This is a genomic window from Paenibacillus sp. FSL H7-0918 (genome assembly GCF_038007025.1).
Taxonomy (GTDB): Bacteria; Bacillota; Bacilli; order Paenibacillales; family Paenibacillaceae; genus Paenibacillus_AQ; species Paenibacillus_AQ odorifer.
Genome location: NZ_JBBOWJ010000006.1, coordinates 57,672 through 115,342, shown reverse-complemented (window position 1 = coordinate 115,342; position 57,671 = coordinate 57,672). Strand labels below are relative to the sequence as shown.

Annotated in this window: 56 protein-coding genes and 1 riboswitch (2 of these 57 cut by a window edge); of the genes, 24 read left to right on the top strand and 32 right to left on the bottom strand. The window is 45.3% G+C overall.

Features of this window, described 5'->3' with window-relative positions:
* The 4 genes from MHI15_RS29295 to MHI15_RS29280 all read right to left on the bottom strand — a co-directional run.
* Positions 1 to 2,382, bottom strand: the 5' portion of a protein-coding gene (locus MHI15_RS29295; protein WP_076124547.1) for a cellobiose phosphorylase. The gene continues 846 nt to the left of window position 1, outside the view; 2,382 of the gene's 3,228 nt are visible here — the first part of the coding sequence; its start codon is at positions 2,380 to 2,382; its stop codon lies beyond the left edge, outside the window.
* A 28-nt stretch (positions 2,383 to 2,410) separates the two neighbouring features.
* A complete protein-coding gene (locus MHI15_RS29290) occupies positions 2,411 to 3,748 on the bottom strand; it encodes a glycoside hydrolase family 30 protein (RefSeq protein WP_076142079.1) in 1,338 nt (445 codons plus the stop codon).
* A gap of 394 nt (positions 3,749 to 4,142) precedes the next feature.
* On the bottom strand, positions 4,143 to 5,162 hold the full coding sequence (locus tag MHI15_RS29285) for a LacI family DNA-binding transcriptional regulator (RefSeq protein WP_076142078.1): 1,020 nt from the start codon (positions 5,160 to 5,162) through the stop codon (positions 4,143 to 4,145).
* 52 nt (positions 5,163 to 5,214) lie between these two features.
* Complete coding sequence (locus MHI15_RS29280) at positions 5,215 to 5,604, bottom strand: hypothetical protein (RefSeq protein ID WP_341165200.1); 390 nt, start codon at positions 5,602 to 5,604, stop codon at positions 5,215 to 5,217.
* 366 nt (positions 5,605 to 5,970) lie between these two features.
* Between MHI15_RS29280 and MHI15_RS29275 the strand changes: the two genes are divergently transcribed.
* On the top strand, positions 5,971 to 6,693 hold the full coding sequence (locus MHI15_RS29275; protein WP_076142077.1) for an HNH endonuclease: 723 nt from the start codon (positions 5,971 to 5,973) through the stop codon (positions 6,691 to 6,693).
* Between the two features lie 73 nt (positions 6,694 to 6,766).
* On the opposite strand, the gene MHI15_RS29270 is transcribed toward MHI15_RS29275, so the two are convergent.
* Entirely contained in the window at positions 6,767 to 6,964 is a 198-nt protein-coding gene (locus MHI15_RS29270; protein ID WP_036682616.1) for a YwbE family protein, read from the bottom strand.
* A gap of 62 nt (positions 6,965 to 7,026) precedes the next feature.
* Between MHI15_RS29270 and MHI15_RS29265 the strand changes: the two genes are divergently transcribed.
* A complete protein-coding gene (locus MHI15_RS29265) occupies positions 7,027 to 7,329 on the top strand; it encodes a hypothetical protein (RefSeq protein WP_076124555.1) in 303 nt (100 codons plus the stop codon).
* A gap of 2 nt (positions 7,330 to 7,331) precedes the next feature.
* Here the strand turns inward: MHI15_RS29265 and sdaAA are convergent, their stop codons facing one another.
* From sdaAA to MHI15_RS29245, 4 genes are all read right to left on the bottom strand, one after another.
* A complete protein-coding gene (sdaAA, locus tag MHI15_RS29260; RefSeq protein ID WP_076124557.1) occupies positions 7,332 to 8,210 on the bottom strand; it encodes an L-serine ammonia-lyase, iron-sulfur-dependent, subunit alpha in 879 nt (292 codons plus the stop codon).
* Positions 8,207 to 8,917, bottom strand: coding sequence for an L-serine ammonia-lyase, iron-sulfur-dependent subunit beta (gene sdaAB / locus MHI15_RS29255; protein ID WP_076124558.1), 711 nt, complete (start codon positions 8,915 to 8,917; stop codon positions 8,207 to 8,209). Before sdaAB ends, sdaAA begins: the two co-directional genes overlap by 4 nt.
* 155 nt (positions 8,918 to 9,072) lie before the next feature.
* Positions 9,073 to 9,492 (bottom strand): GNAT family N-acetyltransferase, encoded by a 420-nt coding sequence (locus tag MHI15_RS29250; protein ID WP_076124560.1) that lies wholly within the window; start codon positions 9,490 to 9,492, stop codon positions 9,073 to 9,075.
* Positions 9,493 to 9,494: 2 nt separating this feature from the next.
* A complete protein-coding gene (locus tag MHI15_RS29245; protein WP_076124562.1) occupies positions 9,495 to 10,070 on the bottom strand; it encodes a DUF4269 domain-containing protein in 576 nt (191 codons plus the stop codon).
* Positions 10,071 to 10,195: 125 nt separating this feature from the next.
* On the opposite strand from MHI15_RS29245, the gene MHI15_RS29240 reads away from it, so the two are divergent.
* Both MHI15_RS29240 and MHI15_RS29235 read left to right on the top strand, forming a co-directional pair.
* Entirely contained in the window at positions 10,196 to 11,095 is a 900-nt protein-coding gene (locus MHI15_RS29240; RefSeq protein WP_340011846.1) for an SDR family oxidoreductase, read from the top strand.
* 31 nt (positions 11,096 to 11,126) lie between these two features.
* Positions 11,127 to 11,582, top strand: coding sequence for a hypothetical protein (locus MHI15_RS29235; protein WP_076142073.1), 456 nt, complete (start codon positions 11,127 to 11,129; stop codon positions 11,580 to 11,582).
* A 16-nt stretch (positions 11,583 to 11,598) separates the two neighbouring features.
* Here the strand turns inward: MHI15_RS29235 and MHI15_RS29230 are convergent, their stop codons facing one another.
* From MHI15_RS29230 to MHI15_RS29220, 3 genes are all read right to left on the bottom strand, one after another.
* Positions 11,599 to 13,248: an NAD(P)H-hydrate dehydratase gene (locus MHI15_RS29230; protein ID WP_341165199.1), complete on the bottom strand. Its 1,650-nt coding sequence runs from the start codon at positions 13,246 to 13,248 to the stop codon at positions 11,599 to 11,601.
* A gap of 90 nt (positions 13,249 to 13,338) precedes the next feature.
* A complete protein-coding gene (locus tag MHI15_RS29225) occupies positions 13,339 to 13,971 on the bottom strand; it encodes an NAD(P)-dependent oxidoreductase (RefSeq protein ID WP_076124570.1) in 633 nt (210 codons plus the stop codon).
* A gap of 230 nt (positions 13,972 to 14,201) precedes the next feature.
* Positions 14,202 to 14,615 (bottom strand): GNAT family N-acetyltransferase, encoded by a 414-nt coding sequence (locus MHI15_RS29220; protein WP_081393525.1) that lies wholly within the window; start codon positions 14,613 to 14,615, stop codon positions 14,202 to 14,204.
* Between the two features lie 179 nt (positions 14,616 to 14,794).
* On the opposite strand from MHI15_RS29220, the gene MHI15_RS29215 reads away from it, so the two are divergent.
* The gene (locus tag MHI15_RS29215; protein WP_036682636.1) at positions 14,795 to 15,103 is read left to right on the top strand and encodes a hypothetical protein; all 309 of its coding nucleotides are present in this window, start codon (positions 14,795 to 14,797) and stop codon (positions 15,101 to 15,103) included.
* A gap of 728 nt (positions 15,104 to 15,831) precedes the next feature.
* On the opposite strand, the gene MHI15_RS29210 is transcribed toward MHI15_RS29215, so the two are convergent.
* From MHI15_RS29210 to MHI15_RS29195, 4 genes are all read right to left on the bottom strand, one after another.
* Positions 15,832 to 16,056 carry a YezD family protein gene (locus MHI15_RS29210; RefSeq protein WP_076101319.1) on the bottom strand — a complete coding sequence of 75 codons (225 nt, stop codon included), beginning with the start codon at positions 16,054 to 16,056 and terminating at the stop codon, positions 15,832 to 15,834.
* Positions 16,057 to 16,173: 117 nt separating this feature from the next.
* Complete coding sequence (cysW, locus tag MHI15_RS29205) at positions 16,174 to 17,037, bottom strand: sulfate ABC transporter permease subunit CysW (RefSeq protein WP_076101318.1); 864 nt, start codon at positions 17,035 to 17,037, stop codon at positions 16,174 to 16,176.
* Between the two features lie 128 nt (positions 17,038 to 17,165).
* Positions 17,166 to 18,014 carry a sulfate ABC transporter permease subunit CysT gene (gene cysT, locus MHI15_RS29200; protein WP_341165198.1) on the bottom strand — a complete coding sequence of 283 codons (849 nt, stop codon included), beginning with the start codon at positions 18,012 to 18,014 and terminating at the stop codon, positions 17,166 to 17,168.
* Between the two features lie 93 nt (positions 18,015 to 18,107).
* The gene (locus tag MHI15_RS29195) at positions 18,108 to 19,235 is read right to left on the bottom strand and encodes a sulfate ABC transporter substrate-binding protein (protein ID WP_036682645.1); all 1,128 of its coding nucleotides are present in this window, start codon (positions 19,233 to 19,235) and stop codon (positions 18,108 to 18,110) included.
* A gap of 387 nt (positions 19,236 to 19,622) precedes the next feature.
* On the opposite strand from MHI15_RS29195, the gene MHI15_RS29190 reads away from it, so the two are divergent.
* Positions 19,623 to 21,890 carry an alpha/beta hydrolase family protein gene (locus MHI15_RS29190; RefSeq protein ID WP_340393253.1) on the top strand — a complete coding sequence of 756 codons (2,268 nt, stop codon included), beginning with the start codon at positions 19,623 to 19,625 and terminating at the stop codon, positions 21,888 to 21,890.
* A 129-nt stretch (positions 21,891 to 22,019) separates the two neighbouring features.
* Here MHI15_RS29190 and MHI15_RS29185 read toward each other — a convergent pair whose 3' ends face one another.
* On the bottom strand, positions 22,020 to 23,069 hold the full coding sequence (locus tag MHI15_RS29185) for a lactonase family protein (protein WP_076304330.1): 1,050 nt from the start codon (positions 23,067 to 23,069) through the stop codon (positions 22,020 to 22,022).
* A gap of 250 nt (positions 23,070 to 23,319) precedes the next feature.
* Here MHI15_RS29185 and MHI15_RS29180 point away from each other — a divergent pair, with 250 nt between their 5' ends.
* The 3 genes from MHI15_RS29180 to MHI15_RS29170 all read left to right on the top strand — a co-directional run bounded on the left by MHI15_RS29180 (position 23,320) and on the right by MHI15_RS29170 (position 25,651).
* A complete protein-coding gene (locus tag MHI15_RS29180) occupies positions 23,320 to 23,580 on the top strand; it encodes a GlsB/YeaQ/YmgE family stress response membrane protein (RefSeq protein WP_036682650.1) in 261 nt (86 codons plus the stop codon).
* Positions 23,581 to 23,787: 207 nt separating this feature from the next.
* The gene (locus MHI15_RS29175; RefSeq protein WP_036682651.1) at positions 23,788 to 24,288 is read left to right on the top strand and encodes a CcdC family protein; all 501 of its coding nucleotides are present in this window, start codon (positions 23,788 to 23,790) and stop codon (positions 24,286 to 24,288) included.
* Between the two features lie 400 nt (positions 24,289 to 24,688).
* The gene (locus MHI15_RS29170) at positions 24,689 to 25,651 is read left to right on the top strand and encodes an L-lactate dehydrogenase (RefSeq protein WP_076124580.1); all 963 of its coding nucleotides are present in this window, start codon (positions 24,689 to 24,691) and stop codon (positions 25,649 to 25,651) included.
* Between the two features lie 98 nt (positions 25,652 to 25,749).
* On the opposite strand, the gene MHI15_RS29165 is transcribed toward MHI15_RS29170, so the two are convergent.
* Together MHI15_RS29165 and MHI15_RS29160 are read right to left on the bottom strand one after the other, a co-directional pair.
* Positions 25,750 to 27,792 (bottom strand): methyl-accepting chemotaxis protein, encoded by a 2,043-nt coding sequence (locus tag MHI15_RS29165; RefSeq protein WP_254848740.1) that lies wholly within the window; start codon positions 27,790 to 27,792, stop codon positions 25,750 to 25,752.
* Between the two features lie 180 nt (positions 27,793 to 27,972).
* Entirely contained in the window at positions 27,973 to 30,216 is a 2,244-nt protein-coding gene (locus MHI15_RS29160; protein ID WP_076192751.1) for a heavy metal translocating P-type ATPase, read from the bottom strand.
* Between the two features lie 264 nt (positions 30,217 to 30,480).
* Here MHI15_RS29160 and MHI15_RS29155 point away from each other — a divergent pair, with 264 nt between their 5' ends.
* Positions 30,481 to 31,242 carry a CPBP family intramembrane glutamic endopeptidase gene (locus MHI15_RS29155; RefSeq protein ID WP_076124584.1) on the top strand — a complete coding sequence of 254 codons (762 nt, stop codon included), beginning with the start codon at positions 30,481 to 30,483 and terminating at the stop codon, positions 31,240 to 31,242.
* Positions 31,243 to 31,695: 453 nt separating this feature from the next.
* Here MHI15_RS29155 and MHI15_RS29150 read toward each other — a convergent pair whose 3' ends face one another.
* The 7 genes from MHI15_RS29150 to MHI15_RS29120 form a co-directional block, all read right to left on the bottom strand.
* Positions 31,696 to 32,061 (bottom strand): ArsR/SmtB family transcription factor, encoded by a 366-nt coding sequence (locus MHI15_RS29150; RefSeq protein WP_036682656.1) that lies wholly within the window; start codon positions 32,059 to 32,061, stop codon positions 31,696 to 31,698.
* Positions 32,062 to 32,161: 100 nt separating this feature from the next.
* Entirely contained in the window at positions 32,162 to 32,896 is a 735-nt protein-coding gene (locus MHI15_RS29145) for an ABC transporter permease (RefSeq protein ID WP_076124586.1), read from the bottom strand.
* Position 32,897: 1 nt separating this feature from the next.
* On the bottom strand, positions 32,898 to 33,614 hold the full coding sequence (locus MHI15_RS29140) for an ABC transporter permease (protein ID WP_076124588.1): 717 nt from the start codon (positions 33,612 to 33,614) through the stop codon (positions 32,898 to 32,900).
* On the bottom strand, positions 33,611 to 34,522 hold the full coding sequence (locus MHI15_RS29135; RefSeq protein WP_038568451.1) for an ABC transporter ATP-binding protein: 912 nt from the start codon (positions 34,520 to 34,522) through the stop codon (positions 33,611 to 33,613). Before MHI15_RS29135 ends, MHI15_RS29140 begins: the two co-directional genes overlap by 4 nt.
* 70 nt (positions 34,523 to 34,592) lie before the next feature.
* Positions 34,593 to 36,020: a HAMP domain-containing sensor histidine kinase gene (locus MHI15_RS29130; RefSeq protein WP_076142063.1), complete on the bottom strand. Its 1,428-nt coding sequence runs from the start codon at positions 36,018 to 36,020 to the stop codon at positions 34,593 to 34,595.
* Positions 36,017 to 36,691 carry a response regulator transcription factor gene (locus MHI15_RS29125; RefSeq protein WP_038568445.1) on the bottom strand — a complete coding sequence of 225 codons (675 nt, stop codon included), beginning with the start codon at positions 36,689 to 36,691 and terminating at the stop codon, positions 36,017 to 36,019. Before MHI15_RS29125 ends, MHI15_RS29130 begins: the two co-directional genes overlap by 4 nt.
* A 119-nt stretch (positions 36,692 to 36,810) precedes the next feature.
* Positions 36,811 to 37,230, bottom strand: coding sequence for a pyridoxamine 5'-phosphate oxidase family protein (locus MHI15_RS29120; protein ID WP_036682665.1), 420 nt, complete (start codon positions 37,228 to 37,230; stop codon positions 36,811 to 36,813).
* 160 nt (positions 37,231 to 37,390) lie between these two features.
* Between MHI15_RS29120 and MHI15_RS29115 the strand changes: the two genes are divergently transcribed.
* The 7 genes from MHI15_RS29115 to MHI15_RS29085 all read left to right on the top strand — a co-directional run bounded on the left by MHI15_RS29115 (position 37,391) and on the right by MHI15_RS29085 (position 44,182).
* Positions 37,391 to 38,611, top strand: coding sequence for an MFS transporter (locus MHI15_RS29115; RefSeq protein ID WP_076192749.1), 1,221 nt, complete (start codon positions 37,391 to 37,393; stop codon positions 38,609 to 38,611).
* Positions 38,612 to 38,683: 72 nt separating this feature from the next.
* Entirely contained in the window at positions 38,684 to 40,135 is a 1,452-nt protein-coding gene (locus tag MHI15_RS29110; RefSeq protein ID WP_076124594.1) for a hypothetical protein, read from the top strand.
* Between the two features lie 158 nt (positions 40,136 to 40,293).
* Positions 40,294 to 40,404: riboswitch (TPP riboswitch) on the top strand.
* Between the two features lie 161 nt (positions 40,405 to 40,565).
* On the top strand, positions 40,566 to 41,615 hold the full coding sequence (locus MHI15_RS29105; RefSeq protein ID WP_076278907.1) for an ABC transporter substrate-binding protein: 1,050 nt from the start codon (positions 40,566 to 40,568) through the stop codon (positions 41,613 to 41,615).
* 78 nt (positions 41,616 to 41,693) lie between these two features.
* Positions 41,694 to 41,987 carry a thiamine-binding protein gene (locus MHI15_RS29100; protein WP_036682688.1) on the top strand — a complete coding sequence of 98 codons (294 nt, stop codon included), beginning with the start codon at positions 41,694 to 41,696 and terminating at the stop codon, positions 41,985 to 41,987.
* A complete protein-coding gene (locus tag MHI15_RS29095; RefSeq protein WP_036682669.1) occupies positions 41,984 to 42,745 on the top strand; it encodes an ABC transporter permease in 762 nt (253 codons plus the stop codon). The genes MHI15_RS29100 and MHI15_RS29095 overlap by 4 nt, the downstream gene beginning before the upstream one ends.
* A gap of 34 nt (positions 42,746 to 42,779) precedes the next feature.
* Entirely contained in the window at positions 42,780 to 43,613 is an 834-nt protein-coding gene (locus tag MHI15_RS29090; RefSeq protein WP_341165197.1) for an ABC transporter ATP-binding protein, read from the top strand.
* A gap of 230 nt (positions 43,614 to 43,843) precedes the next feature.
* Entirely contained in the window at positions 43,844 to 44,182 is a 339-nt protein-coding gene (locus MHI15_RS29085; protein WP_341165196.1) for a hypothetical protein, read from the top strand.
* Here MHI15_RS29085 and MHI15_RS29080 read toward each other — a convergent pair.
* From MHI15_RS29080 to MHI15_RS29070, 3 genes are all read right to left on the bottom strand, one after another.
* Complete coding sequence (locus MHI15_RS29080; RefSeq protein ID WP_341165195.1) at positions 44,123 to 44,428, bottom strand: hypothetical protein; 306 nt, start codon at positions 44,426 to 44,428, stop codon at positions 44,123 to 44,125. The two genes, MHI15_RS29085 and MHI15_RS29080, sit on opposite strands and share 60 nt — an antisense overlap.
* Before the next feature lie 360 nt (positions 44,429 to 44,788).
* Positions 44,789 to 45,427 (bottom strand): WecB/TagA/CpsF family glycosyltransferase, encoded by a 639-nt coding sequence (locus MHI15_RS29075; protein WP_341165194.1) that lies wholly within the window; start codon positions 45,425 to 45,427, stop codon positions 44,789 to 44,791.
* 323 nt (positions 45,428 to 45,750) lie between these two features.
* Positions 45,751 to 46,632, bottom strand: a complete 882-nt coding sequence (locus MHI15_RS29070; RefSeq protein WP_076124601.1) for a nucleotidyltransferase domain-containing protein — start codon at positions 46,630 to 46,632, stop codon at positions 45,751 to 45,753.
* 185 nt (positions 46,633 to 46,817) lie between these two features.
* Between MHI15_RS29070 and MHI15_RS29065 the strand changes: the two genes are divergently transcribed.
* Positions 46,818 to 47,864 (top strand): YncE family protein, encoded by a 1,047-nt coding sequence (locus MHI15_RS29065; protein WP_076124603.1) that lies wholly within the window; start codon positions 46,818 to 46,820, stop codon positions 47,862 to 47,864.
* Positions 47,865 to 47,910: 46 nt separating this feature from the next.
* Here MHI15_RS29065 and MHI15_RS29060 read toward each other — a convergent pair whose 3' ends face one another.
* The gene (locus MHI15_RS29060; RefSeq protein ID WP_076124605.1) at positions 47,911 to 49,434 is read right to left on the bottom strand and encodes a DHA2 family efflux MFS transporter permease subunit; all 1,524 of its coding nucleotides are present in this window, start codon (positions 49,432 to 49,434) and stop codon (positions 47,911 to 47,913) included.
* 204 nt (positions 49,435 to 49,638) lie between these two features.
* On the opposite strand from MHI15_RS29060, the gene MHI15_RS29055 reads away from it, so the two are divergent.
* The 5 genes from MHI15_RS29055 (at position 49,639) to MHI15_RS29035 (ending at position 55,101) form a co-directional block, all read left to right on the top strand.
* On the top strand, positions 49,639 to 50,529 hold the full coding sequence (locus MHI15_RS29055; RefSeq protein WP_248549116.1) for a TetR/AcrR family transcriptional regulator: 891 nt from the start codon (positions 49,639 to 49,641) through the stop codon (positions 50,527 to 50,529).
* Between the two features lie 77 nt (positions 50,530 to 50,606).
* Entirely contained in the window at positions 50,607 to 51,296 is a 690-nt protein-coding gene (locus tag MHI15_RS29050) for a response regulator transcription factor (RefSeq protein WP_076124606.1), read from the top strand.
* On the top strand, positions 51,293 to 52,297 hold the full coding sequence (locus MHI15_RS29045; protein WP_076124608.1) for a sensor histidine kinase: 1,005 nt from the start codon (positions 51,293 to 51,295) through the stop codon (positions 52,295 to 52,297). Before MHI15_RS29050 ends, MHI15_RS29045 begins: the two co-directional genes overlap by 4 nt.
* Positions 52,298 to 52,403: 106 nt before the next feature.
* The gene (locus MHI15_RS29040; RefSeq protein WP_038568421.1) at positions 52,404 to 53,165 is read left to right on the top strand and encodes an ABC transporter ATP-binding protein; all 762 of its coding nucleotides are present in this window, start codon (positions 52,404 to 52,406) and stop codon (positions 53,163 to 53,165) included.
* Positions 53,155 to 55,101, top strand: coding sequence for an FtsX-like permease family protein (locus tag MHI15_RS29035; RefSeq protein ID WP_076124609.1), 1,947 nt, complete (start codon positions 53,155 to 53,157; stop codon positions 55,099 to 55,101). The genes MHI15_RS29040 and MHI15_RS29035 overlap by 11 nt, the downstream gene beginning before the upstream one ends.
* 214 nt (positions 55,102 to 55,315) lie before the next feature.
* Here the strand turns inward: MHI15_RS29035 and MHI15_RS29030 are convergent, their stop codons facing one another.
* On the bottom strand, positions 55,316 to 55,987 hold the full coding sequence (locus tag MHI15_RS29030) for an O-methyltransferase (RefSeq protein WP_076124611.1): 672 nt from the start codon (positions 55,985 to 55,987) through the stop codon (positions 55,316 to 55,318).
* Between the two features lie 339 nt (positions 55,988 to 56,326).
* On the opposite strand from MHI15_RS29030, the gene MHI15_RS29025 reads away from it, so the two are divergent.
* Positions 56,327 to 57,223 carry a LysR family transcriptional regulator gene (locus MHI15_RS29025; RefSeq protein ID WP_339170920.1) on the top strand — a complete coding sequence of 299 codons (897 nt, stop codon included), beginning with the start codon at positions 56,327 to 56,329 and terminating at the stop codon, positions 57,221 to 57,223.
* A gap of 66 nt (positions 57,224 to 57,289) precedes the next feature.
* On the opposite strand, the gene MHI15_RS29020 is transcribed toward MHI15_RS29025, so the two are convergent.
* Positions 57,290 to 57,671 carry the 3' portion of an NUDIX hydrolase gene (locus tag MHI15_RS29020; RefSeq protein ID WP_076101239.1) on the bottom strand. Its footprint extends 101 nt past the window's final position, so the window shows 382 of its 483 coding nt (coding positions 102-483); its start codon lies off the right edge, out of view — the gene reads right to left on this strand; the stop codon is at positions 57,290 to 57,292.

Sequence of the window (57,671 nt, the reverse complement as noted above, 5' to 3'; positions counted from 1 at the left end):
CTGATGGAATTTCTCCGCTTCAAAACGGAAATAGGTTGGGGTAAGTCCATTGCCCATTTCTACCGCCTTGTTGATCCCCTCATCAATTTTAACCAGGAACTTGGAAAGGGCTTCGCGGATGTGTTCCAAGGTTACTTCAGTTTCAGCACCAGTAATTCCAAACCGGATACTTGCTCTATAAGCTTCACGGGCTGAAGCTACTGTATCCCAATAGTTAAATTGTTCCACTTCTCCTGCTAGGACAGCAGTTACCGCGTGATATACCGCTTCAAGCAGCTCCGCGATTTCTTCTGGCAGCTTTACAGCTCCCTGTACATTCTCAGCACCGTTCAGCACATCTAGCAAAAAGACTACAGTACGCTTCAGCTCAAAAGTCTCACTCATTCCGGAGCCAAACAATCCCGGCAGACCGTTCATAGCATCGTTCCAGCCCGGTTTGTTGCCTTCCATCTCCACACCCATGCCGTAAGGGTCAAGCGTAGCAAATTTATTCAAAGCAAGAGACAACATCTTCACGAACAGATTGGTGTGGTAAATAGCACCTTGCCCACCTTTGGTACGCAGCCAATGGGTATCTCCAGCTTTCCATTTCAGCTTATGCAGCTTCTCCTCATCCTCAAGGAGGGCGCCATATTGCCGGGCTTTTCCGTCACTAATTACATACTTCTCACTACGGGGCAGCACATATGCTGGGCTGTCATAGAACGCATAAGTACTATCCCCAAATAAAAGCTCCTGCTTCTTGTCAGGGAAAATGTCCAAATAACCTACTACGAGATCCAAATTATATGTCCAGTGATCAGACCAGAAGCCTTCGCCAAAAGCAGCCTCAATGTTTTGCTGTGAAAGAGCCAGCAGACCCGACAGAAACTCCTGCTCACTAACCTTCAGCGTAACGTTTTGATCCGCAATGTAATTGATCAGGCTGCCTGGGGTGAACCGGCTGTTGCATAGCTTAACAAGCTCAGCTTGATGATCCGCAGCCGCTTCTCCGATCCATTCCGCAGCCTTCGCTTTGCTGTCTGGCTTCACTTCAAAGGTTGTTCCTTGAACACTTAGTGGATTGTAGCCATCTGCTTGAATCAAGCTATAGAACATTTTGATGTTGAAGCTGCCCACCTTCGGATTAAAAAACACATCATTCCGGCGGTTCTGATTCATGTCGCGGAAGTTACCGTTCCCCTGTGAATAGTATTCTGGGGCAAGTGAGAAGAAGTTATAGTCGCGCTCCAAATCGCCATGCTTGCGGGAATATAAATGAACTACAAAGCCATCTCCGCCATTGTCAAAAATAAAAGGATAGCCTCCGCGCAGGAAGTTATCGAGATAGGACTGACGGCAATAAGCATCAAATACAGCCGATGAAGTGTGCGTGGCAATGTCTTCTGTTAATTCCTCTGTCAGACCTGCGGCTTCCTTGGATTTGGACAGGATATATTCATCCCGGCATAACTGCTCCGCCTTTTTATTGATTTTGTCGATGTCATTTACATGCCCAACCAAAGTATTCAGGGTCAAGCTGCTGCCGGGTGCCAAACGTCTAGCCACACCACTGAAGCCGCAAGGAACCTTATTGACTGGATATTGTGGAAGCTCACTCAGCTCCGAAAGCGTTAATCCCGCAAAGCGGTCTGGGTAAGTAAGAGAGGTATTGCCGCCGAAAATAAGTTCGAAATCAACGATTGGCGCGACTTTTTCTCCATCTCCAGTAAACGACAGATAGAAATGTCCATTTGTGATTTCGCTAACCTGTGCACTATCATTGGTGCTGGAACGCAGCTTATAGAACGGAATACCGTTCTCCAGATTGTATACGTCCATCCAGCTGCGCAGCAGGTTACCAATCTCCTTGTAGCCGCTGTTTTCTACTCCGTAAGGCAAAATCTCAGGCAGACCATCCATCAGCTCCAGCTCAATCTCTTTGCCACCGATATTCTCAATCTCCACCCGACGTACCAACGCGGCATAATCATCATTAGGCAGATTGAAATAGTGTACAGTCGTCTTCAGCCCATGCCCGGCATGGCTTTCTTCAAGGGTCAGTCCGTTAGGCAAAATGGTCATGATCCGCTTGGCGGCAGAATCTGGACGTGCCGATTGAAATGGCTCATAAATCTCTTGCTCGCCTTTTATTTTAATAAAGGTTCGGAATCCGGTGGTTCCTACGTCTTTATAAGAGATATTTGCTGGAGAGAATTCCATGATTGGCGAGTTCTTGTCGCGTACCCCAAAGCTGCAAATCGCTTGCCCCCGGTTTACATAAAAAGTCCACATTGGAATTCCCTTAAGACCTGCAAGACCTGGCAGGAAACTAGAGAAAGGCTTTCCTGTATCAAACTGCTCCATTACAAAGTTACCTGATTGGAAATAATAATTACTCACGTTAATGTCCTCCTAAACTGTTACTTATTTATGAAATCAGATGCGTTACGATAGAATGAGGGGATAGCTCGCAGTTGGCAATCTCATCGCCAAGCCCCAGGGTTACTGTGCGAACTTCTTCGCTCTCATTCATCAATATGACAGCAATGCTGCCGTCCGGATTACGGAATGCTGTGGATAGGATTCCTTCCGCTTCAGAAGTAAAGCCAATCCGTACCGCACCTGGCGCGATAAATTTACTGAAATGCCCGATATAATAATAAGAGCTGTTATAGTGCAATTCGTCTGTTGTTGTATCTGCAATAATTGGGGCATCACAGAGATTCCCTACATGATTGGGCCCGCCGGTCTCATCCAGTACCAGGTTCCAGTCCAGGTACCCTTCTGTCCATGCATTGAGATCCCCAATCATATTTCTGCCGTAACGTTCACCTGTAAACCATTCGCCAAGCTTGACGCCGCCCTCTTGACAGCCCTCAGTGAACAATAGATGTTTGTCAGGAAATAGATCATGTACCTTCTCTACCTTGTCGAACTCCTCACCACCATACCAGTGGATGCCTGTACCCCACACATATTGTGCAGCTTCAGGATCAGACAACACGACCGAAGCACGTTCGACCATAATATCGCGGTTATGATCCCAGATGACAATGTTCACATCGGAATGGCCTGCCTGCTGCATCACTGGACCGAGATGATTTTTAACAAAATCGCGTTCCTCTTCCGCACTATAAATACAAGAATCCCAGACTTGAACAGCAGCCGGCTCATTTTGCACAGAAACCGCCCAAATAGGTACGCCTTCCTTCCCATAAGCTTCGATAAATTTGGTATAATAGCGTGCCCAAACTTCAGCGTATTCTGGCTTGAGTGATCCTCCATTATTCATTTCACCATTTGTTTTCATCCATGCCGGAGGGCTCCAAGGAGACGCCAACATCGTGAACGGCCCGCCTTTTACCTGCATTGCATCCTTAATCAGCGGAAGCACCCACTTATGATCATGAGAGATATCAAAGGTAGCCAGCTCCGTATCATGATCAGCGACATAAGTATAATTTCCAAGAGCAAAGTCACAGCTATGGATATGAACACGACCCATGTTATAGCCTAATCCCTCTACCGGATGAAAATAGCGGTGAATAACCTCTGCCCGTTTCTCAGGACTGAGCCGTGACAACGTATAGGCCGCAGCTTCTGTGAAAGCGCCGCCAAATCCGATCATCTTTTGGAACTCCTGCTCTGGCCTAAGCTCTACATCGGCAGATCCAGAATCTACTCTTGTGCTAAAAACAATTGCCTCTTTCGGAGTTAAGCGTTCCCCTGTATCTTTTGCAGTTACTACAGTTTGAACTTTTGCCATTTCATCCATCTCCTCTAATTGTTTTGTTACTAACAACAAGCACTGCCTTTACTGGATCACCATCCGATGTTAGGGTTCGGAGCGATGGGCCACTGAAACGTTTGAGAAAATTCAAGGAAGCCCTCGGTAAATTTTGATTTCATCTCAATTCGAAACCTATAATCGAAACCGGTTTCGATTATAGCGAAAAAAAATGATTTAACGAGAGCAGGTAAAAAGCGGCATAACAATATGCCCATTATAGCCCTATTCCTCTGAATACGCTGTAGCAAATACCGCATAGAAAAAATTCAAGCTATGATGTCCTCTACTTTATCAGGACTCTTTTCTCTACGTCAAGATTTATCCTGTGGATAGCAGCCCGCTCTCTGTAGTTATGGAATTTGATACAGCCCTAATCCCCGCTAGCCGGAGGTGCACAGGATTCCCGTTCGATCACTTCTACCGGAACTAAAACCGCTTCCTTATCCAACTGTTTCCCTTCAATCGATGCTAAAAGAATGTCCGCTGCCCGGCTTCCTAAAAGTGCCGTATCCTGACGAATGGTTGTCAATGCAGGTGTAACATACTCAGCTAGATCAATATCATCGTATCCCACAACTGAAAGGTCCAGCGGGACGGAAAGTCCACTATCTTTTGCTGCCATAATAGCCCCTAAAGCTAACATGTCACCCGAAGCAAAAACAGCGGTTGGCCGATCAGGCAGCTTAAGAAGCTCCAGCATCGCGTTATAACCACTTTCACGAGAATAAAAAGCTCCATTCACAACATAGGACTCCGGCACTTCAAGCCCCTGCTGCTTCATAGCGTTCTTATACCCTAACTCCCGAGTTTTACCGGGAAAAGTGTTCATCCCCCCGGAAATATGAGCAATCTTGCGATGACCCAAAGAAACTAAATACTCTATCGCAAGCTGAGCTCCAGCCGTATTATCCGAACATACCGTATGCGACTGCGTAGTCTCAAAATCCAGAATCACAGTAGGAATATCACTCTCTAGCAGCTCACGGAAATAGGGGTCCTCGTAATCAGACAAGAAAACGACAACACCATCTACACCACGGATTCGGCAATTCTCCAAATACCCACTTTGTTTACCCCCAACATCCTTGGAAATAAACATGAGGGCATACCCCTTATCCACAGCAACCTTCTTAAAACTCTCGATCACAGCGCTAAAAAAGGGATGGCGAATACCAAATCCCGTATTCTCTACAAATAATACACCGATGGTCCATGATTTCTTAGTAGTCAGTGTACGGGCATGGGAATTCGGCAAATATCCCATTTCTTGGGCAACCCGGAAAATTTCCTGGCGAGTCTTCTCCCGTACATCGGAATAATTATTAAACGCCTTGGATACCGTTGTAGGAGAGTAACCGGTTCTTTTGGCAATATCGTATATAGTTGTCAATCCGGTTCACTCCTTGCCCAGACTAATGAAATACCTTCTGTTCACTGCAATTTTAACGTCTTTCGGTACCGCCGTCCAGCAAAAAGTAACTTTGTACGGAAGGAAGCAGCGTAACAGCTTGGATCAAAAGCCCTAGACTCATATAGACCAGATGTATGATTACCACACTGTCGAGCATATACGTCTGTACCATAATCCAAATAATTAGACCAAAGCCCATATATAGGGACAATGCCCAGAAGCTATATAATTTCTTAAAGGGATTCAAAGTATTCACCCAATGCCATTCTGGTCTCTTGATCAACCCATATAACACGAGCATGGGCAGGATACCAAATACGATGAATAGCAAAATACCCGGAATTAAAAAATCTGAAAATGGCGATCTTTCCAGCATAGATGTGGGTATGTGTATCAGATCACCACTAGGATCTATGACCATTGACCCGCCTCCTGCTAACGCTCCAACCCCCAAAAATATATGAAAAATATAAAGCAATGTTACCGTAAACGGCCTTCTTTTGGTTGGCTTCATTTCAGTACCCCTTCCCATGTTTAAAAAGTAGAGCATTCCTTACAGCTCTTTTCGATTTTACATGTTTTTCCTGAATGTCACCAAGACAGATATCACACAAAAAGCCGTATTTAAGCTTTTTTTGAGTGCGATGTGAACGATTGTATTTTACGCTATACTAAGATTAGAACGAAATGTTAACCCTGCCGACTGAATCTAATAAATAAAATACATTGGATCCTAAAAAACAAGGAGACAGGACGGGCGCTAAGTTGCGCTGAACCTAACATATCTATGAACGATACCCATCTTTTATCCACCAAACAATGTACCTATTGCCAGCAACAGAAGCCGCTCTCTGAATTTCGTAAACGTACCGGCAAACGTTCCAAAGGTCAGTCTCGCCGTGGCGCTTGTCGGGAGTGCCGCAATCAACGACAAAACATAGATCTCACTCTTGCAGCAGGTCCCATTCCAGTACAACCTGATACCATTCAATCCCCTTCTTTGGCTGTCAAGGAACGCTCCAAACAAGGAAAGCCTTCTTCCACGGTTGCTTCTTCACCGCAATCCAACCCAAATCAGCGCATACGGGGCTTGGAACAACGAAGGAAACATTCTCATTCTCAAGGCGCGAAACTGAGTCCCGAAGATCCAACGCAATTGATTCCCTCTGCCAAAGGGAAAATTCTAATGCGTGGCCACAGTGATAAAGGACGGCGCTGGCATCAGGAAATTGACTACGAGCTTGCAGTTACTCTAGTCAGAGAACATGCCGCTATCGTAGTGAATCGTCGAACCATCCGCCGGATTTACAGCAATAAGGATTTCCGTGCTTATATATTGACCAGAGACAACTATACTTGCTACTTCTGTGGCTCCTATGGAGACACTATAGATCACTTGCTCCCCCGTGCTAAAGGTGGCCATACTACTCCGGATAATTGCGTTTGCGCTTGTACGTTATGTAATCAGACCAAAGCCGATCAGTCCGTTGAGGATTTTATGAGCAGATAAAAAAGAAAAGCGCCCCAATCTCTGTTGATTAGGGGCGCTTTTTTATAAAAATCAAAGGTAAAGTTTATTGTTGTTAGTTAGCAACAATATTCTTAACTCGTCCTACCTGTCCACTGGTTAAACGCACCTTGATGCCATGCGGATGTCGAGGTGAGTTCGTGAGAATATCCTTTACCGTTCCATGTGTTAGCTTACCCGTCGGCTGATCCTGCTTAAGCACGATATCCACTTCAAGCCCAGGACGAATATCGGCTCTTACCTGTCCGTTCATGATGTAATCCCCTTTCAATGGGTTATAATGTTGTCAACTATACTACATAAGGAGGAGACGTAATGGCCTTCGGCATCAACAGAGAAGAATTAACCCGCTGGAAAAAGGCTGTCTCCGCAGGAGAGATCGCTTTCTTAACCCATTACTGGCTAGACCCGCGTTTTCCCGGCATGACTACTGTCACCAAGGTCGGCTGTAGTGACCTAACCAGACTAACATATTGGTGTGAGGAAAATGGACTGCCGGCTAAATATATTCATAATCGTTCGCCATTCCCCCACTTTGACCTTTTGGGACCCAAACAAGCAGAAATCCTTCGGAAGGAAGGATTATGGGAACAGTTGGAACGTTTCAAAATGCTCTAAAATCACTTCTTTTTACGTAAATCCTGCATGATCTTGCGGCCGGTAGGTGTCTGTGCTAATCCGCCACCTGCGGTCTCGCGGTGTTTTTCTGGCATAGCTGAGCCTACCTCAAGCATGACCTTGATTACTTCATCTGAAGGAATCACGCTACGTACGCCAGCCAGTGCCATATCGGCGGCGGCGAGCGCGGTCACTGCACCGAATCCGTTTCTAACGATACAAGGAATCTCTACAAGTCCTCCCACCGGATCACAAATCAGTCCTAAGGTGTTCTTAAGCGCCAGTCCAACAGCATGCACTGCTTGTGCAGGCGTTCCTCCACGCAGTTCGGTTAAAGCTCCTGCCGCCATCCCGATGGCCGACCCGACCTCCGCCTGACAGCCACCCTCTGCACCAGATACAAACGAATTGTTGGCAATGACATAACCGATCGCTCCTGCAGCGAACAAACCGGTAACCATATAGTCATCATCCCAGCCAAACCGTTCCTGGCAGCTGAGAAATACACCCGGAATAATTCCGCATGAACCTGCGGTAGGTGTAGCAATTATGCGGCCCATTGAGGCATTAACCTCGGACACAGCCAAGGCATAGGCCATTGCTTGACCAGCGGGTCCACCTAGGCATGGTTCATCTGCTGCGTTATAGGCTCCTACACGCTGGGCATCCATTCCCGTAAGACCGCTGCGCGAAGTGGTATCTTCATGCATCCCACGATGAACAGCCTCTTTCATCACCCCATAATATTCACGCATAGTGGCAAATTCCTGTTCACTGGAACGTCCCGATTCCGCGCTTTGCTCTTCAAGCATAAGGGCTCCAATGGTGAGGCCACGTTCCTCACATAATACAGCCAGTTGGCTAAGTGTTTGAAAATTCATGTTAAGCTTTCCTTCCCCTTCTCATCTTGCTTACCCTCGTTTAAATTAACCAATTTCACCGATTTCACCGCAGTGAGCGCTTTAAGCGCTTCAATAAGCTCTGGAGTAGCAGCTTCATCCAGCTCCAGCACCGTTAAGGCTGCACCGCTGCGATTCTTCCGATCCAGAGACATATGCCCTATATTAAATTGTCCGTTACGCATCACTTCTGTAACACTCGCCAAAACACCTAAATAATCCATATGATGAATCAATACCGTCGGATACATTCCCGTAAGCTTTACTCCAAAACCATCCACATCGACGATCTCAATGTTTCCACCACCGATGGATGTCCCCGTTAAAGTCAGCTCACTTCCTGTCTCTTGTCCGATAAGATGCAGTTTAACTGTGTTAGGATGAGGAAACAATCCCGTTCCTTGCTCAAAAGATACGTCCATCCCAGCTTCAGCCGCTAACTCCAGAGAGTCGGGTAACCGATGATCATCGGTAGCGTAATCCAAAAGTCCTCCGACAATAGCCCTGTCTGTGCCATGGCCCTGATAAGTAGCTGCAAAAGAACCAAAAAACGTCACTTCTGCCACACGCGGAACTTCACCCAGCACCTGCCTTGCAGCCCTTCCGATCCGTGCCGCACCGGCTGTATGCGAGCTTGAAGGCCCGACCATGGCCGGACCAATAATTGAAAACACATCTTTAAAACGCATAAAAGACCTCCTGCCTGCAAAATAGGCAATTATCAAACTCATATATAGTATACTGCACTGGCAGTCGGAGTTCACCGTTACATTTGCTGTGATATATCCACTTCTAATCTAATGATATTTTACTTAGATAGTATTTTCATTTCGCATCTTATGTATCACAAGATATCCTGGGAGTATAACATAATTCCACCTCTATACTGCCAGCCTATCCCTTCCCAGAATCCTCTTCCTTGTTCATTGGTTCCAATCACCATCAGATGACATTTTGCGATACCAGCTGTATGTAAATTACCGAGGCAACGCTTTACAAGCTCACGCCCGATGCCCATGCCTCGGCAGTCATTACTAACTGCAACATGATACATATAACCTCTTCGCCCATCATGTCCACACAATGCAGTTCCTACAATCCGGCCGTCTTCATTCTCGCAGATCTGGCTGAAGCCAGCATTACGCTCCAGATAACGCGTAATCTCCAGTCTCGAATCCGCTTCACTAAGTCCCATTCCCTCTGTATTTTCCCATAGCTGGTGGGCAGCTTCATAATCATCCGCAATCATCTCTCGATAATTCATGTCTATCCCCTCGCTTGTATAGAATGACAAAAAGCATAAAGAGCACTCCGCGGAAGCTTTTCCAGCATCAGCAGCGCTTCATAAGGGTCGCCTTCCAAGCCCAGCACTTGCGCGAAGGCAGGTTCGGTCTTCCACCCGTTTGTTTTCATTGTAATGATCTGCTGGCGAAAATCATTATCCAGCTGAGCTAGAATTTCCGCTTCAATGATCATATGTAAGTAACCATTCTGCAGAGCTGTGGGTCGCGGCTGCCCAAACAGTTCTATAGGCCAGCCACCGGCCATAAAGTTAATTTTCGTTCGTGGGACCCCATCAACCACACGCGATACACTAGTAAACTCATCCATGGTTCCGAAATATCGACTAACAATGTCCGTAAACTTTACGGAATCATGCACCTCACAAATAATATCCAGATCGCTGCCCTTCACCTGAATACCAAGCGGCACTGTGCCAACCAGCACCGGGTTATAGTCGGCCAGCAAACTCATAATATTTAATTTTCTTAACAGGGTATAGACCTCTTTTTGCACTGGAGTTCCACGATTCAGATACTCTATGTTTCGCCAATCATTCATCTCTGACAAACGCTCCCTCGAACTAGGTTATAAACACAGGCAGGACCGGATAATAGCGCACGCTTTTCTAGGCGCATGCATAGAAATATACGGAAGATAGAAGGCAAGGAGGAGTGTATGTAAAAATGAACCCCACCTACCCCTATTATGGGGAACAAACGATATGTATGGAACAGCCTATTGCGTTTCCCCCACAGCACCAAGACCGTCAGCCTGGTCTGGAGAGTCTAATGAATCCTCGCCCCATCAGTGAAAATCCGGAGATCACCGGCAGCGGAAAGCTAAAAGGAAAAATTGCGCTCATCACCGGAGGCGACAGCGGAATTGGTAAAGCGGCGGCCATTGCTTTTGCAAAGGAAGGCGCAGATGTCGCTATAGCTTATTTATACGAAGCTTCAGATGCAGAGGTCACTCAGCGGCGAATTGAAGAATTAGGGCAACGTTGTTTGCGGATCGAAGTTGATTTACGCCATAAGGAAAACTGCTTCAAGGCTGTGGAGCATACCCTTCGCACTTTTGGCAAGCTGGACATCCTCGTCAACAATCATGGCGTCCAGTACCCGCAAAAAAGTATTCTGGATATCACGGAAGCACAGCTCTACCAAACGTTTCAGACGAATATATTTCCATTCTTTTACCTGACACAAGCCGCACTTCCACATCTAAAAAAAGGCGCAGCCATCATCAACACTGCTTCCATTACTGCCTATCAAGGAAATAAAGAGCTTATAGATTATTCCTCAACTAAAGGCGCGATCGTCTCCTTTACCCGCTCTTTAGCCTTATCACTCGTAGACTCTGGCATTCGTGTCAATAGCGTAGCTCCCGGACCCGTATGGACACCACTAATTCCCTCCAGCTACTCTGCAGATGAGGTTAGTGTATTTGGGACGGATACACCCTTTAAACGTGCCGCACAGCCATATGAGTTAGCAGGAGCCTATCTTTATTTAGCGGGACCGGATTCTTCGTATGTTACCGGGACATGTATTCATGTCAATGGTGGAGACATGGTCACCAGCTGATGCATTACACCACGAGAGGAATGTATATCAAATGAATAAGATAAATGATTATGATATCTCTTCTGTCCGCCTAAGCAGTGGCATGTACGCATTAACCAAATTAGCCTGCGCAGGGCTAACTTACGTCCTTATTACCTTACTTATGCTTGGATTTCCACAATCCGATGGAATTCCTGAAGGCTGGCCACTATCGATTCCTTATGCCATTTATGCTTATGGATTGCCTGCGGCGTTAGTAGCAGATGTACTGCTGCGTATTCTGCGCTCCAAATCCCCTATCCTGCCCCTTGCTGTATATGTCGTCACGGGTTTTGGTGCAGGTCTATGGCTGGCAGCGGAACAAGGTGCAGAGTATCTGCTATGGGGTCTGGGTGGAGTCCTGGGACTACTCCTTCTCAGAGTGACCCAGCTTGGTGTAGAAAGGTTTCCTCTGTTGCTGCCAGTATTCGCCCTATTTCTGCCACTGCTCTGCTTACTGCTGTCATAAGCTTTATTAGGGATACTCAAAGCGCTTCAATGATATCTCCGGCAATAATAGCCGCCGGATTATTCCGCTGACGGGCTGCTTCCTCTCCTGCTAATCCGTGCAGGTATACCCCAAAAGCTGCTGCCTGCGTAGCATGAAGTCCCTGAGCCAGCAGGCTGGAAATCATGCCCGTTAGCACATCACCAGCTCCACCAGTGCCCATGCCGGGATGGCCTGTGGTATTTACATAAGCTTGCCCTTCAGGAGTTGCTATCACGGTATGTGCTCCTTTTAACACAAGCGTAACCCCATGCTCCTTGGCATAGTCCATAGCCAGACCGATTCGGTCACGTTGGACCTCAGCCGTAGTTAGGTTAGCCAGGCGAGCCATTTCGCCTGGGTGAGGTGTCAGAATTACAGAATGACGGCGCCGCGCCCAACTCTTATAATCGGAGTCAGCCAGAATATTTAAAGCATCCGCATCGATAACCAGCGGGCAATCACTGCCTTCCCAAAGACTGCGAAGCCAATCTGTATCACCCGGGAACCGTCCAAGACCTGGTCCCACAGCGATTACATCTCGCTCTTCGCTTAACTTCAGTAGCTCGGGCGCGGTCTCAGCCTCCCAGTTTCCCTCTTCACTGCCACCTACATCAGCCAGCATGAGTTCAGGAACAACACCGATGACGGAAGGTAACAGCTTCTTAGGAAGCGCCCACGTCACCAGTCCGCAGCCCGTGCGCAGCGCAGCACGGGCTGCCAGTAGTCCGGCGCCGCTCATCCGTAAGGTGCCGGCAGTAAGGAGTACATGCCCATAAGTTCCCTTATGGCCTTCTGGCGACCGCCGCCGGGCCAGATCGACCCCCAGATGGGCATGCAGCACTTCCGGTGTCAGCAGGTGAACCTGCACACCGCTGTTAAGAGCCAGAGCAGTCGGAATGCCGATGGCCCGTACCTTGACATGCCCCGCTGCGCCTGCACCGGGGTATTGCAGGAGGCCTCGCTTGAGAAACGCGAGGCATACCGTCACTGACGCATGAATGCAAGGCTCATGCGTCTCTCCTGTGTCCGCGTTCAGACCACTGGGGATGTCCGCGGACACAATGACCTTGCCGCTGCTGTTCGCTGCGGCAATCAGCTCCGCATAGGCGCCGCGCGGGGCTCCCGCGCCGCCGGTGCCGAGCAGCGCATCCAGGATGCCGCTGCACTCGGCAAGGTCCAGCCGATCCCTGCCGTATACTACGGCAGGCAGGCCCATGGCTGCAGCCGCATCGCGCTGCAGGGCGGCCTCGCCGGAGAGCGACTCCGGCGGCACCGCATAGACGAGCGTGACGGCGATGCCGGTCTCGCGAAGGTACCGTGCGGCGGCGAGGCCATCGCCGCCGTTGTTGCCTTTGCCGACGAGGATGAACCATCGCTCGGCGGCGGCAGAGGCAAGCGTCAGCGCATGATCTGCGCTGACCTTAAATGCCTTGCCTAGGTCACCCAGCGCGGCCTGCTTTAGCCCGGCATCGTTCCCTTTGGCTGCATTCCTGCAGCCTGCCCCGCCTCTCTCCCGGCAAAGCGCGATGATCTCCTCTGCGATAACTCTTCCCGCATTCTCCATCAGCGCAATCGCTGGAATCCCCAGCTGCTGGATCGTTTCGCTGTCCAGCTGCCTCATTTGCTCAGCAGTTACCAGATACATGATTTAGCCCCTTTCCGCTATCTACCGTTCCAAAGCTTCACAGGCAATTCCAAATACAAGTCCGAGCGCAAGTCCGGCGCAAGTCTGATATCAGTAAGCGACAGTAAATCGGGCCCGACTAAAATTCCCTTCCTCCAGCTCGTCCACCATAGCTACAGCGAAATCCTCCACACTAATCTTGCTTTCACCATTCTCATCTAGAATAAGACGGTCCAATCCGATGCGGAAATTTCCTGTACGACGACCTGGATGAACTACCGCAGCAGGACTGAGATACGTATAATCCAATTCTGTATTTTTGTAAATCTCATAAGCCTGTGCATGCGCCTCTGCAACTGGTTTAAACTCTTCCGGAAAATCCGGTGTATTCATCAGCAGCTCTCCAGTTTCAGTCTTTAAGCTACCTGCACCTCCAACAACCAACAGCCGATTTAACCCTGCCGTCTGCATACCCTCCACCAACGCTTTTGCCGCCGTAATCAGATCCAGCTCGTGGCCCGCTCCTGGTCCATAAGCACTGATTACCTCTTCATGGCCACGGACCGCAGCCGCTACTGAAGCCGGATCAAGAATATCCACCGTTGTGACATGTAAACGCTCGTGTTCGAGAGTTACTGACTCTGGATTCCGTACCGCAGCTGTTACTTCGTGTTTTCTTTTTAATGCCTCCTGTACAATTGCCTTTCCAATCGTTCCTGAAGCGCCCAATATTACAACATCCATCTTGTTGTTCCTCACATTCTACGAGCAAGACCATTATCGTGCAGCCTTCTGCTCAATTATTTTTTTGATGCTCATCTGAATAGCTTTCCCTTACAGCCTTTAAACATTATTTATCCGCTCAAATCCGATCGAAACCAGATGGCGCCTACTACTCCACTTCCAGACCAAAAACCCCTTAACCAATACAAGGGGCACTCTCTACTAAAAAAGCAGCATGAATTTGCCTTAGCTTAGCGACGCAAAAACATTCCCTGAGAACGTGGCATAACCGATTCAAAACCATATTGTGCATAGAGCTTTGAGGCTTCTCCATCTGCAATCAGACTTACATAAGCCTTGTCCGGTACAGTATTAAGGAACTCCCTGATTTCCTGCATGATCAACTTTCCTAAACCTTGTCCTTGATGTGAAGGCTTGACCGCGATATCCGTGACCTGAAAAAAGCATCCCCCATCGCCAATCACCCGTCCCATCCCGATTAAGTTATTCTCCTCATACAAAGTTACCGCAAAAATAGAACGAGGCAAACCGATCGCTGCACCTTCCACACTCATTTCACTCAGCCCAGCTTCTTTTCTCAGCGCCAAATACTGTTCCACTGAAGGCTGTTCATGGCGTATATCAAGCTTACTTGTTGTTTCCATCCGCACTCCTCCGTTCAGCATTGCTGTTCCCACTATATACGACTGCATGGTTCACAGGCAAGGCTCACTGCTAGGGATGTTTTTGAAACTGAGGGATAAGCATTATATTCTTGAATTCCTTTACTGACTGTGTGGAATAGTATCTGTAACAATATTTTTAAAAGGGTGGGTGAAGCATTATGTCTCCTGTAGCCAAGCTGTTTAAATGGGGAACATGCCTTTATGAAGCTTTTCTGGCTCTGCCGTTGATTGGCGGACTCTTTATCATTGCTAATGGTTGGGTCCCTTTGGCCATTGCCTTTTTGCTTCATGCTGTAGCCGTTGTTGTGCTGCAAAGAGAACATAAACCATTCATGGGGAACGTTCTGGGCATTATCACCTCGATTTTAGCTTTTATTCCGATCGTTGGTTGGATTATGCACGCCATTACTGCGTTCATCCTGTTGATGGAGGGCGTATCCGCCTCACGCCAAGCCCCTCGTTATTAACAAACGTACTGCGTCATCAAAATATGTAGCTATCCCACGGGCCGAATCATTTGTAAAAGTCGTAAAAAGACAGATCATCCTCTGCGACCTACCTACGGACCTGGGTGACATATTGCTATGTTTTTACTCATGAGCGGCCTGCTTCAACAATCATCATTCCCTGCGACTTACGGACCCAGATGACATATTGCTGTGTTTTTACTCATGAGCGGTCTGCTTCAACAATCATCATCATTCCCGGCGACCTGCGGACCCAGATGACATATTGCTGTGTTCTTACTCATGAGCGGTCTGCTTCAACAATCATCATTCCCTGCGACCTGCGGACCCAGATGACATATTGCTGTGTTTTTACTCGGGGCGGTCTGCTTCATCACTCATCATTCCTGCGACCTACGGACCCAGATGACGTTATTTGCGCCTTTTCAGCTTTTGGAGCGTGGTTTCGGACTCCAGGGACGTTATTGCTTAGAATCAGGTCCATATGTGGTGTTTTTTATGCCAATAGCGGCTATGCGGTCCGTTAGCGGGGCAAATGTGGCATAATACTGCGTTTAGTGTCAACTGAGTCCGATGGGGTGCGTCATATGGTGCGTCATACGTGCCAAATATCAAGCATACGAAGAAAAAGGAGTTGCCCCAGCAGCCATTTTGTGGCTTATGTGACAACTCCATAATCTTTTATCCAAAAAGATGATATATACCTTTATAATTGCCCAGAGATTGAATCAACGTCCCGCCGATTGAGAATCGGCCCGCCGGCTGCCGCTTTCACCAATATAACGTCCATTTGCGTTGCCACTGCTATTCTCAAACCGTTTGCGTTCCGTACGCTCCATCTGAACAATCTGACCTTCATGAACCACAATATGCAATGAGCCAAATTCCATATCATCCAGAAGTCCTGCAATCCGCGTAAGCCATAAATCGTCCACTTTCAGCGGTTTAGCCATTCTCTAGCCTCCCTTTCTCACCAAAGGATTATATCCGCCTAAATTCCTTTTTTCCTCAATTCCGTTATTACCAACCAGTATACTATGAATTAACTTAGCATGGAACTAAAAGTCATGTCAATGGGCATTTTTTCGCGACAACCAGCTTTTAATAATCATCGTTACCAAAGCCAATAACAGGAGCAAAGAAGCTACTGCAAAAGATGCTGAAAATTGATATTCGTTGTACAAAATCTCAACATGCAGCGGCAGCGTATTCGTCTCCCCACGGATATGCCCGGACACCACAGAAACCGCACCAAACTCACCCATGGCCCGCGCATTACACAAAATAATGCCGTATAGTAACCCCCATTTAATATTAGGCAGCGTGACTCTGAAAAAGATTTGCCACCCATGTGCGCCGAGTGTAATTGCCGCTTCTTCCTCCTGTGTACCCTGATCCTCCATCAGCGGGATTAACTCACGCGCTACAAAAGGAAACGTCACAAACAACGTGGCTAGCACGATACCCGGAAGCGCAAATACGATCTTAATATCATGGGCGCTCAGCCAAGGGCCAAACCATCCGTTTGCTCCGAAGACGAGTACAAAGATTAGGCCGCCGATGACTGGCGAGACTGCAAAAGGGAGATCAATCAAGGTGATCAGAAACCCTTTGCCGCGGAAACGGAACTTGGTTACAGCCCACGCCGCTGTTACACCAAAAAAGGTATTCAGAGGCACAGTTATCGCCGCAACAAGCAGCGTCAATCGCAGCGCTGAGCGGGCATCCGGATCAGTCAGGGCAGCAATATATACGTCCCAGCCCTTCTTAAGTGCCTCGGTTAACACAACAACTAATGGCAGAGCAATCAGCCAAAAAAGGACTAGCCCAGCCGCTCCGATCAACACCCATTTTACAATTGGGGTTTCCGTTGTCGCGGACGAGGACGCATTCTTTTGTAGCCGGGGGGTATGGAGAGGGACGGTACCGGCCAAAATTATTCCTCCTTTAAAGGGTTTTACGAAGACAAGATAGCTTGGAATATTCAATATCAACGGCAGATATCGAGTGTCTCCGAGTAAGTTTGAACATGTTCGGACGTCTGCTGTCACGGCGATTACCCTCAACGAGAAGTCTTACGAACCAAGCGCTGAAGTGTATTAATAACAAGTAACATTAAGAAAGAGATGAGGAGCAATAGCAGGGCAACGGCGGTAGCTCCGGCATAATCATATTGCTCCAGTTTAGACATAATAAGCAGCGGAGCAATCTCCGTCCTCATCGGCATGTTACCGGAGATGAACACGACGGAGCCGAATTCACCGATGCCCCGAGCAAAAGCTAGAGCAAAACCTGTTAGCAGTGGCGGAAACAGCTCAGGCAGAACTACTGAGCGAAAGGTTCTCCAGCGGCCTGCGCCAAGGGTTGCCGAAGCCTCCTCCATATCTCTGTCCAAATCCTCCAGCACCGGCTGCACCGTCCGGACAACGAACGGTATGCCGATGAACATCAAAGCCAAGGTAATCCCGAGCGGAGTGAATGCCACCTTTAATCCCAGCGGCTCAAGCCAAGACCCAATCCAGCCATTGCCTGCATAGAGCGCCGTCAAGGAGACACCAGCTACAGCTGTCGGCAAGGCAAACGGGAGATCGATCAGCGCATCAAATATTCTTTTGCCCGGAAATTCATAACGTACCAGTACCCACGCCAGCAAAAGACCTAGAATTGCATCTACAAAAGCAGCCGCAGCAGCTGTCGACAGGCTCACACGATACGAAGCTAATACCCGCGGGTCCGTAGCTACATCCCAGAATTTCGCCCAGCTCAGACCTGTAGAATTGAACAGTAGCGCCGAAAGTGGCAGTAGAACCACTAGACTCAGGTATAAAACACTGTAGCCCATCGTCAGCCCGAAGCCGGGCAGTATTTTGCGCCGCGTTGCTGCTGGTGCAGCCGTAGTGGTGACATTCATCCCCTATTCATCCTTTCTCGCCTTCGGCCTTTTAGCCGATCAGCCCCTACCGGGACAAATCTCAATGATCATATTCTGCATTTCATTCATCTGTTATTTGGCACCTGGCACATAAATCTTGTCAAAGATCCCGCCATCATTAAAATGTTTCTCTTGCGTTTCTTTCCAGGTTCCGAATTTGTCAGCCAATGTAAACAGCTTGATTTCCGGGAACTTATCTTTGTATTCTTCTTTCACGCTATCTAATGTAGGACGGTAGTAATTCTCAGCCGCGATTTTTTGTCCCTCTTCACTATAGAGATACTTCAGGTACGCCTCGGATACCTCACGCGTGTCTCTTTTGTCCACAACCTTATCTACTATAGCTACTGGCGGTTCAGCCAGAATACTCTCCGAAGGATTCACGATATCAAATTTGTCCGGTCCCAGCTCTTCCACAGATAAATAGGCTTCATTCTCCCATGCGATCAGCACATCACCAATTCCACGCTCCACAAACGTTGTCGTAGATCCACGCGCACCGGTATCCAGCACTGGCACATGCTTGAACAGTTCTTTTACAAATTCCTCAGCCTTAGCCTCATCGTTATTGTTCTGGTCTAGTGCATAACCCCAAGCCGCCAAGTAGTTCCAGCGTGCTCCACCTGATGTTTTCGGGTTTGGTGTAATAACCTCTACGCCCTCTTTGAGCAGATCTGGCCAATCCTTGATTCCTTTCGGATTCCCTTTGCGTACAAGGAACACGATAGTCGAGGTGTAAGGTGAGCTGTTATGATCGAATTTACTTTGCCAGCCCTCGTTGATTAGTCCCTTTTCCTGCAAGGCATCAATATCATAACCAAGTGCTAATGTCACAACATCCGCTTCCAGGCCATCAAGCACAGCACGGCTTTGTTTCCCCGATCCACCGTGGGATTGTTTAATGGTGACCTTCTGTCCTGTTTCTTTCTCCCAATAGGCAGCAAAAGCTTTATTATAATTCTCGTACAATTCGCGAGTAGGGTCATAAGATACGTTCAGTAGTTCTACTGGATCTTTAGATGGAGTTTTGGTGGCTTCAGCCGCATTTGTGGCCTCCGCTGAATTGGTTGTTGCTGGTGCGTCTGTTGCCGGACTAGCACTATTGCCGTTATTGTTATTGCTGCCGCAAGCAGCAGTAAGCCCTGCCGTCAGCAACAAGCTAAACCCTACAAGAAGCCCTTTATTCATCTTTTTCTTCATCTTTTCCACTCCCCCATGTTTTTTCGTACCAGACAAACCCTTGGGTAACACAAAAAGAACGGAGGAAAGCCTACGTATGGCAGGTCAAACCGGTCCTAAGACCGTGTCTGCGAGCCTAATGCAGGCGTTCCTCCGTTCGTACGGTAAGAACCTTCTTCAATTATTCCTATCTACTTAGTTGGTTTATATGGATATAATACTGAAACCCTTTAACTGTGTCAAACCTTTTTTTCCAGCCTATGTCAAAGAAAACTCCCACACACCACACCATACAAGCTATGGGGTCGGTTCCTGTAAGATCCACTTGTTATTGATGCTATAAAGTAATATTATTGCTACAGCTTATGGGTTAAGAGAAATTACCGCTTTATGTCAGGGGAGAGAGTCATGGGTATGGATTTAGAGTACGTCCCTGTGCCGTTGAAACCGCGGCTCCACAGACGTATGGCTCAAGAAATTGGACGAAGAATTAGGGGAACCTACCGTTACGATACAGCAGTTTGGAGAACAGCAATAGCCGGTCTGTGGATAATATGCTTTTTAGCCTTTAGTACTGCCGTGTTAGGCATTCCTACTGGATTAGGTAAACCTACCGATATCGCTCTTGCTGCAGGTGCAGGCACTGTCCTGCTGGCGATTTCTGGCAATATCTTGGCTGTTCTGCTAGCGTTGACCGGACTGCGTATCCCAAGATTATTCGCAGGCTGTGTATTGAGTGATTTTGGAGCTATTCTACTAATCTTATATTATGCGGATTTTGAGATTGAGGCTGCGGTTGTCATTGCGGTCGTGCTTGCACTGCTAGGAGCACTAGGCGGATTAGCCATTGGCCTGCTCCGCAGCAAAAGAATAACATTAGGACTTCTGCTAACAGTGGCAGTGACTTTTTCCCCACTTGCGCTGGCAAGCGGAGTGCAAGAACTGCCTATTTCAGAGTCGGTCGACATCAACGATACGGAAGTTGTTCCACTTACAGCCTCCGATCCTGGAAAACCAGGTAATCTAGCTTATCAGACCTTCACCTATGCCAGTGGTACCGATCTACATCGTGCCGAATACGGTAAGGATACAAGCTTGATATCCTCTACGGCCGATGCTTCTGCTTATATTAAGGATTGGTCAAAGCTGCGCACTTTATTCTGGGGTTTCGATTATAAGGCACTTCCCTTGAATGGTCGCGTATGGATGCCAGAAGGTGAAGGTCCTTATCCAGTAGTACTGATGGTGCACGGCAACCATATGATGGAAGATTACTCTGATGGCGGGTACGCTTATCTCGGCGAACTATTGGCAAGCCGGGGATTTATCGCGATCTCGCTCGATGAGAATTTCCTGAATTATTCTGCTTGGTCCGGTATTCCGGACAATGATTTTAAAGTACGGACTTGGATCCTACTGAAACATTTAGAGCAGCTAGCAGATTTTTCAGATGATCCGGGCAGTCCTTTTTATCAGAAAATAGATTTCACAAAAACCGCCCTGCTCGGCCATAGCCGCGGAGGACAAGCCGTAGCTATGGCCGCGGATGCCACTCGTTGGTTCAAGGATGATCCGGTGATGGCGGCAGTTAATCGCTTTAATATAACCTCTGTAATCGCGCTTGCACCAACGGACAAAACGATAGATGACCAGCAAGCCCGTCTCAAAGACATCAATTATTTGACCCTGCAGGGAGCCCGCGATGGAGATGTACATGATTTCTATGGTGATCGGCAGTATATACGTACCTCCTATTCCCAAGGATCATCTGCTTTCAAAAGCTCGCTGTATATTGCGGACGCCAATCACAGTCAATTCAACAGCGATTGGGGCGGGTATGATCAGACCTTGCCAGCTGGACTCTTCTTAAATCGGGCACAAATCATGGATGCAGACAAACAACGGCAAATCGCTAAGGTCTATGTATCAGCTTTCTTGGAGACCACCTTGCATAAAAAGGAGGAATACCAAAGCTTGTTCCGGGATTATCGCAGCGGGCTGAAGTGGTTACCAGATACCGCCTACTACAATCAATTCCAAAGCGGGGGATATCGTCCTGTAGCCACATTCGACGATGACCGTAACAAAAACACAGTAGAACTGGGAACAGCAGAAGCATCGGGTGTTTCTTGGTCAGAAGAGCTGGCTAAAGACCGGGAGTCAAAAAGCAAAGCCACCTATGGTGTTGTCCTTGAACGCACAGCCAGCAAAAACGAAGAAGCTTATTACAACATTAAGCTTAACGACAGTGTCCGTACTGAAACTGCTCTTTTAGGGGCAGATGGCCTTACGTTCTCTATGGCAAATCTGAATGGTGACATTAGTGAAGAAATGGATGTTCCACTACCTCCAAAGGTTGAGGTGGAGTTAACTGACCATAATGATACCTCAGCCCGCTTGACGCTGGATGAAGTAATGGACATACTGCCGCTTCCACAAACTCAGTTCACGTTATTCCCATGGCTTGAAGAGCGGATAAACGATGGCAAATACGGTGACCTTTCCGAAGCTGTATTTCAAACCTACGAGATGCCGTTCGAACAATTTCAAGAGGAAGAACCAGAGCTGGATCCTGACAACCTGACGGAAATCACCTTCTATCTTGATGAAGAAGGCGACCGGATCATGCTGGATGACATCGGTTTTTACGATTTAGGTATCCGAAATACATTTTAAAAAATCACTTGCTATTATCCTTAGGTCTTCATTTGCAAAATAGGGCTATTCCCAACCTCCACTCACGAAAAAATGAATGGATACGGGAATAGCCCTTATTTTTACGACATACAATAACCTAGTCTCAGCCTACAACGCTTGCACACAAACAGGTGACTTCATTTCCAATTCATTTCCTGTAGGGATTAATCTGCCACTCTCACTATCGATGGAGAACGAGGTAATATTATCACTATTCTGATTAGCAGCAAGCAGCTTATCCCCAATAATTGCAAAGTTACGCGGAGTACGCCCGCCGGTACCCTGCCAATCCACTGCTTCAAGCAGACCCGTTAATTCATCGATATGGAACAGGGCGATACTGTCTTGTCCCCGATTGGAGACATACAGGAATCTGCCACAAGGGGAGACATGAATATCGGAAGCTGTATCGTCACTACCGGCAGTATAATTATCAGGAAGCGTGCTAAGATGCTGTAAAACATTTAGATTTGCATCCTGTTCATCATTAGCAAATGCCGTTACTGTACAATTCAGTTCATTCGCCAGGTAGATCCATTGTCCAGAGGGATGCACCGCCAGATGACGTGGACCTGAACCAGGTGGCAGATTAAGCTCACGATGTTTTACCAGTTTGCCCTCTTCAGGGCGATAGATCACAATTTGATCCAGTCCCAAATCGCACACCAGCACATGTCTACCACTTGCGTCCGGAATGACAGAGTGCGGATGCGGAGCCTCCTGACGGTCTTCACGAATGCCTGAACCCACATGTTTTACTTGGTCGGACATCTCTTGAAGCGAACCATCTTCATTTACAGGAAAAGCATTAACATTGCCTCCCGAGTAATTGGAGACGAATATGTAATCTTCCTTAGGACTAATGGAGACATAACAAGGAGCGCCACCTTCCGTAGGACGACTTCCAAGTGATTTCAACGCTTTAGTTGCAGGATCAATTGCATATGCGTAAACCTCACCTTGATCCTTCTCACTAACTGCATACAACACGCTGCCTGCTTTATTCACAGCTAAAAACGATGGATTTTCAATTCCCTCGGTACCCTCAAGAATTCTCATTTCCCCCGACAAAAGACTAAGCGCACATAACTGAATCGCCTTCTCGTTCTCAGAGTTATACGTTCCTACATAAAACAATGCCTCATTAGCCCGTTCCATAATAGTGGCTCCTTTATCTTTTATGTATTGTATTACTTCTTACTTACCCTTTACTAATAGGGGTTTACTCATAATTTTATAATATTTTTTCACTATAGCATGTTTATAGTTGTAATACATTATCGAAACTGCATTTAGAGCCTACTTCCTAACCATTCCGGAAGAAGTAAGTTTTTCCATGTGGTTTAAAGATGGTCACAAAGGTTAATAGTAGACATCGCAAACAACAAAACGAAGGAGTTGAAGTAACATGAGTTTTCTATGGATGTTAATCGTTGGTGGGGTTATTGGTTGGTTGGCTGGTCTGATTATGGGCAGAGATATTCCTGGTGGTGTTATCGGTAATATCATCGCTGGTATTATCGGTTCATGGCTGGGTGGCGTGCTTCTGGGAAGCTGGGGACCTAAAGTAAGTGATTTCTACTTCTTCCCTTCTTTGATCGGTGCCGTTGTGCTGATCTTTATCGTGAGCCTTATTCTTCGCTCGACAAGTGGACGCAGCCGTTCGTAAGTCTGGGCTGAGATAATAATATTCACATCAATAAATCCTCGTCAGAGTATGCTCTGGCGGGGATTTTTGTATGTATCGTTCCTTTAAGAAAAAATTCCTCTGCTGGAATTGTTGCGGGGATGGAGCCAATACACTTCAATGTTTTGCCATCGTTTTTCTGTTATAATGAAGATACAAGTGACTGAAATCATAGAGAGGTCGTGTATCATGGGTAACATAAACCCCTCGCTTCTACATATTGGCTCCACATTAGGGGCTTTGTTCATGGCGCTGATGGTTATTTTCATTCGTCTAAAAGCAAGCGCACGTCCGGTTACTATTCGAAAAATATGGATTCCACCTCTCGGTATGTCGACGGGTTTTGCCATGTTTGTGGCACCTGCGGTCAGATTCCCATTATGGTGGGCGGCAGTCGCCTTTTTGATTGGCTGGTTCATCTTCGCGTATCCTCTTATACGCAGCACCCACTTTGAACAACGTGATGGACAAATTTACGCTCAACGCTCCAAGAGCTTTGCGTTTATCCTGCTCGGACTTCTTCTAGTCCGCACTTTACTCCATGAATTTATTAACCGTTATGTGTCTATTCCACAGTCCGGTGGTTTGTTCTTTATTTTAGCCTTCGGCATGATTGTTCATTGGAGATTTTTTATGTTCAAGCGTTATAAGGCTATGACCTCCTCGGGAAGTCTGCTGCCGCAGCCATGATTATCAATAATAATCCTAAGAAGCCATCTCAGGGTTCTTACCCGATATCCTTGAGATGACTTCTTACCTCTTGTAACTCAAGCTTATGTTCTCCTCTGCTTTTTTCTACTTTCCACCCTTTTCTGACATCAATTAGCCATCCTCTTATTACATCCTCTTTAAGCACTTTACATACACTATAGGGATAGATCTCCTGAAATAACTAACTCATCATGTCACCTATTCAGCATTAAACAGAAAAAATATAATCTTTGCAAGTCCGATGTCAGGTAACTTGCGAAGGGATACGTTAAACTATAAGCATACCTAACGATAAGCTTCCAAAAGACCTTAATGCTGAAATAAATATCATTTGGAAGCCTATACTGCGTATAACTTTTAGAGAGTGAGGACAAGGCAATTGAAAAGTAAATCGAGAAAAGTAGCCATCGTCGGGGCCGGAATGGTGGGTTCAAGCTGTGCTTACTCCATGGTTAATCAGGCCATTTGCGACGAAATTATGATGATCGACCGCACCTATGATCGGGCTATGGCACAAGCACTTGATCTCTCGCACTGTATGGATTTCACAAGCACACGCACAAAGGTGTATGCCGGAACCTATAGCGATTGTGCAAAAATGGATGTCGTTATCTTAACCGCTGGTGCTAATCCAACAGCCGGGCAGACCCGACTTGACGTATTGGAAGCCTCTGCGGTTATTACTCGAGAAATCATTACCAACATCATGGCTGGGGGATTTGATGGAATATTCGTAGTCGCCGCTAATCCGGTCGATATTGTCACTTATATGGTCTGGAAAATATCAGGTCTGCCTCGCCACAGAATTATTGGTACCGGGACCTCCATTGACTCGTCGCGCCTAAAAACCCTGCTCTCCGATGTGTTCTCCATTGACCCGCGCAGTGTTAATGGCTACGCCTTAGGTGAACATGGCGAATCCCAATTTGTAGCTTGGTCCCATGTAACAATTGGCGGCAAGCCTATTCTGCAAATTTTAGATCAGCATCGCGAGCGGTTCCCGCATTTGGATCTGGAGGATATCTCCCGCAAGACAAAAGATGCCGGCTGGGAAATTTTCACCCGTAAAGGCTCCACACATTTCGGGATTGGCAGCGCACTTGCCTACATTACCCGTTCGATCCTGAATGATGAGCACAAAATTATCGCCGTATCGGCCATTCTGGATGGAGAGTACGGACATAGCGGTGTATGCACGGGCGTGCCCGCCATCATAGGCAACACTGGGATTCAAGAGCTGCTGGAGCTTAATTTAAATACAGAGGAAACCCAGAAATTGAACCACTCCTGCAACATTGTACGTGCAGGCATCGAGAGCCTACAGCTGGAAGACAGCGTTTAATTCGTAAAAAAATCGCTACTTTGGGAATGGGTGAGATCACCCGCCAGCTCCCAGAGAGCGATTTTTGTATTATTAGGAGATGAATCTCAGTTTATCTCCTACTTTTTAAACTTTTCGATTTCTTCTTTCAGCACAGACATCACTTCATTAAGTGATTCCGCGGAGGACACGACATCCTTCATAATCTCTGTCTGCTCCGCTGAAGCTAAGGAGACCGCCTGAGCATTCTCAGCAGATTCTTTAGCTATTCCGAGCATATCGGATATAGAAGCCGTTATTTCTTCCGTGCCGGCTGACATCTCTTCATTAATTGCTGACACATCCTGTATTTGCGACGATACTTCACGGATCGAAGAACGGATATGATCAAAGGAAACACCGACGTTTTGCATTTTCCCCATTCCATCGCCAATTTCCTCAATACTCTTCTTCATGGAATCCGCTGCACTTGTTGTTGAAGACTGAATGCCGCCGATTAGCTCCACTATACTAATGATGGAGCTGTTCGTCCGCTCTGCTAACTTTTTCACCTCATTCGCAACTACACCGAAGCCACGACCATGTTCTCCAGCTCTGGCAGCCTCAATAGAAGCATTCAAAGATAATAAGCTTGTCTGATTGGATATCTCAGAAATTACATCCACAATTTGTCCGATTTGTTCCGATTGCTCACTTAATTTCCCAATCATCTCGGCAGTCTGATTAGCTGTGGAACTGATAACAGCCATCTGTTGCAGTGTAGATTGAATTTCCAAATAACCACTCTCTACTTCTGAGTTGACTGTCTCAGCCTGATCTGATACCGCTGCAGAGGACTCAGCAATACGTTGCAAACCTACGGCCATCTCTTCCGTTGCTCTTGCGGATTGCTCGGACCCTCTAAATTGCTCTTCCATTCCTTGAGCTACTTCTTGGATAACTGTGGCAACCTCTGCTGAAGTATAGGACGAACGTTGAGCCGATTTCAGCATTCCTTCTGAGGAATAAGTAACCTCCACTACTGTTGTATCAATCTTGTTGACAATACCGGAGAGTGTCTCAATCATATCATTGATATTTTGACTCATCTCGCCGATCTCATCTCCGGACTGCACTTTAACCCTCTCATTCAGATGACCCTCTGCCACCTTTTTCATAGTCGAGGAAATAGCTTTAATGGGTCTAACGATAAGACGAGTAAGGTACAGTGAAACAAAAATTATGACAAGTATAACTGCCAGTAAGATGAACATTGCTGTTCTTTGTGCAGAGGTCACTTTAGCAAAAACCTCTTTCTCCGGCACTGTTACAAGAAGCTTCAGATCAGTATCTGGAATTGTCTTAAAGTATGTAATGACTTTCTTACCATCTTCGCCCTTATAAGTTTCGGACCCCTCTTTGTTGCTCAAAATCTTGTCAACGACCTTCTGAAGAGCCGGCTCTTTAGCGTAATCGGTAATTTTTTTGCCCATACGACTGACGTCTGGATAAGTATAATACATGCCATCATTTGAGATTACATATCCAAATCCGGTATCCGCCATAGTAATTTCATTACTCATTTGGGCAAGAACTTCAGGAGTAATTGAGAAGACAATACCTCCCATAAATTGCTTATCCTTATCCATGACAGGAACTACGATTGGAATGATATATTTATCAAGCTGCTCCAGATAGGACATTTCCCCCAACACAGGCGCATGTGTTTCTTTCGCTTTCAAGAAATAGCTCGCATCTGCTACATTTGCGGTCATGTTCATCATATTGGTTAACTGGCCGTCTTTACTAATGACACTGTAACCTTCTGTCTCACTGTCACTTTCCTCCAGCACTTCTATCACAGGGAAGATACTTGCCGGATTTGTAAAATCGAACTCAGGATGCTGGGACACCAGATCCTTTACGGACGAGGTTTTGTTGGATAGCCACTCATCCATCCGGAATGTGTTCGTATTAATGGTGTCCTGCGCCATTTGCTCACTGTCTGTGCGTGTGACATTGCCGAAATAATCAAGTAAAAATATGGTCGCCACCATGAGCGGCACGATTGCAATAGCTAATATAACAGATGACCACTTAAGTTGAATTGACGTCGCTTTTCTCTTCGTTACATTTTTTCTCATTTTTTTCATCTTGTTTCCTTTCATTTCATTTTCATTCACGATGAAATAGCCTCCTCACTCCATTTGTTATAATATCTCCTGATGTGGATATATCTTCTATATCGGCAAAAATAGACAAATTCTTTGCTGGAGAATAAAAAAAATAAGCCCTAAGACCCCTAAAACCGGAATCCTAAAGCTTACTTTTGTTGAAATCATTTATTTAAACACCAAAGATTCTTAACCCTCGTCTTGCACTTTTAAAGCTCGGATACTGTTCAGTACGGCAAGTACGGTTACCCCTACATCTGAGAATACTGCCTCCCACATCGTGGCAATCCCAAATGCACCGAGCAGAAGGAATATAGCTTTTACACCTAAAGCAAAAATAATATTTTGCCATACGATGGCTCGAGTACGCTTGGCAATTCCGATAGCTACAGCAATCTTCGAAGGCTCATCGGTCATAATTACAATATCTGCTGCTTCAATGGCAGCGTCGGAACCAAGTCCTCCCATAGCGATGCCGACATCGGCTCTAGCCAGTACAGGAGTATCATTAATTCCGTCTCCGACAAAAATAATCTTCTCGCGTGGAGACTTATCACGATCCAGCTTCTCGATGGCCTCTACCTTATGCTGTGGTAAAAGCTCTGCGTGTACCTCATCTACCCCTAACTGCTTCCCTACATCTTCAGCTACGGCGGAAGCATCACCTGTCAGCATCACCGTCTTGCGTATACCCAGCTTTTTGAGGCGCTGAATGGCCTGCAGTGAGTCCTCCTTCACTTCATCAGCGATCACCAGATAACCTTCATATTGATGATCTACTGCAATGTGAACAACGGTACCGCTCTGCTCTGGGACCTCATAAGCAATTCCCTCACGCTCCATCAGACGTGCGTTACCTGCAAATACGGTCTTGCCTTCGATAGTTACTTCGATACCATGACCAGAGATTTCATTGTAATTGGAGATAGCTTCCTTAGAAATCTGTTCACCATAAGCCGTCCGAATCGACTCAGCGATCGGGTGATTGGAATGGCTCTCCGCATAAGCGGCTGTCCGCAGTAATTCATCCTTAGATTTGCCACCCGACGGATAAATCCCCGTAACCTTAAACTGTCCCTTGGTCAACGTTCCTGTTTTATCAAAGACAACTACCTTCACATCATTTAGGGCTTCCAGGTAGTTGCTTCCCTTAATCAGAATACCGCTGCGTGAAGCTGCACCAATCCCTCCGAAGAATCCCAGTGGAATCGAGACCACAAGCGCACAAGGACAAGAGATTACGAGGAATACAAGTGCACGGTAAATCCAATCCGAAAAAGTCGCACCACTGATCAGCAGTGGAGGAACGATGGCCAGCAGAACTGCTGTGATCACTACTACAGGCGTGTAGGCACGTGCAAATTTAGTAATAAAGTTCTCGGTTTTAGCTTTGTTGCTTGATGCATTCTGCACTAGCTCCAGTATTTTGGATACGGCCGATTCTCCAAAGGTCTGAGTAACTTGCACAGTAATTACGCCGTTCCGGTTAATAAAACCACTTAACACCGCACTTCCTGGACCAGCTGATCGTGGTACCGACTCTCCAGTAAGTGCAGATGTGTCCATCATGGCGTTACCTTCAAGTATTGTTCCGTCAAGGGGTACCTTCTCACCGGGTTTAACAACAATCAAATCTCCGATGGCTACTTCCTCAGGTGAGACCTTCTTCAGATCATTTCCAAGCTTGAGATAGGCAAACTCGGGGCGAATATCCATAAGTGCCGTAATAGATCGGCGTGAACGATTCACAGCCAGACCTTGGAACAGTTCTCCAATCTGGTAAAACAGCATTACTGCCACGCCCTCTGGATACTCACCAATCGCAAATGCACCGATAGTTGCCAGAGCCATCAGAAAATTCTCATCAAACACCTGGCCACGGATGATGTTCTTAACCGCCTGCCAGACAACTTCACCACCCACGATAAGATAGGCTGCCAAAAAGATCAGCAATTCAACTACTCCATTCACGGGCAGGAATATCCCAGCTAGAGCCAGAATTCCACCAGCGCCTAACCGCAGCAATATTTTGCGTGTATCACCTTCCCCGTGCTCGTGAGTATGACCATGACCTTCAGCATCCTCATGACCATGATGATGTCCAGCAGCTTGATGGCCGTGCTCATGACCATGCTCGTGATCATGCGTATGTTCATGAGCGCCACTATTGCGCGCCTTGTGATTGCCCCCAACCTTCTCTTTCACATTTACGTGGGGCTCAAGTGCCTTCACCGTCTTCTTCGCTTCTACAATCGCTGACTCCTCATACCCTGCGGCAGTTTCCAACGTCATTGTTTTTGTTACAAAATTAACGGAACAAGACGATACACCTTCAATCTTCTTCACCTTATCTTCAATTTTCATCGCGCAATTGGCGCAATCCAAGCCTTCTAATTCCCACTGACGTTTTAATTTTCCTTGCATTGTATCCATACGGCACATCTCCTCAAATAAAAACCATATATGAGCACTTGTTCATATGTTATCTTAGCCCTATTATATTCCCTTTATATTTCAAGGTCAATACGCGATATACACCATTTTTCTACATTATCTTAAAAATTAAATCAATTGACCTTTACGTGAAAATATGTAAAATCATGTATGACCCAAAGTAAGTTTCTTACATACGAATGACCCCATTATCAATGAAGCTCGATGGGCAAATGATTTACACAGAAGGGATGAATTTAGAACATGTCAAAGCTAGCCAAAACGTCTTCTTTTTCACAGAAACACCCTATTTGGAGCGTAGTTATTATCGAGGTGTTATTACTTGTAGCCGTAACTGCCGCCGGGGCTTACGCAACAATTAAGGAACTTGCGTACACCGCCCCTGTACTTATCTCCTTCATCCCAATCGCGCTTGTACTCATCATCTACTTTACAGTTAAGCGCAAATGGAGCACGCTTGGCTTCCGACCTCTAAACACCATATCCTCGGGCAACTGGATCTATTATGCCCCGCTAGTAGTGGTCCTGATTACCATATCCTTTAAGGGATTTCGTGAGATCAGTGCATCTGAGGTACTGTTCTTTATCTTCTTCACCCTGCTGGTCGCTTTTGTGGAGGAAAGTATCTATCGCGGTTTGATTTTTAAGACCTTGCTTCCTAAAGGGGCTAAAACAGCAGTGATCACTTCAAGTATTCTTTTCTCTATTACCCACTTACTTAATGCATTATCCAGCACAGATATCACACAAATTCTTCTACAACTCGTATATGCGCTTCTGATCGGTTTTGCGCTAGCCTTGTTGATGCTAAAAAATAATAATATTCTTCCGCTGATATCCTTTCACTTTATACATAATTTAATTCAGTTTGTGGGCAACGATAATACGAGTGAATACATGGGAATCGATCTATTTATCCTGCTAGTGCTTGCTGTGCAATGTGTCTGGCTAGTGTTGTCCTTTAGAAAACCAAACCTAACGAAGAACCTAAATCAAGCCAGCTAATAAGCTAAATCCTTACTTCGAAATACAAGGCTTCAGTGGATTTAAACGCATTGGTTAACCCCGACGCAGCCTGGTTTAATTGGGATGCTACTTAGTTTAGTTGAGATGTTACTTAGTTAAGCTGAGATGCCACTTAGCTTCATTAGAGCAATATTTGTCGCAAACCACACAGCTAACGGACCCAATTGACACTAAAAGCAGTATTATCCCCGGTTTAGCATATTATCGGACCCCATAGGCGCTATTGGCATGAAAAAGAGCAAAATAAGACCTCTTTCTAAAGAATAACTGCACTGAGGTCCGCAACTCTGCTCAAAAAGCGATTATTGTGCAAATAACGTCAGCTGGGTCCGTAAGCTGTAGTGGATGGTTGGGACTCGTCGGCATAATAAAAAGAGGGACTCCCAAAAGCCATTCAATGGCTGCTGGGAGTCCCTCTTTTTTTGCAACTAGCTATTCGTGTCGGACATGCTCGTGGGTCTGCAAAAAGATCTGCTCCACATGCGCATCGTTCAGCGAATAGAATACCGTTTTCCCCTCTTTACGCCGCTTCACGATCCGTAGATTCCGTAAATAACGGAGCTGATGGGATATCGCAGATTGGCCCATATCAAGGATCACGGACAAATCATGTACACATAATTCTTGCTGTGACAAAGCGTAAATGAGCCGCACTCGTGTTGGATCACCCAACGCTTTGAACATTTCTGCCATTTTATCAGTAATCCCACGGTCTGGCAGGATCAATGCAATGGATTCCGGTTCAAGCTCTGAACCCTTGCATGTATTGTCGCAGTCCTCTAATGCCGTTGGCTCCATGCTCTCGCCCTCCTCCATCTTAGCTAATTATATTCTTTAATTATAAGAAAAACAGCACGGGATGTCCATTGAGGAGGAGTTTATAGCCTCTGATTGTGAATTAGACTGCTTTACGATAAAAGGAGATTAGTCCTGCGGCAAAAAAGACAATCAAGCTTCCTCCCACTATCATCATCAGTGTCTCTAAAGGCAGATTAAAGGCACCAAATCCGTCATCACCATAATGACTCATGGCCAACAACGGCTGTACCCAAGGATAATAGGGGCCGTAGGTTGAAGAATTAGCGATCAGTATATTGGGAATGGTCAGACTCACATTCAGCGCCAGCGGTGCGCCAAAACTGCTCCAGCTTTGCGAGATCGCCAGCTGCAATGCGGCGAGAGGTAGACAGGCTACAAAGCCGCCAAATACTGATTTTAGCAGTTGCGCCCAAGGGATTGGATCTGGAGCCCCTTGGAACAAGCCCATTCCCAGCACCATAACGAGGAACGTTATTTGCACAGCTGCCAGCAATCCGATGATCATCACATATTTTGAGAGATACACCGACAACCGGGTTACAGGCAGAGACAACAATAGCTTCCAACCACCGTCATGATGCTCATAACGACAGATCAGGGCCGCAAAAATGCCTGAAAGCACAGGCAGAAACAGCAAAGCATGCATCATTGACATCACACTTAACAGCAGCTCCCAAGACATCTTCTCACCTTGATTATCCGATAACAATCCGGGAACCAGTGATAAAACCGGACTTCCTATGACTAAAAGCCAAACATATGATTTAGACATTTTTAATCGCTCTGAGGACAATACTCTCCAAAATGACATCATCTTAATCCACATCCTTTCGAGCGAAATGCACTGCACCCGGCAAAAACACCAGCATTCCCAGCAGCAGACCCGCACCGCTGAACAAAAGGCGATTAGAAGAGTCCCACGCCAAATATGGCCATGTTAAAGGCACCCACTCCGAAAGGAACATGGAGAAAAATGACGTCAAAGATAATGTGATCCCCAGGGCAACTGGCAGTGTCTGATTACGATTAGCCAGAGAAAGCCACAGCTGTAGCGCGATGACCGGCAGAGCCGCAATATAGGACATAAAGCCAATCCGCACTACATCCACATAAGGAATAAGATCCGCTTTGAAGCCCAAAATAAGCCCTAAAACAACTATCCCCACTGAGAGCAACAAGCAGGAAACTGCCACTAGCAGCAGACAGAGCATTAACTTAGCCATAAACACTGAGGTACGAGAGATAGGCAGTGCCAAGAGCTGCTTCCATGAACTCATCTGATGTTCGACATTTGCAATCAACGAGCATACTAAAGTGCCTCCCAGAAAAAGAGCTGTGGGCACAAACCCGGACACATTATCCAGAAGTCCTCCCCATAAATCCGCGCTATACTGCTGACGCAGATAATCATAACGAAGGCCAAAGTTAAGGCCCTGCATGGCTACTAGACCAATCGGTCCTAGAAACACTAGAAACCAAATTCCTTTGCCGCGGATTTTAAGCCAATCCGCTGACAACGCCCGCCACATCATGATTCCCCGCCTCCCACAACCTGTAGGAAGAAGTCCTCAAGCGATTGTCTCCGCTCCTCTACACGATAGACAGCGTGCCCATTCTCTACCAAAGCCTTGACTAGCAGCGCTACTCTTGCATCGTTCATTCTTGAAAAAATCAGTTTTTGCTCTTGTAGTGTCCCTTCATACCCCCGGCCTCCAGCGAGACGTAACGCAGACTCTGGTTCCGAAACCGCAAGGCGTATCTCGCCAGCAGCCTGTTGTTGCAGATTAGCTATTGTATCTTGGTATACCATTTGCCCTTGGCGAATAATACCCACGGTATCTGCCATTTGTTCAATTTCACTAAGCAGGTGACTGGATACTACAACCGTAATTCCTTGCTCCTGTGGCAAACGTTTGATAAGCCCACGAATTTCCTGAATCCCTGACGGGTCGAGTCCGTTCGTTGGCTCGTCCAGAATAAGCAGCTCTGGATTCCCTAGCAAGGCAGCTGCGATACCGAGTCTCTGCTTCATCCCGAGGGAGAACCCTTTGACCGGACGTCTCTCTTCCCCGGTTAGAGAAACAATATCTAGCACCTCAGCGATTCGTGACTTCGGAACATCCAGAATGCGGCGGATCGCTTCGAGATTGTCCACAGCACTCAGATGCCCATAATACGAGGGGGATTCGACAAGCGACCCTACCTTCCGTAAAATTTGCAGCTTATTCTTCCGAAGATCCTGGCCGAACACTTCAATTTTTCCAGATGTCGGTGTAATTAGGCCAAGCAGCATACGGATTGTTGTAGTTTTCCCAGCTCCGTTTGGGCCCAGAAAACCATAAATCTCTCCCTTACGGATATTTAAATTCAAATTTTCTACCGCAGCCCGGCCACGATATTTTTTCAATAAATCCTTAGTTTTAATCACTGTTTCTTCCATGTTCTTCACCTCGGTATACAGCATAACGTCCCAAGGTTAAGAACAAGGAAGTGCCAAGTTTAAGTTTTGTTTAAATTTCACGACGCGGATCAAAGATTACAATAGAAGTGCCTTTGCCTGTGCTCTCCACAACCCATTCCAGCTCCATATGCTTCATCAAAAGATCGACGATAGACAATCCCAAACCTGCCCCCTTGTAATCGGATGGACTCTGAATGCCTCGACCATGATCCGCAATAATTATGGCACGTTGTTCATTACGTTGCTCCGTTGAGATCCCGACATAATGCCCGCTGCTGGCATGTCGTACAATGTTTTGATACAAATTATCGAGAATACGGCGGAACCAGACCTCATCCACCCTCCAGAATAGCGGTTCGGCTTCCAGGTTAATATCAATATCGAAGCCCTCTTTTTCCCATACGGGGTACCAAGCAGCCGCACTTTCCCGTAACAAGCGTAAAACATCTTTACGTTCCAGCTTTAAGGTTACCCGTCCACTATTGAGCAGATTGTAAGATAAAAGATTCTCGATCAGGACGCTAAGATCCGCAATACGCTCATCCATAAGCTGTAAGGACTGCTTACCTTTTGAGGTCAGATCCTCTTTGGTCATAACATGGATATGGCTGCGAATGACGGTTAGGGGTGTGCGTAAATCGTGAGATAAATTCGAGACTAGACGCTTACGCAACTCTTCCTCTTCTATTTCCCTGCGTCGGCTTTCATCCAGTTTAGTTACCATCGTATTAAAAGCTTCCTCCAAGCGACCGATCTCGTCCAGTTTTCCTGTCACTATAGACTTAGGCATTCTATCCGGGCCTGTGATCGTCATCGCGGTTTGCAGTTGCAGCAGCCGTTTGCGAATTTTTCTAAAGAACATCCATGAAACCAGAGCGAACCCTCCAAAAAGGGTAAATAACACAAAGTTATACCAAGCCCAAGCCCCTAATCCCCCATAAGCCCCTTTGTTCAGCAGCTTGCTTGGAATTTGCATCACCATAAATCCCTTGTCTGCCTCCACTTTGTCCCCCACGAAAGCAACGATGGCTAAAGGATCACGATTCGTACTTTCTTTCATAAATGAAATAGCCTCAGCCGCAGTCCACTGATCAGGAACTTCAGGGTAAATCTTATCCTTATCCCCTTCTTCAGGCGTGAGAATCAACTGGGTTTTTCCCTGCCCGTCTACCCAAAACATAGTAGCCTCAGTGTATTTTCGACTCAATTCATGCAGCCGCTGATTTATGGCTTCCGAAGAAGCATTTTCTAAGTGAAGTGCCTCTTTATGCCACATAGTCTCCAGCGGTGCAATATTCGAATACAGGGATGTATCTACAGGCGGGGCACCTTTGGTCACTTCGTTAAGAATATTGTAGCCAACAAAAGACAACGGAAGGACCACAGGGATAAATAGCAGTGCAGATACGATAATTAGCAAATACCCTGATAACAAAGAGGAATTACGTTTCTTGCGAATGCGCTCTAATCCTCTCATGCTCTTACCCGGTAGCCGATCCCACGGACAGTTTCGATAATTTCCGGATTACCCGGATCAAGCTCCAGCTTTTCACGCAAATAACGAATATGTACCATCAGAGTTTTATCTCCTTCGATATAAGCCTCACCCCACACGGCCTCGTAGATCTGCTCCTTCGTCATAATTTGGTTAAGATGACGCAGCAAATAGGAAAAAATCTGAAATTGCTTACCTGTAAGCATGATTTCTTCCTGAGTCTGAGCATTCATCACGCGGTTATCCCCTTCATATACGACTAGATGTTTAAGTGTGAGTGAATCCTGAACCGATGCCCCATTCCTTCGGAGCAGCACCTCGATTCGAGCGGCCAATTCATCCGGATGAAAAGGCTTGGTCAAATAATCATCTGCGAACTCCAAACCTTGCAGCTTATCATCAATCGAGGTCCGGGCGGAGAGCATCAAAATGGGCAGCTTAGGGTAAGAACGTTTCAAACGTTGCCCGATCGTAAACCCGTCCAGACCTGGTAGCATAACATCGAGAATAGCCAGTTGGCAGGCGCCGGCTTCTTCCATCGCTCCTTCGCCGCTCCGTAACCAGCGGACACTATATCCTCTTTCGCTTAAATCAGCAGACACTACACTGCCAATTTCACGATCATCTTCAATATATAACAGAGTAACGCTCATGTAGCTTTAGCTCCTCCCCGATATGAATACCTAAAAAGTTGAAGTCATTATAACACATCAAACAGCCCTCCTACCCCATATGGGATAGGAGGGCTGTTTGATCAATTCAACGCTAAAGCTTACGGCTGCCATACTCCATGCTCTTTATTGCTGCCTACATACTCAATACGTGTTGGAGTAAGCTCCAGAATTACATAATTAGGATCATCAGGTCCTGTAAACCATGGCTCCAGCTCTTTATTCCATACCTTGGAGCGCAAGCCTTCATCCTTAGAGACGGTAGCAGTTGCTTCAATCTCCAGCACATCTTTGCTTCCGCCTGCCTCATAGCCAAGCAGTACAAAAGCATTCGGATTATCGGATAACTCCTCCACTTTATGAGTTTTGCGATTTGTAGCCAAATAAATCTTCAAACCCTCATGGAAAATGGCCATATAACGTACTTTCGGCTTATTTCCTTCTTCGATCGTACCAAAGGAACCGAACTTGTTGTCATCCAATGCTTTAATAATGAGTTGCTCCAGTTGTTTGTTATCCATTACGTAAATCTCTCCCTTCAAGCATGTAAACAAAAGTTTATATATCCAAGCTCACCGTTTGGATTTATCATAACAATGGTGCTTATTATAATGTACCCTTCAGGTTCACATTGAATCCGACCTTACTTCATAAACTACTTCAAGATAAGGAGCTTACTTCGTGAAAAAACTGATTTGGATCGGCTGTCTTTCCTACTTCGTTATCGGTCTGGCACATGTTGTGCTGGGATCTATTCTGCCCGTTCTACTGCAACATTATGATCAAAATTATAGTGCTGGCGGTGAATTAATCTTTAGTCAATTCGCTGGTTTTTTAGCAGGCGTGTTGGTCTCTCCCCTGCTTAATCGCCGCTTCGGAAAACGTGGAGGCATCCTCATTGCCACCAGTCTTCTACTAGTTGCAGAAATTGCCTACGCCTTTCTACCGCCTTGGGGCTGGATGTATGTTATCGCTGTTGCCGCAGGTTTTGGTTTCGGGATGATCGAAGCGGTTATCGGCACCATTATTATTGGTGCTGTAACCGAAGGAACTGCTATTGCAATGAGCCGGCTTGAAGTGCTATTCGGGATAGGCGCACTCGTGATGCCGCTTATCGCCAGTCCACTCATTGCTGCCGGAGCGTGGAGATTGGCCTTTCTAATCGTCGCTGCCTTCTCCTTAATTTCTCTTATCCTCTGGACAAGAGGGCACTTCGGTAATCTACAACGAATGCTGGATGAACGTGCCTCTGTCCAAGGAGCAGACAATTCGCAATCCTCAAGCTCACGTTCTAACAAAAAATTTCCGTATAAAGGTAAGCAATGGATTCTGTTAGGGATCTTCATCGTTTTCTTTTTTCTTTATGTAGGCACAGAGATGAGTTTAGTCAACTTTATGCCGGCTATCTTTATTGCCAAGCTAGGGATGACGGAGTCTGCCGCAGCACTGACAGTCACTTTCTTTTGGCTGGCGATGTCTACAGGAAGATTGTTTGCGGGTGTAATTGCCGAAAAAATATCTTACCGCGTGTACATTCTCAGCAGCTGTTTACTTACCTTGTTACTGCTGACACTCTTTCCGTTCACTGACAATCGAATGGCTGCTTTCATTGTAATTCTGCTGCTGGGGCTGTTTATGTCCGGTATTTTCTCCATTGCTTTAGTCTTCTCCAGCAAAATGCTGCCTGGCACCGAAGAGTCAACACCCAGCATTATGATTGCTTCCGGAGGTGTTGGCGGTGCTTTGCTACCTCTGTTTATGGGCTGGTCTATGGACCATTTAGAAGTGGCACAAACAGCCGGATTACTCGCCGCTTTTGCCGCCTTCTTGTTTCTGCTAAGCATTGCCGCATGGAGGTTCCAGTCCATGCAAGCGGTGAAAGGAAAGAGTTCCCGTATTTAGAACAGTATCAACGTTATCCTTTTAGGGTAATGTGATCTATAAGCATATTCTGAGCACAAGGATGGACGATGAATGAATGAGTCTTCAACTGAGCCTTTGTTACATACTGCGCTCATGCAGTTTATATTTCCCTTTTCTATAAAAAAGGGCGATTCTAAGCAGCTTATCCAGCAATTACAGAACGACGGCTTCACACGTTTTTTTCTGGATAATAAAGAGCTTGAAGCTGCCTATTACGGAGATGGCTACTGTGTTTCCCATGAACGAATGGAGCGCACCTATTTACCGTTTGCTGCACATGTCCTTTTTCCACGCAGGAAGGATGCCGACTCGTTTCGCCGTTTTTCCAGAGTAAATAATCTCGACTGCATTCTGGAGATTCCGCAGCAATCTATATTTTTCAAAATTCTCTCGACGGATATATTCATATGTCCTTTTCAGCTTGGATTCGTGACGATACGTGTCCAGCTGGAGGGGGATTCAATTCCCTTTAGTATTGCCCTAGAATTCGCAGATCGTTTCCGTGCGCTAGAGAATACCTTCATACAGGATGATTACACTTATATTCATTGCGGGGAACAGACCTATGAGATGGTAGAGGATTTTGTCTTCCGAAATTTGGTGGATGGACTGGAGCCATATCTGGATCAATCGGATATCAATGGGGCTTATTTCGAGACCCTTCCTTTTTTCGTAGATGAAAGAATGCAGGTGCAAGCTTTTTATGGCTTTCAGAATGAAGAAAGCTCTGATGAGATTAGTGTAAATCTGCGCTATCGTGCCTCACAGCTTGATGGAATTGATCTGAACGGAAAGCCCTATGCCAGTGCCAGCGATCCAGCATATATTGCGAACTATTGTCATGAACACTCCTATAATCGCTGGGGTCCAGACACGTATTATATGATGAATGAGCAGACCTTTTGCTGCATGACCCGCGCTGAACAGGAGATTGCTGTTAGTCTAGCCAACCAGATGTACGGGCAATATTATTACGGATTTTTACTCAATATTTTCCACAAAATCGTTCTGCTAAAGCTAGCCAATATGCACTCCCGACTTCGGATTAATCATGATTATGAGGAAATAGACAATCTAATCTACTCCATTAATAAGTTCTCGGCAAAGTTCTACTTCTTGGAGTTGATTTCCCAGTCGCAGGGCCGGGAGATATTTCTTCAGCTGCGTAAAGTATACGGAAACGATGCTTTGTTCGAGGAAGTGAAAGAAACCTTAAATGACCTGTTTCAGTATCAGGATAAGTTTCAATCCAAGCGACGGGATAATCTGCTGATGATTCTTACTGTATTTACGGTAGTAAGCGGGATTTACGGCATGAATCAGGTCATTGACGATCTGGATGGAAAGATTCAATGGAGTAAAATGATTGGTTATTCTCCCTTTGAATTTCTTGCCCTCTTCGTGATCATGAGCGGGATTCTGATCAGCGTTGTCCTCACGCTAGGGGCGCTGGTTAGTGAGCTTAAACGGCGTCACCGCAAGAAATATAAAGATCTAGACTAGCAAAAAAGAAACTACTGGATTGGAAAAATTCAGGAGTGCACTACTAGACATTCCGAGTACAGCCGTCTATAATACACCGTATGCGAGAAATATAAGATATAAAGTATGGGTACAAAACTTATGCTTACTTATATTGCACATAGAAATACCCGTTAACTTCATAGAACCAGGGGTGCTGGAATTGGCCGGCTGAGATTGTATCCCACAAGATACTGACCCTTATACCTGATCTGGATAATGCCAGCGTAGGAATCGCCAATTGGTTCTGGTCCCTGTGACCTTAACTAACCTTGCGCCAAGCCAGCGTCCCGATCACTCGGGGCGCTTTTTTTGTAAGATCACTAAAAGATGTAGAAAAACGTACATACTACAACTTACGGTTCATGTTGTGAAGACGGGATTCTTGTAACCTTAAAGGAGAGAAGAAGACATGCACCTTAAAAAAGCACTTACGTTGTGCCTCACCTGTGTACTCATTCTTGCCATTGCCGGATGCGGCAGCAACAATGGGAATACAGCCGGAAACAAAGCAAATGCTACTGATCCAACTGCTTCGGCTGGGACGGATGCTCCAAAAGAGCTCACCAAAGTTAAAGTCGCACTCGACTGGACACCGAACACAAATCATACCGGTCTATACGTAGCTAAGGATCTTGGTTACTACGCTGAAGAAGGTCTGGACGTCGAGATCGTTCAGCCAGGCGCAGCGGGTTCTGATACTATGGTTACTTCTGGCGAAGCCGCATTTGGCATCAGCGCCCAAGAAGGATTAACGCTAGCCCGTCTACAAGGCGTGCCCCTTGTCTCGATAGCAGCTATTATTCAGCATAATACGTCGGGATTCGCTGCTCCAGTAGATCGCAATATTAAATCACCAAAGGATTTTGAAGGTAAAACCTACGGAGGCTGGGGCTCACCGGCCGAAGAAGCAGCCATGAAAGCTATCATGGATCCTGAAGGTGGCGATGTGAAAAAGGTGAAGCTGATCAGTATCGGTGAAGCTGATTATTTTACCGCCGTCAAACGTGACATTGATTTCGCCTGGATTTTCTACGCTTGGACTGGTGTTGAGGCTGAGTTGCGTGGCGAGCCATTGGATATGCTGTACTTAAAGGATTATGCGCCGCAGCTCGATTATTACACGCCTGTGCTGACGACGAGTGAGAAGCAAATTGCAGATCATCCTGATCTGGTGAAGGCCTTCATGAAAGCCACATCAAAAGGTTATCAATATGCCATAGATCATCCGGAAGAGGCTGCCGGTATGTTATCGAAGGCCGTTCCTGACCTGGACGCCGACCTTGTCCTAGCTAGCCAAAAATGGCTTAGCCCAAAATACAAGGACGATGCTGCCCGCTGGGGCGAGCAAAAAACCGAGGTCTGGCAAAATTACGGCGACTGGATGTATGATCTGAAGTTGCTGGATAAACCGCTGGATGCTGCTAGTGCATTCAGTAATGATTTTTTACCGGCGGAGTAAACAACAATTGTAATGAATTACTTCGTTATCAAAGTTGGCTTTTTGAACTTACCTTATAAAATGAGAGGATTGATTATTGTGGCTAACACCCTACTAAGCATTCAAGTAATTCCAAAAACTCCGAACAACGAGGATTCCATCCCATACGTAGATAAAGCGATTGAGGTCATTCAGAAATCCGGTGTTAAACATCAAGTGAATCCGCTGGAAACCACAATGGAAGGTGAGCTTAGCGAGCTGCTGGAGGTTGTGCGTCAGATGCAGGAGGCGTTGATCGAAGCAGGCAGTCCAAGCGTAATTTCGCAGATCAAAATCGCTCATAATCCTAACGGAATCAGCATGGATAAATTGACGGAGAAATATCGGCCGTGAGATCGACCTGGAAGCTAATATGGCCGCCCCTTGTGGCGGTCGTCTTCTTTTTAACCGTATGGCAGCTATCTGTATCTGTATTTCATATTGAATCCTGGATTCTGCCGAGTCCTGCTGATATTGCTCGTGAATCCACCAGTAACGCTTCTGGTCTTTGGGCTCATACGATGGCTACGCTGCGGCTCACTTTAATTGGTTTTCCCATTGGTACGGGGGTAGGCCTGATCGTTGCTTTGCTTTTGCATCTTTTGCCTTGGGCTAGACGGGCTTTTTATCCACTTATTATTCTGAGTCAAAATGTTCCCTCCATCGCGCTCGGACCCCTGCTCATTATCTGGTTCGGCTTTGGTCTTTTGCCCAAAATCGTGCTGATTACACTAGTATGTTTCTTCCCGGTAGCTGTCGCTGCGATGGGCGGTCTGGCCCAAAGTGATCAGGTCATGATGAATTATATGAAAATGGCTGGCGCAAGCAAGTGGCAAATTTTCACCAAGCTGGAGCTGCCCTCTTCTATCCCGGCACTATTTTCCGGCGTAAAAATATCTGCTACTTATGCGGTTATGGGCGCCGTGGTCGCTGAATGGATTGGCGCGGATAAAGGTATTGGCTATTATATGCTTCTGCAGAAATCCGCATATCGTACGGATCGGATGTTTGTTGCTATTGTTATTATTGTACTTTTAAGTCTTGTACTCTTTGCTATTATTGCATTGCTGGAAAAATGGCTGGTTCGCTGGAAGCCGCGCCGTAACTCATAGAAAGGAAGATGCCTGTATGTCTCAAGCGACGCAAATGCAACACAGAACAACAGAAGTCATAAGCTCTCCTGAAGCTCATACCGTGGCACCCGCCCTTGAAGTGAGCGGCATCTCCAAATCTTTTTCCCATCGTCGCCGTGAGACGAACGTTCTGAATAATGTCTCTCTCAAGGTAGAGCAACAAGAGTTCGTTTCGATCGTTGGTCCTTCCGGCTGCGGAAAAAGCACCTTATTCCATATAATTGGCGGCCTTGTGAAACCCGATGCAGGCACGATCCTCATGAACGGTAAGGCCGTTACAGGTCAACGCGGTGAAATTAGTTATATGCCGCAGCAGCCTGCGCTTTTTCCTTGGCGTACGATTGAGGATAATGTGCTGCTTGCTGGGGAGATCAAGGGCGCACTGCGGGATGGAGCCCGCGAGGAAGCGCGCCAGTGGCTAGCCAAGGTTGGGTTAAGCGGGTTCGAACATGCTTATCCGCATATGCTGTCTGGCGGGATGCAGCAGCGTGCAGCTTTTCTCAGAGCATTGCTCGCTCCTCAGGAGCTAATGTTGCTGGATGAACCTTTCAGCGCACTGGATGCACTAACTCGCAGTGAAATGCAGCGCTGGCTGCTTGAGCTGTGGGAAGAGAATCGCCGCTCTGTGCTGTTCATTACTCACAACATCGAAGAAGCGTTGCTGCTCTCTAATCGTATCTATGTATTTTCCGGCCGCCCCGGCTCCATTCTGCATACAGTCGATGTGCCGTTTCCGCGGCCACGCCGTGATGAGATTACGGACTCTCCCGAGTTCCTTAAGCTCAAACGCCAGTTGTCACAGTGGATGCGAGAGGAACAAGCTAAAAATAGGCAGCCGCTAGCTTAATCGCTAAGCTCTGTAAACTGATATCGCTGGTATAGCGGTGTCAGTTTTTTTATTTTGCAGCGATAAACTCCTACCCTATTTTCAATTAACGCGGATGTATCTGCTCAATTAAATAAATTTCACTCATCATAGTAGGGATCACATTAAATGTGTGGCGAAAACCGACTCCCTGTTGGTAATGGATAGTAACCGGGCGGGCTGGGGACATTTACGGGATTTATACCGTTGATTTGCTGCTTCAGGCCGGATTCGGCTCAGTCTACGGGATTTATACCGTTGATTTGCTGCTTCAGGCCGGACTCGGCTCAGTCTACGGGATTTATACCGTTGATTTGCTGCTTCAGGCCGGATTTGGCTCATTCTGCGGGATTTATACCGTTGATTCACTTCGTCGGGCCGGTTTCGGCTCATTCTACGGGAATTATACCGTTGATTTGTTTCGTCGGGCCGGACTCGGCTCAGTCTACGGGATTTATACCGTTGATTCACTTCGTCGGGCCGGATTTGGCTCATTCTGCGGGATTTATACCGTTGATTTGCTTCGTCGGGCTGTATTGCACCCGATCTAGGGCATTTTTGCCCTTGTTTTGCCACTTCGGGCTGAAATGCAACGATTCAAGGGCATTTTTGCCTTTCTTTTGCCTCTTCGGGCTGTATTGCACCGATTCTAGGGCATTTTTGCCTTTCTTTTGCCACTTCGGGTTGAATTGCACCCGATCTAGGGCATTTTTGCCTTTCTTTTGCCCCTTAGGGCTGTATTGCGCCCGATCCAGGGCATTTTTGCCTTTCTTTTGCCACTTCGGGTTGTATTGCACCCGATCTAGGGCATTTTTGCCCTTATTGTTCCTCTTTAGCTTTTAGTTTGAATAAATACGAGGCTATGGCATCAACCAGAATCGGTGTTGTTTATTATTATTAATTTGTTTAAAGGTCACAGCTATAGTCGCACTTACATTCTACTCACTACTCTTACACATACTCCCACTACTCACTTTTACTCCTACTCCTTCCTCAATTCCACTACTGACTACTCACTCTTGCTCATACTCCTCACCTTACTCCCACTAATCTCTCTTACTCTTCCCCCTACTCCTTACTTCCTACTCTCACATCTGCCCCCTCCTCCTCTCCCACCAACCGAACCTAAAAAAGGCCCCATAAACGAGGCCTTTTCTTCATTTCCTAATCATAGCTCGGAACACGAATTTGGGCAGCACTGCCTGTCTGCGCCATCGCGACTTTTGTCCCTTCGCAACGGGAGCGAACAAAAGTCGATGCAACCACTCCAGATTGAGTTTTTTCCATAGCGCTGGTGCAGGAGTAACTTTTCCCGCTATTACATCTAAGCTGCCCCCCACGCCAAAAACAACTTTTACCTGCGTAAGCTCCTGTTTGTGCTTATATACCCATTTGTCAGAGTATGGCGCACCCATCGCAACGATCAGGAAATCTGGCTGTGCGCGCTGTATTTCTGCTACAATGGCAGGCTCCTCTTCCTTGGTAAGAAAACCATTATGTCTTCCTGCAATCTTCACATTCGGATATAACTCCGTGATCTTTTCGACCGCTCTACAGCTGGTAAGCTCATCTGTTCCCAAGAAATAAAAACTCCATCCCAAGCTATTTCCTTGCTCCAAAAGCTCAAGAAGCAGCTCATATCCAGTTACCCTCTCAGCAATAGGATCGCCTTTTCTTTTTGATGCCATCACAATGCCAATCCCGTCAGGAGTGATTAAATCCGCTTCTTGAAGTATGGTTCGTAGCAGCTCGTCCGATTGACTTGTTATCGTAATTTCCGGGTTAGCCGTGATCAAATGGAAAAGTTTCGATTCCCCAGATTGAATATGTTTTGTTAGATGAAGTGTTGTCTCATGTAGTGTTAGTTTTGAAAAGGGAACTCCTAATATTGAAACTGTCCCGTCCATATAATCACCTCTCACTAAAATTCCACTTCAATATACCTTACCATAATCAAGAGGAGGAAGGAGAGTCATTTAAATTACTTAATCACCACAGCTACTACGCTACCCAAACACTTCAGCCATTCCACCGCTTCAACCATTTCAGCCTACTACAGCCATCCCAGCAACCCCGCCACCACAGCTACTCTACTCACCCAAACACCCTATAGCTCCACTCACTCCTCCATAAACTTCCACCACTCTACTAACCAAGGTTCATCGATCCCCCGCATGCGGAATTCCTCTACAAGTATCTTCCGGAATCGTTTTTCCATTTTGACAAAGTTATTATCCTCTTGGTACATAGGGGCAAAGGATTCATCATCTCTAATAAAACTCCAAAAATCGCCCGCACACTCCATAATCTTTCGGCCGACAGCCGTTTGTTTGGCTACAGGTACCAGCCATTTGTCATAGGGGTAGGGGTAACCTTCAATAGTAATGGCACAGCGTAATGCTTCTTTATAAAGAGAAACCGCTAAAAATAAAATAGGAAAGGCGTCGCCACGCACTACCGGATTATCTAAGCTTTTGGCATAACTTCTTAATTGTATATATGAATTCTTACGAAATCTCATTAGGACTCCAGGTTGGAGGGGCACATAGGCATCAAAAAGTGACTTTACATCCAATCGGTCATAGTAGATATAAGAAATAGAAGCATTCCACAGCCATTCCATATTTCCGCTCATTAACGCCGCTTTGATTTCTGATATTTTATGCAGTGTGTAATGTCCGGTCTTGCCGCTGGGAAGTCGTAAATCCATAAAAAAACTACTTTGCTCCGGGATCAGCCCCGCTTGCTCGAACCGATGATTAATGCTGCTATAATACTCGTCCTGACAAATAATGATTACATCCACATCCGACTGCTCATCCACCACACCAAGTGCGGTCGATCCATCAAGGAGAATACTTACCCGCTGACTCTCCTCTTTCATTAACGGATGATTTAGAATTTCTTGTGTGATATACTGCCCAATTTCCTCTAATAATTCGCTATGAACCTGCATCTTATCAGGTGTTAATAAAATATCCGACAACACTGATTTCACCATTTCAACCCCAACCTCCAATCAATCTCAATTTCTCAAAAAATAAAACGCTTACACCTAACCTAATATTTGGATAATGGAGTACCATTCTACACTCCTAATATATATCTTGCAAGGATAAATGAAGTACCCTTTTGCCTAAGCCTAAATATAATGAAGTATCTATTTACTTGGAAAGGGGTAAAAGCATGGCGCAGCCAAAAGTGATTGCTACAGTCCGCTCTGCCGGACCGATCGGAGATATAAAAGTAAATGTCGTCACGAATCGAGTATACTTTGTAAACCCAGACACCGAGGCTGGAACTATCGGGGTATTGGAGGGCAGAACTAATCGCATTATCGCTCGGATCCCTGTAGGAAGACTGCCGTCTCAGCTCGGAATCAACCCCCAAACCAACCGGATTTATGTACCTAACTTCCGTGACGAAAACGTATCTGTCATAAACGGGCGGACAAACCAAGTAATCAAAACTGTCAAAGTAGGCCGATTCCCAGACAATATCGGAGTAAATGTTCGAACCAATCTGATTTATGTAACTAGCGCATTCGGAACCCTATTCGTCATAGACGGGAAAACAAATCAGGTCCGTAAAAAGATTGAAATCGGTGGACGCCCCTCCAGAATTGTTATCAATGAGCTTACCAACCGTGTCTATGTGACCAATACAGTAAATGATAGCGTCACCGTCATTAACGGAACTACACAGGCGATCATTACGACAATAAAAGTCGGAAGTAATCCTGTGATAGCGCCAGCACTTAATAAAATTACCAATCGTATTTATGTCGCTAATAACTTGAGCCGGTTTCTTTCTGTGATCAATGGCCGAACCAATAAATTGTTGCGTAATGTACAGCTGGGACGTTTGCAAAGTGAGGTCGTTATAAATCCGCTGACGAATCGTATTTATGTCTCAAGTGCACAAGTGGAGGGTAAGGGCAGGCTGTTTGTCATAGACGGGCGCAACAACAAAATTATAACCACAAAGGTTTTGCCTACTTCCTCCAACACGATTATTAACCCGAATACAAATCATTTATTTGTTGGTAATTTCGATAAAAATCATATGTCCGTTTATAACGCCACCACGTTTAAACGGCTCGCAAGATTCTCCTCCGTATCAGGCAGCACTGTGCTAAACCCGCTCACAAATAGAATTTATGTAGGTGGAAACGACTCCATAACGGTCATTCAGGATGGACCAAGACTCACTCAGAGTTCTATTTTTAATTAAGACAAAAAGACGCCCACCATAGGTGAGCGTCTTTCTACATATCAAATTACATCGATCTAGCGGATGAAACTTGTTTAACAGCCACTTTTTCCTCGACTGTTTCTGTATCCTTAGGCTGTATCCCTCTTTTTATGAAGAAAGCTAGGATAAAGGCAATAATGGCAACGCCTACTGACACTAAGAACGCATCATTAATTCCTTCGATCGTTGCTTTTGCGATGACTTGGTTTTGAATGCCAAGCAATTGCTCTGCAGAAGGCTTAGCCGTTAATTTACTCACAGCTTCAGCTACCATATCTTTGACATGTGATGTGGTACTGTTAGACATAATCGTTACAAGCAGCGCCCCGCCAATCGCCCCGGAGACTTGCTGAATCGTACTGTTCATGGCTGTACCATGTGGTGTATATTTAGCCGGGATGGAGTTCAGACCATTGGTCATCACAGGCATCATAACCATTGAAATCCCGAACATTCTCACAGAATACAAAATCATTAGTGTTGAATATTTCGTTGTTTCAGTTAGATCACTAAAGAAATACGTACTGATCACTACGATAGCCAGACCGATTAACGCCAAGACTTTGCCGCCGAATTTATCGAACAATTTACCTGTGATTGGAGACATAACCCCCATAATCAACGCACCAGGCAACATTAGGAGTCCCGAATCCAGAGGTGAAATACCTCTAATATTTTGCAGATAAATCGGCATTAACATCATGGCTGAGAACATCGCCATATTCAGTGTAATCGAAATCGCTGAGGATAAAGCGAACATCGGATATTTGTACACTCTGAAGTTAAGCATAGGCTCCTTCATCTTCATCTGGCGCATAATGAATATCACTAAACCAATAACCCCGATAATAAGGGTGGAGTAGACCATTGGATCATCCCATCCTTTATTCCCAGCGGAACTGAAGCCGTATAGAAGACCCCCGAACCCAATCGCTGATAGAACTACAGATAGAATATCAATTTTAATAGCCACATCTTTTTTAGGATCATGCAGTTTGAAGAAGGCAAGAATGAACACCAATACGGCGATCGGTGCAATCATAAAGAACAGCACAGGCCATTCATAATGCTGAATAATCCATCCTGAGAGTGTAGGACCAATGGCTGGTGCAAAAATCATAACCAAACCAAACATCCCCATGGCCGAGCCACGTTTTTCAGGTGGAAATGTGGTGAACAATACATTCATTAATAATGGCATCATAATCGCGGCCCCTGAGGCTTGGACCATTCTCGCAATCAATAATACAGGGAAACTTGGAGCAAAGCCTCCAATGAAGGTCCCTATTGCAAATAATCCAATGGCGATTAGGAATAATCGTCTGGCTGTATACTTTTGAATTAAAAAGGCCGTTGAAGGAATCATGATCCCGTTCACTAACATATAACCCGTCGATAACCACTGTACCGTTGAGGCACTGACATCAAAATCCTTCATAATCGATGGTAAAGCTATATTGAGTAAGGTATTACTCAGTAAGGCAACAAATGCACCAATCATAAGGATTGCCAAAATCCCGTAGGACGCTTTACTTTCTTTCGTTTTCATTTTGGAATCCTCCATTCTATAATCATACCGTCGGTTCATATTTGAACTTATGTTACAATGTAGAATATATTACTCTTATATTTACTGCTTGGCAAGTCAGAATTCATTTAAAAACTAAATTGTATTAAGTGGAAATATAAGCTAGTCTATTCTACGTGAAGTGTTTTTTTGCACAAAAGAGTCCAGCTTAAAGGGGCACCTAAGATGATAAATAAACGGAAAGAGCAAGTGATTCAAAAAGCACATGAATTATTTATTGAAAAAGGCTACCACGCCACATCCATACAGGACATTCTGAATCACAGCCGGATCTCCAAAGGATCTTTTTATAATTATTTCCCTTCCAAGGGGGATCTCTTTAAAGCTGTATTCACCTCTATTCATGACCAGCTGGAAGAAGGCAGAAATGGCCTGCTCATTGGCCAGGACCCCTCTGACATTGATATATTCGCTAAACAAGTTCAACTGGTTATGAAAATCAATAAAAAAAATAAATTGTTGCAGCTGGTTGAAGATGCCCTGGTCTCCAATGATCCGGACTTAATTACGTTCATCAAAAAAACTAAATTCACCTTATTAACCTGGGTGCATGAACGTTTCCTGCATATATTTTCTGAAGATAAAAAGCCCTATCTACTGGATGGAGCCATCATTTTCACAGGCATCTTGCAACATATGCTGCAAATTAACAGTGCCATGAATGAAGTCATTACCTCTCAACAAATCATTAATTATTGCACTACTCTTATCCAGACGATTGTTGAGGACTTAAGTGAAAAAGGAATGCAGCTTATCTCCCCCGATCATGTAGGGAAACTATTGCCTGTTGCTGAATACACTGATTTTTTTAATAATGATTTATCGTTTGCGACCGTAAGCTTAAAAAAAATCATAGATAAATCATTCGCCGCCGATGATCCCAGCCTGTCCAATGCACTGAAGCTGTTATATTTTATCCAAGAAGAGATCATGAACAATAAGGAACCAAGAGAGTTCTTAATCGAAAGCGCCCTGCTCTCCTTGAAAATGTGCCCTCAGTTTAATGAAACGAAGGAATTTGCACATTATCAGACAGTGTTATCTGCAATGCTCTAAGCACAATCAAAGTATGGCTTCAATCATTTAAGCGTATTCTAAACGCAAGGCACGAAACTAAAAGTGTGGTGACCGATTTGTTCAAGCTTTTATTAATCGAAGATGATACAACGCTGTTTAATGAGATCAAAGAACGGCTTACGCAGTGGTCTTATGATGTATATGGCATTCAAGATTTCAACAATGTTACGCAGGAATTCACGGAAATCAAACCTGATTTAGTGATAATTGATATCCAATTACCCAAATTCGATGGATTTCATTGGTGCAGAATGATTCGCTCTCACTCTAATCTGCCGATTATCTTCTTATCCTCTCGGGATCATCCGACAGATATGGTGATGTCCATGCAGCTGGGAGCCGATGATTATATCCAAAAGCCCTTCCATTTCGATGTACTCATTGCCAAGGTGCAAGCCATTCTCCGGCGGGTGTACAATTACAATACGGATAACATTGAACTCAAAACGTGGTGCGGAGCTACCGTCGATTATGAGCGGAATTCAGTGACCAACGACACGGGAACGATTGAGCTTACCAAAAATGAGATTTTCATATTGAAATTGCTCATTGAGAAAAAGAATAAAATTGTCACCCGCGAGGAATTAATTAATAGCTTATGGGACGATAAGCGCTTTATTAGCGATAACACCCTTACCGTCAACGTAAATCGGCTGCGCAAAAAGCTCGACGAGCTTGAATTAGGGGCGTTTATTGAGACGAAGGTTGGACAAGGGTACGTAGCCATTGAAGAGGATTCTCTATGATTAAAAAGTACCTGCTCGAAAGACTCGGTTGGATTTTGCTTTTTCTCTTTGTACATCTATTTATGCTCTTTATCACCTTTATGGACCCGACCATCCCCCTGTCTTCAGTGCTCTATCTGGTCTCTTTATCGATGATTTTTTTCGTAATTTTTCTAGTCATTCGCTATCCTAAGGAAACCAGATTTTATAAAAGCTTAAATGAGCGGGACGATGATCTCGATCTGACAAGCATCGCTCTTGCCGAAAGTCCTTTTGAGAAAATCATCGAAGAGAGCATCACCAACCAAGTGAAATTGTTAAAGCGGAATGCTTCAGACAATTTAATGAATTTGGAGCAAGAGAAGGATGAGTTGTTATCCTGGATTCATGAAGTAAAGACTCCACTGACCGCAATGCATCTAATGATTGAGCGTATAGAAGATGATGTTATGAAGGGGCACTTGACCTATGAGTGGCTGCGTATTCACCTGCTGCTGGATCAGCAGCTCCATCAAAGACGGATACCATATATTGAAAACGATCTGTATATGGAGCAAATTGATATAGAAACGGTTATTTTTAGTGAGATTAAGACGTTACAGTCTTGGTGTATTCAGAAGGGAATCGGCTTTGAGTTGAACTTAGAAGCTGCCGAAGTGCTTAGTGATGCTAAATGGTTGGCTTTTATCCTCAGACAACTCCTAACCAACGCCGTAAAATATAGTGAAGCTTCTGATATTACAGTGAATAGCTACCAGCAAGCTGAACATATCGTTCTTGAGGTGAAGGATTGCGGGCGCGGGATAGATCCGAAGGACCTGCCGCGCATCTTCGACAGAGGGTTTACTTCCACTACTGTACATCGCGACAATGCCGCCACAGGCATGGGCTTATATTTAGCTCAGAAAGCAGCTCAATCCTTACTCATCATCATCGGAGTTCAATCCAAGCTCGGAGCGGGATCAACATTTACGCTAACCTTCCCACTCAAAAATGAATTCGTTAAAATCTCAAGCATGTGACAACAATGTCACATGCTTTTATATTTTGTTCGGGCAATCGCAGGATAAGAACAATAAACTTTTTTATAATAAAGCTATACAAGAAGAAACGAAGGAGTGAATCATTATGGCAATTCTAGAAGCTACTAAAATTCATAAAAGCTATGGCAATAAATTAAACAAACAATCCGTGTTAAGCGGACTCGATATTCGTATAGAAGAAGGCGAATTCGTTGGCATCATGGGGCCTTCCGGTTCAGGTAAAACCACCCTACTCAACGTACTCTCGTCGATCGACAAAATCAGTAACGGATCTATTACCATCGAGGGCAATGAAATCTCCAATATGAAAGAGAAGCAGCTTGCTGAATTTCGCAAGAATCATTTAGGTTTTATATTTCAAGAATATAATCTCTTGGACACGCTGACGGTAAAGGAGAACATCCTGCTGCCACTATCCATTACCAATACACCCAAGAAAGCCGCCAATCAGAAATTCGAAAGTCTCGCAAAGGAATTGGGGATTTTGGAATTAAAAAATAAGTACCCCAATGAAATCTCTGGCGGTCAAAAACAACGTACCTCAGCAGCTCGTGCCTTCATTCATGATCCAAGTATTATTTTTGCAGATGAGCCTACCGGGGCGCTGGATTCTAAATCCGCTTCTGATTTATTAAATAAGCTAAGTGAACTCAATCAAAAACGAAAAGCAACTATCGTTATGGTTACACATGATCCAGTGGCTGCCAGTTATTGCAGTAGAGTTATTTTTATAAAAGATGGAAAAATCTATACGCAACTAAATAAAGGAGAACAATCAAGACAAGTTTTCTTCAACGACATTATAAAAACACAGGGTGTATTAGGCGGTGTGCAGAATGAGCATTAATGTATTAATGATTCGAAATCTGCGAAAAAACATCCGAAATTACTACCTATACGTGTTTGCGCTAGTTTTTAGTGTGGCCTTATATTTCGCCTTTGTCACCTTGCAATATGATCCCTCGATGGATGAGCTGGAAAGCTCTATCAAAGGGGGCGCAGCCATCACGGCTGCCTCGGTTTTACTAGTCGTAATTGTCTCTATTTTCCTGTTGTATGCTAATACGATCTTTATCAAACGACGCGGCAAAGAAATTGGCTTATTTCAGTTAATTGGAATGACCAAAAATAAAATTTTCCGCATTCTTTCGGCAGAGAACTTTATCCTATATTTCGGTTCCTTGATCCTGGGGATATTAGTAGGCTTTTCTATCTCAAAATTGATCCTCATGATCTTATTTAAAATAATGGGGGTCGATGCTATAGCCTCCCTTCATTTCTCTATCGAAGCTTTGATTCAGACATTGATCGTATTCTGTGTGATTTATCTTTTGATCATGCTGATGAATTATGGATTTATTAAAAGACAAAGTATCTTATCCTTGTTCCGGGTGACCTCAACAACAGAAGGTACAGTGAAAAAGTTATCCTTCTTTGAAATGATCATAGGGATTGTCGGAATTGGCCTAATCCTACTGGGCTATGTGCTCTCCTCTAAATTACTTACCGACGACGTAACCTCAATGAATCAATTGGCTATATCCATGATTACTATTTTGGGATCCGTCATTATTGGGACCTATCTATTTTATAAAGGCTCGGTAAGTTTTATTTTTCATATCATTCGTAAGCGGAAAAACGGCTATCTGAACATTAGAGAGGTTCTATCTCTTTCCTCCATTATGTTTCGCATGAAATCCAATGCCGTATTATTAACCATCATTACAACGGTATCGGCACTAGCCCTGGGTTTATTATCCCTTAGCTACATTTCCTTTTACTCTGCTGAGAAAACTTCCAAGCAATATGTCCCAACGGATTTTGTATTCACGAATGCCCAAGAGGCTGAACAATTTACAAAGATCCTAACGGCAAATGATTTAGTATTTACAGAAAGAAGGACCCAAGTCCTTCAGGTCGATGTAGATGTTGAAGAGATTCTTGTTAAAAAACCGGACGGAGACAATATGTTTTCAAATATTATGACCCTGGCGATCATAAGTGAAAATGCACTTGAAGACGTTGATCTAACTCCAGATAAAGCTTATTTTACGAAATCAAGCAGTGCACTGGATAATTTTGTTACTATGAAAGATAAAGGTGCGATTGAACTCAAAGGGTTACATGAGGTTTTTCCACAGGATTATAAAAGATTAGATATCGAAAGTCCCATTTCAGGGTATTACACAGGTGGTGGCTTACCGGTTGCGGTTGTAGACGAATCGATCTTTAAGCGCTTAAAGAAGGATTTAGATCCTGCCCTTCAAAGGGGATCCTCCCTTAATATCGGGATTGATATGAAAGTCCGGGCAAGCGTTGAACAGGCAAATGAACTTTTTAAGACCTTGAAATTTGATGAGAAAAACAAACAAGACTCTCAATTAGAGTCGATAAAAGGTCAAAAACAAAATATGGGACTCATTATGTTTATCGTTGCTTTTCTGGGGTTAACCTTCTTGATTACCTCCGGATGTATTCTATACTTTAAACAAATGGATGAAAGTGAAAATGAAAAACCTAACTACACCATTCTGAGAAAGCTTGGGTTCACGCAAGGTGATTTGCTCAGAGGTATACAGATGAAGCAATTGTTCAACTTCGGTATTCCATTAGTCATAGGTCTGCTTCACAGCTACTTCGCCGTTAAATCCGGCTGGTTCTTATTCGGCACAGAGCTTTGGACACCGATGATTCTGGTGATGCTGTTATACACTGCTTTGTATTCGATCTTTGCAATATTGTCCGTCTTCTATTACAAAAAGGTAATTAAAGAGGCGCTTTAAAATAACAAAGGTGTTCCAAAAGCCATCATGGCTTAGGGACACCTTTGTTTGATTTGATATCATTTACAGGTAGGAGGCACCGGCATCTATCGGACACAGATGAACCTCTTTCTAAGTAATAGCGTCACTGGAGTCCGAAACCCTGCTCTATAGGCTAAAAATTCGCAAATAACGCCAACGGGGTCCGTAACGCTCAGAGGATCTGTCGAATCCCTCAGCTATTCACAATCCCCAATACAAATCCATCATAACCTTTGCTTCCCACCGTCTGAATGGCAGTAGCCGAAATTCTAGACTCTTCAGCCAACAGATCATAAAATTCCCGTACGCCTACTACACGAGCGTCTTCGCTATTCTCATTAATGACCTCGCCTTCACGAATCACATTATCTCCAAGGATCACCGTTCCGGGCTGGGAGAATTGCAGCGCCCACTTTAAATAGTTAGGATTATTCGGTTTATCGGCATCTATAAAAATAAAGTCGAAGGGTTCAACGCCCTCTTGTTTCATCTGAGACAGTTGCTCTAATGCATCCCCTACACGAAGCTCTACCAGATGATCCACCTCGGCAAGCGAAAGATTAGCTTTAGCTACCTGCGCATGAATGGGATCCAGCTCCAAGGTAACTATCTGTCCGTCAGACGGCAGGGCTCTTGCCATCCAAATCGTACTGTACCCGCCCAAGGTGCCAATCTCCAAAATCCGGCGTGCACCTTTCATTTGCACCAGTAGATTGAGGAATTTCCCCTGACTAGGCGAAACATCAAAGGGCGGCAACCCTGCCTGTTGATTGGTGACCAACACTTCTTCCAACACAACGTCCTGTGGAATCAGGCGCTCTGTAATATACTGATCGACTTTATCCCAAGTAGTCGTTTGATACATATTTATCACTTCTCCTTTAGTATTGATTTTGGTTTAGATGAACTTATAAATTCCACATTTAGGGATCGTTCGTAACTACGAGGAGTGTTTGGACTTCCGGTCGCTGTTGTCTCCAGATTTCTTCAATTTAAACACTGTTCATGGTTGAAATCCGGAGACAAAGGCGATCGCTACGCTCCTACAGTTCCAAACCTCCTCTCCATTATTCCTTTCCCTAATCTCATCTTTCCAAGTTCATCTTTATATCTGTATTGTAAATCAGTTATAATCATAAATATAATATATCTTTATATTTAATTTATATATTTAATATATGAATCGAAGAATGGGAGTTTAACCATGAACCTACATGCCTTACGCTTATTCCATGTAATCGCATCGGCAGGCAGTGTGACACGCGCTTCAGAAATTTTAAATATAAGTCAGCCTGCCATCACTGCGCAGATTAAGAAGTTCGAAAAGGAACTGTCCTTTGCCCTATTTAAACCTCAAGGCAGAGGAATTGCTTTAACGGATGCAGGGGAAGAGCTTACTCTACTCGCCAAGCGACTGTTCGCCGTAGAACAACAAATTGAGCAATTCGCTCAAGATTATGTTAACGGCAGTAACGGAAGTATCCGTCTAGCCGCAACGTATTTGCCTGCTCACTTTCTCATTCCTACCTGGATTGCAAAGTTTAAGCAGCAATATGAACAAGTGGAGATGATGATCACCACTACCAACTCAAGTGATGCCCTCAAGCAGCTGTTAAATGTAGATGTGGATATAGCTATTTATGGAGGAATCGCCGAGGCTTATCCAGATACAATCCAGACAGAGGAGTTATTTCAGGACGAGTTATGGTTTGTAGTCGCACCCAATCATCGTTATGCCAATCAGCAAGTTTCTCTATCCGAAATGATGAAGGAACCCTTCGTTATGCGTGAAGAAGGGAGTTCAACGCGGGAGCGATTATTATCTTTATGCCGCACATACAACACACCCGCTCCTATCATCTCTTTGCAATTTAATGGACTACATGAAGCCATCAAAGCCGTTATCGCCGGATATGGTGCAAACTTCGTTTCTTCATTAGTCGTACGCAAATACGTAGAGCGTGGAGAATTGTGCCGAGTATATGTAGAAGGCGTCCATCTGAAAAATACCATTGCGATCTGTACACGTAAAAATGAGCCCTTATCAGCAGCCGCAGTGAATTTAATTGAGATGATTCGACACAATCCTTATACGATATAGCGGAATGATTGCTCATTCCCAACAAAAGAGGCCTTCCCTTTCGGGAAAGCCTCAAAGCTTCTTTTTTTACACCGTCCGATCCAATTTAACTTCAAACGCACCTCCAGTTACATAATCCATGTACCTAGTATTTCCGTCGAAATCCAAATAAGCTTGATAGCGGGTACGAATAGCCGCTGCAGAAATCAGATCCAGCACCTTCTCCTTGGCTACCCACATCACTTCAGATGTTTCCTCCGAAGTACTTAATTCTCCACCCACGGGCTTGCAGATAAAGTCTAACATGACCTTGGTAGGAACATCCGTCTCACCGTCATACCATTTATGCATACCTGTATTCGAATACACGCCAATCAATTGAGAAACAACGACATCTATTCCACTTTCCTCTTTAATCTCGCGAATTAGTGCATCCATTAGGTTTTCTCCAACTTCCACTTGTCCTCCA

Bases quoted from the DNA above. Each gene is read 5' to 3' on its own strand.
- MHI15_RS29270 (WP_036682616.1), bottom strand. From the start codon at position 6,964: ATGAACGGACAGGTAAGAGCCGATATTCGTCCTGGGCTTGAAGTGGAT.
- MHI15_RS29280 (WP_341165200.1), bottom strand. From the start codon at position 5,604: ATGGTCATAGATCCTAGTGGTGATCTGATACACATACCCACATCTATG.
- MHI15_RS29035 (WP_076124609.1), top strand. From the start codon at position 53,155: ATGAGCATTAATGTATTAATGATTCGAAATCTGCGAAAAAACATCCGA.
- MHI15_RS29275 (WP_076142077.1), top strand. From the start codon at position 5,971: ATGAACGATACCCATCTTTTATCCACCAAACAATGTACCTATTGCCAG.
- MHI15_RS29145 (WP_076124586.1), bottom strand. From the start codon at position 32,896: ATGATGTCATTTTGGAGAGTATTGTCCTCAGAGCGATTAAAAATGTCT.
- MHI15_RS29250 (WP_076124560.1), bottom strand. From the start codon at position 9,492: ATGAATTATCGAGAGATGATTGCGGATGATTATGAAGCTGCCCACCAG.
- MHI15_RS29110 (WP_076124594.1), top strand. From the start codon at position 38,684: ATGAATGAGTCTTCAACTGAGCCTTTGTTACATACTGCGCTCATGCAG.
- MHI15_RS29175 (WP_036682651.1), top strand. From the start codon at position 23,788: ATGGGTAACATAAACCCCTCGCTTCTACATATTGGCTCCACATTAGGG.
- MHI15_RS29070 (WP_076124601.1), bottom strand. From the start codon at position 46,632: ATGGTGAAATCAGTGTTGTCGGATATTTTATTAACACCTGATAAGATG.
- MHI15_RS29245 (WP_076124562.1), bottom strand. From the start codon at position 10,070: ATGAATGATTGGCGAAACATAGAGTATCTGAATCGTGGAACTCCAGTG.
- sdaAA (WP_076124557.1), bottom strand. From the start codon at position 8,210: ATGAATTTTCAAACACTTAGCCAACTGGCTGTATTATGTGAGGAACGT.
- MHI15_RS29055 (WP_248549116.1), top strand. From the start codon at position 49,639: ATGATAAATAAACGGAAAGAGCAAGTGATTCAAAAAGCACATGAATTA.
- MHI15_RS29090 (WP_341165197.1), top strand. From the start codon at position 42,780: ATGCAACACAGAACAACAGAAGTCATAAGCTCTCCTGAAGCTCATACC.
- MHI15_RS29235 (WP_076142073.1), top strand. From the start codon at position 11,127: ATGAATAAGATAAATGATTATGATATCTCTTCTGTCCGCCTAAGCAGT.
- MHI15_RS29125 (WP_038568445.1), bottom strand. From the start codon at position 36,691: ATGAGCGTTACTCTGTTATATATTGAAGATGATCGTGAAATTGGCAGT.
- MHI15_RS29135 (WP_038568451.1), bottom strand. From the start codon at position 34,522: ATGGAAGAAACAGTGATTAAAACTAAGGATTTATTGAAAAAATATCGT.
- MHI15_RS29195 (WP_036682645.1), bottom strand. From the start codon at position 19,235: ATGAAGAAAAAGATGAATAAAGGGCTTCTTGTAGGGTTTAGCTTGTTG.
- MHI15_RS29060 (WP_076124605.1), bottom strand. From the start codon at position 49,434: ATGAAAACGAAAGAAAGTAAAGCGTCCTACGGGATTTTGGCAATCCTT.
- cysT (WP_341165198.1), bottom strand. From the start codon at position 18,014: ATGAATGTCACCACTACGGCTGCACCAGCAGCAACGCGGCGCAAAATA.
- MHI15_RS29225 (WP_076124570.1), bottom strand. From the start codon at position 13,971: ATGGATGTTGTAATATTGGGCGCTTCAGGAACGATTGGAAAGGCAATT.
- MHI15_RS29190 (WP_340393253.1), top strand. From the start codon at position 19,623: ATGGGTATGGATTTAGAGTACGTCCCTGTGCCGTTGAAACCGCGGCTC.
- MHI15_RS29140 (WP_076124588.1), bottom strand. From the start codon at position 33,614: ATGATGTGGCGGGCGTTGTCAGCGGATTGGCTTAAAATCCGCGGCAAA.
- sdaAB (WP_076124558.1), bottom strand. From the start codon at position 8,917: ATGCGTTTTAAAGATGTGTTTTCAATTATTGGTCCGGCCATGGTCGGG.
- MHI15_RS29155 (WP_076124584.1), top strand. From the start codon at position 30,481: ATGTCAAAGCTAGCCAAAACGTCTTCTTTTTCACAGAAACACCCTATT.
- MHI15_RS29120 (WP_036682665.1), bottom strand. From the start codon at position 37,230: ATGGATAACAAACAACTGGAGCAACTCATTATTAAAGCATTGGATGAC.
- MHI15_RS29040 (WP_038568421.1), top strand. From the start codon at position 52,404: ATGGCAATTCTAGAAGCTACTAAAATTCATAAAAGCTATGGCAATAAA.
- MHI15_RS29065 (WP_076124603.1), top strand. From the start codon at position 46,818: ATGGCGCAGCCAAAAGTGATTGCTACAGTCCGCTCTGCCGGACCGATC.
- MHI15_RS29045 (WP_076124608.1), top strand. From the start codon at position 51,293: ATGATTAAAAAGTACCTGCTCGAAAGACTCGGTTGGATTTTGCTTTTT.
- MHI15_RS29150 (WP_036682656.1), bottom strand. From the start codon at position 32,061: ATGGAGCCAACGGCATTAGAGGACTGCGACAATACATGCAAGGGTTCA.
- MHI15_RS29160 (WP_076192751.1), bottom strand. From the start codon at position 30,216: ATGGATACAATGCAAGGAAAATTAAAACGTCAGTGGGAATTAGAAGGC.
- MHI15_RS29030 (WP_076124611.1), bottom strand. From the start codon at position 55,987: ATGTATCAAACGACTACTTGGGATAAAGTCGATCAGTATATTACAGAG.
- MHI15_RS29215 (WP_036682636.1), top strand. From the start codon at position 14,795: ATGTCTCCTGTAGCCAAGCTGTTTAAATGGGGAACATGCCTTTATGAA.
- MHI15_RS29105 (WP_076278907.1), top strand. From the start codon at position 40,566: ATGCACCTTAAAAAAGCACTTACGTTGTGCCTCACCTGTGTACTCATT.
- MHI15_RS29025 (WP_339170920.1), top strand. From the start codon at position 56,327: ATGAACCTACATGCCTTACGCTTATTCCATGTAATCGCATCGGCAGGC.
- MHI15_RS29185 (WP_076304330.1), bottom strand. From the start codon at position 23,069: ATGGAACGGGCTAATGAGGCATTGTTTTATGTAGGAACGTATAACTCT.
- MHI15_RS29230 (WP_341165199.1), bottom strand. From the start codon at position 13,248: ATGTATCTGGTAACTGCTGAGCAAATGAGGCAGCTGGACAGCGAAACG.
- MHI15_RS29130 (WP_076142063.1), bottom strand. From the start codon at position 36,020: ATGAGAGGATTAGAGCGCATTCGCAAGAAACGTAATTCCTCTTTGTTA.
- MHI15_RS29180 (WP_036682650.1), top strand. From the start codon at position 23,320: ATGAGTTTTCTATGGATGTTAATCGTTGGTGGGGTTATTGGTTGGTTG.
- MHI15_RS29220 (WP_081393525.1), bottom strand. From the start codon at position 14,615: ATGGAAACAACAAGTAAGCTTGATATACGCCATGAACAGCCTTCAGTG.
- MHI15_RS29290 (WP_076142079.1), bottom strand. From the start codon at position 3,748: ATGGCAAAAGTTCAAACTGTAGTAACTGCAAAAGATACAGGGGAACGC.
- MHI15_RS29210 (WP_076101319.1), bottom strand. From the start codon at position 16,056: ATGGCTAAACCGCTGAAAGTGGACGATTTATGGCTTACGCGGATTGCA.
- MHI15_RS29265 (WP_076124555.1), top strand. From the start codon at position 7,027: ATGGCCTTCGGCATCAACAGAGAAGAATTAACCCGCTGGAAAAAGGCT.
- MHI15_RS29240 (WP_340011846.1), top strand. From the start codon at position 10,196: ATGAACCCCACCTACCCCTATTATGGGGAACAAACGATATGTATGGAA.